The 57,671-nt window shown below is 70.1% G+C and carries 47 protein-coding genes and 7 pseudogenes; 28 read left to right on the top strand and 26 right to left on the bottom strand.

Annotated elements, in window-relative coordinates:
* The first annotated feature begins 264 nt into the window (after nt 1-264).
* The 5 genes from ACWC9R_RS07180 to ACWC9R_RS07160 all read left to right on the top strand — a co-directional run bounded on the left by ACWC9R_RS07180 (nt 265) and on the right by ACWC9R_RS07160 (nt 5,780).
* Nucleotides 265-672, top strand: coding sequence for a lipocalin-like domain-containing protein (locus tag ACWC9R_RS07180; protein WP_450729371.1), 408 nt, complete (start codon nt 265-267; stop codon nt 670-672).
* A gap of 119 nt (nt 673-791) precedes the next feature.
* A complete protein-coding gene (locus ACWC9R_RS07175; RefSeq protein ID WP_450729370.1) occupies nt 792-1,664 on the top strand; it encodes a fumarylacetoacetate hydrolase family protein in 873 nt (290 codons plus the stop codon).
* 38 nt (nt 1,665-1,702) lie between these two features.
* Nucleotides 1,703-2,623 (top strand): VOC family protein, encoded by a 921-nt coding sequence (locus ACWC9R_RS07170; RefSeq protein WP_450729369.1) that lies wholly within the window; start codon nt 1,703-1,705, stop codon nt 2,621-2,623.
* A 23-nt stretch (nt 2,624-2,646) separates the two neighbouring features.
* Nucleotides 2,647-4,350 (top strand): bifunctional 3-(3-hydroxy-phenyl)propionate/3-hydroxycinnamic acid hydroxylase MhpA, encoded by a 1,704-nt coding sequence (gene mhpA / locus ACWC9R_RS07165; RefSeq protein WP_450729368.1) that lies wholly within the window; start codon nt 2,647-2,649, stop codon nt 4,348-4,350.
* Between the two features lie 143 nt (nt 4,351-4,493).
* A complete protein-coding gene (locus tag ACWC9R_RS07160; RefSeq protein WP_450729367.1) occupies nt 4,494-5,780 on the top strand; it encodes a PucR family transcriptional regulator in 1,287 nt (428 codons plus the stop codon).
* Between the two features lie 81 nt (nt 5,781-5,861).
* On the opposite strand, the pseudogene ACWC9R_RS07155 reads toward ACWC9R_RS07160, so the two are convergent.
* Nucleotides 5,862-6,050 (bottom strand): annotated as a pseudogene (locus ACWC9R_RS07155) (4-hydroxy-2-oxovalerate aldolase); the annotation flags it as partial.
* A 161-nt stretch (nt 6,051-6,211) separates the two neighbouring features.
* Nucleotides 6,212-7,363, bottom strand: coding sequence for a Dyp-type peroxidase (locus ACWC9R_RS07150; RefSeq protein ID WP_450729366.1), 1,152 nt, complete (start codon nt 7,361-7,363; stop codon nt 6,212-6,214).
* Nucleotides 7,364-7,614: 251 nt separating this feature from the next.
* On the opposite strand from ACWC9R_RS07150, the gene ACWC9R_RS07145 reads away from it, so the two are divergent.
* Nucleotides 7,615-8,826 (top strand): right-handed parallel beta-helix repeat-containing protein, encoded by a 1,212-nt coding sequence (locus ACWC9R_RS07145; RefSeq protein WP_450729479.1) that lies wholly within the window; start codon nt 7,615-7,617, stop codon nt 8,824-8,826.
* A 7-nt stretch (nt 8,827-8,833) separates the two neighbouring features.
* On the opposite strand, the gene ACWC9R_RS07140 is transcribed toward ACWC9R_RS07145, so the two are convergent.
* From ACWC9R_RS07140 to ACWC9R_RS07120, 5 genes and pseudogenes are all read right to left on the bottom strand, one after another.
* The gene (locus ACWC9R_RS07140) at nt 8,834-9,529 is read right to left on the bottom strand and encodes a hypothetical protein (protein ID WP_450729365.1); all 696 of its coding nucleotides are present in this window, start codon (nt 9,527-9,529) and stop codon (nt 8,834-8,836) included.
* A 287-nt stretch (nt 9,530-9,816) separates the two neighbouring features.
* A complete protein-coding gene (locus tag ACWC9R_RS07135; RefSeq protein WP_450729364.1) occupies nt 9,817-12,318 on the bottom strand; it encodes an SdrD B-like domain-containing protein in 2,502 nt (833 codons plus the stop codon).
* A 1,051-nt stretch (nt 12,319-13,369) separates the two neighbouring features.
* Nucleotides 13,370-13,531, bottom strand: a complete 162-nt coding sequence (locus ACWC9R_RS07130) for a hypothetical protein (protein ID WP_450729487.1) — start codon at nt 13,529-13,531, stop codon at nt 13,370-13,372.
* Between the two features lie 220 nt (nt 13,532-13,751).
* A pseudogene (locus ACWC9R_RS07125) lies at nt 13,752-13,931 on the bottom strand (transposase); the annotation flags it as partial.
* A 26-nt stretch (nt 13,932-13,957) separates the two neighbouring features.
* Nucleotides 13,958-14,926, bottom strand: a complete 969-nt coding sequence (locus tag ACWC9R_RS07120) for a LysR family transcriptional regulator (RefSeq protein WP_450729363.1) — start codon at nt 14,924-14,926, stop codon at nt 13,958-13,960.
* 353 nt (nt 14,927-15,279) lie between these two features.
* Between ACWC9R_RS07120 and ACWC9R_RS07115 the strand changes: the two genes are divergently transcribed.
* Complete coding sequence (locus ACWC9R_RS07115) at nt 15,280-16,404, top strand: homogentisate 1,2-dioxygenase (RefSeq protein ID WP_450729362.1); 1,125 nt, start codon at nt 15,280-15,282, stop codon at nt 16,402-16,404.
* Between the two features lie 1,501 nt (nt 16,405-17,905).
* Here the strand turns inward: ACWC9R_RS07115 and ACWC9R_RS07110 are convergent.
* Nucleotides 17,906-18,199: pseudogene (locus ACWC9R_RS07110) on the bottom strand (transposase); the annotation flags it as partial.
* Nucleotides 18,200-18,378: 179 nt separating this feature from the next.
* On the opposite strand from ACWC9R_RS07110, the gene ACWC9R_RS07105 reads away from it, so the two are divergent.
* The 5 genes from ACWC9R_RS07105 to ACWC9R_RS07085 all read left to right on the top strand — a co-directional run bounded on the left by ACWC9R_RS07105 (nt 18,379) and on the right by ACWC9R_RS07085 (nt 21,249).
* Nucleotides 18,379-18,870, top strand: coding sequence for a DUF2975 domain-containing protein (locus ACWC9R_RS07105; protein WP_450729361.1), 492 nt, complete (start codon nt 18,379-18,381; stop codon nt 18,868-18,870).
* A complete protein-coding gene (locus ACWC9R_RS07100; protein WP_450729360.1) occupies nt 18,870-19,145 on the top strand; it encodes a helix-turn-helix domain-containing protein in 276 nt (91 codons plus the stop codon). Before ACWC9R_RS07105 ends, ACWC9R_RS07100 begins: the two co-directional genes overlap by 1 nt.
* Before the next feature lie 233 nt (nt 19,146-19,378).
* A complete protein-coding gene (locus tag ACWC9R_RS07095) occupies nt 19,379-20,536 on the top strand; it encodes an FAD-dependent oxidoreductase (protein ID WP_450729359.1) in 1,158 nt (385 codons plus the stop codon).
* A gap of 129 nt (nt 20,537-20,665) precedes the next feature.
* Nucleotides 20,666-20,935, top strand: coding sequence for a hypothetical protein (locus tag ACWC9R_RS07090; RefSeq protein ID WP_450729358.1), 270 nt, complete (start codon nt 20,666-20,668; stop codon nt 20,933-20,935).
* A 122-nt stretch (nt 20,936-21,057) separates the two neighbouring features.
* Entirely contained in the window at nt 21,058-21,249 is a 192-nt protein-coding gene (locus tag ACWC9R_RS07085) for a DUF817 family protein (protein WP_450729357.1), read from the top strand.
* Between the two features lie 562 nt (nt 21,250-21,811).
* On the opposite strand, the gene ACWC9R_RS07080 is transcribed toward ACWC9R_RS07085, so the two are convergent.
* From ACWC9R_RS07080 to ACWC9R_RS07055, 6 genes are all read right to left on the bottom strand, one after another.
* The gene (locus ACWC9R_RS07080; RefSeq protein WP_450729356.1) at nt 21,812-22,378 is read right to left on the bottom strand and encodes a hypothetical protein; all 567 of its coding nucleotides are present in this window, start codon (nt 22,376-22,378) and stop codon (nt 21,812-21,814) included.
* The gene (locus ACWC9R_RS07075) at nt 22,375-23,772 is read right to left on the bottom strand and encodes a hypothetical protein (protein WP_450729355.1); all 1,398 of its coding nucleotides are present in this window, start codon (nt 23,770-23,772) and stop codon (nt 22,375-22,377) included. Before ACWC9R_RS07075 ends, ACWC9R_RS07080 begins: the two co-directional genes overlap by 4 nt.
* The gene (locus ACWC9R_RS07070) at nt 23,769-24,578 is read right to left on the bottom strand and encodes an ABC transporter ATP-binding protein (RefSeq protein WP_450729354.1); all 810 of its coding nucleotides are present in this window, start codon (nt 24,576-24,578) and stop codon (nt 23,769-23,771) included. Before ACWC9R_RS07070 ends, ACWC9R_RS07075 begins: the two co-directional genes overlap by 4 nt.
* 32 nt (nt 24,579-24,610) lie before the next feature.
* Nucleotides 24,611-25,435 (bottom strand): zf-HC2 domain-containing protein, encoded by an 825-nt coding sequence (locus ACWC9R_RS07065; protein ID WP_450729353.1) that lies wholly within the window; start codon nt 25,433-25,435, stop codon nt 24,611-24,613.
* A complete protein-coding gene (locus ACWC9R_RS07060; RefSeq protein WP_359449282.1) occupies nt 25,432-25,992 on the bottom strand; it encodes an RNA polymerase sigma factor in 561 nt (186 codons plus the stop codon). The genes ACWC9R_RS07065 and ACWC9R_RS07060 overlap by 4 nt, the downstream gene beginning before the upstream one ends.
* Nucleotides 25,993-26,651: 659 nt before the next feature.
* On the bottom strand, nt 26,652-27,248 hold the full coding sequence (locus ACWC9R_RS07055; protein ID WP_450729352.1) for a TetR/AcrR family transcriptional regulator: 597 nt from the start codon (nt 27,246-27,248) through the stop codon (nt 26,652-26,654).
* Between the two features lie 94 nt (nt 27,249-27,342).
* Between ACWC9R_RS07055 and ACWC9R_RS07050 the strand changes: the two genes are divergently transcribed.
* Entirely contained in the window at nt 27,343-28,641 is a 1,299-nt protein-coding gene (locus tag ACWC9R_RS07050; protein ID WP_450729351.1) for an alpha/beta hydrolase family protein, read from the top strand.
* Between the two features lie 29 nt (nt 28,642-28,670).
* Here ACWC9R_RS07050 and ACWC9R_RS07045 read toward each other — a convergent pair.
* Nucleotides 28,671-28,784 (bottom strand): annotated as a pseudogene (locus ACWC9R_RS07045) (flavin reductase family protein); the annotation flags it as partial.
* A gap of 216 nt (nt 28,785-29,000) precedes the next feature.
* On the opposite strand from ACWC9R_RS07045, the gene ACWC9R_RS07040 reads away from it, so the two are divergent.
* The 5 genes and pseudogenes from ACWC9R_RS07040 to ACWC9R_RS07020 form a co-directional block, all read left to right on the top strand.
* Nucleotides 29,001-29,537 carry a hypothetical protein gene (locus ACWC9R_RS07040; protein WP_450729350.1) on the top strand — a complete coding sequence of 179 codons (537 nt, stop codon included), beginning with the start codon at nt 29,001-29,003 and terminating at the stop codon, nt 29,535-29,537.
* 193 nt (nt 29,538-29,730) lie between these two features.
* Nucleotides 29,731-29,955, top strand: a pseudogene (locus ACWC9R_RS07035) (Lrp/AsnC family transcriptional regulator); the annotation flags it as partial.
* A gap of 35 nt (nt 29,956-29,990) precedes the next feature.
* Nucleotides 29,991-30,086: pseudogene (locus tag ACWC9R_RS07030) on the top strand (ABC transporter permease); the annotation flags it as partial.
* Nucleotides 30,086-31,075: a glycine betaine ABC transporter substrate-binding protein gene (locus tag ACWC9R_RS07025; protein ID WP_450729349.1), complete on the top strand. Its 990-nt coding sequence runs from the start codon at nt 30,086-30,088 to the stop codon at nt 31,073-31,075. The pseudogene ACWC9R_RS07030 and the gene ACWC9R_RS07025, both read left to right, overlap by 1 nt.
* 112 nt (nt 31,076-31,187) lie before the next feature.
* Nucleotides 31,188-31,394: pseudogene (locus tag ACWC9R_RS07020) on the top strand (hypothetical protein); the annotation flags it as partial.
* Nucleotides 31,395-31,405: 11 nt separating this feature from the next.
* Here ACWC9R_RS07020 and ACWC9R_RS07015 read toward each other — a convergent pair.
* The 6 genes from ACWC9R_RS07015 to ACWC9R_RS06990 form a co-directional block, all read right to left on the bottom strand.
* Nucleotides 31,406-32,494 carry a serine hydrolase domain-containing protein gene (locus ACWC9R_RS07015; protein WP_450729348.1) on the bottom strand — a complete coding sequence of 363 codons (1,089 nt, stop codon included), beginning with the start codon at nt 32,492-32,494 and terminating at the stop codon, nt 31,406-31,408.
* 613 nt (nt 32,495-33,107) lie between these two features.
* On the bottom strand, nt 33,108-35,672 hold the full coding sequence (locus ACWC9R_RS07010; RefSeq protein ID WP_450729347.1) for an ABC transporter permease: 2,565 nt from the start codon (nt 35,670-35,672) through the stop codon (nt 33,108-33,110).
* Nucleotides 35,673-35,748: 76 nt separating this feature from the next.
* Complete coding sequence (locus tag ACWC9R_RS07005; protein WP_450729346.1) at nt 35,749-36,528, bottom strand: ABC transporter ATP-binding protein; 780 nt, start codon at nt 36,526-36,528, stop codon at nt 35,749-35,751.
* 184 nt (nt 36,529-36,712) lie between these two features.
* Nucleotides 36,713-37,411: a response regulator gene (locus tag ACWC9R_RS07000; RefSeq protein ID WP_450729345.1), complete on the bottom strand. Its 699-nt coding sequence runs from the start codon at nt 37,409-37,411 to the stop codon at nt 36,713-36,715.
* A complete protein-coding gene (locus ACWC9R_RS06995; RefSeq protein WP_450729344.1) occupies nt 37,404-39,116 on the bottom strand; it encodes a sensor histidine kinase in 1,713 nt (570 codons plus the stop codon). Before ACWC9R_RS06995 ends, ACWC9R_RS07000 begins: the two co-directional genes overlap by 8 nt.
* Nucleotides 39,117-39,695: 579 nt before the next feature.
* On the bottom strand, nt 39,696-40,103 hold the full coding sequence (locus tag ACWC9R_RS06990) for a RidA family protein (RefSeq protein ID WP_129246489.1): 408 nt from the start codon (nt 40,101-40,103) through the stop codon (nt 39,696-39,698).
* Nucleotides 40,104-40,510: 407 nt separating this feature from the next.
* On the opposite strand from ACWC9R_RS06990, the gene ACWC9R_RS06985 reads away from it, so the two are divergent.
* On the top strand, nt 40,511-41,170 hold the full coding sequence (locus tag ACWC9R_RS06985; RefSeq protein ID WP_450729486.1) for a hypothetical protein: 660 nt from the start codon (nt 40,511-40,513) through the stop codon (nt 41,168-41,170).
* Here the strand turns inward: ACWC9R_RS06985 and ACWC9R_RS06980 are convergent.
* Entirely contained in the window at nt 41,067-41,480 is a 414-nt protein-coding gene (locus tag ACWC9R_RS06980) for an endonuclease/exonuclease/phosphatase family protein (protein WP_450729343.1), read from the bottom strand. The two genes, ACWC9R_RS06985 and ACWC9R_RS06980, sit on opposite strands and share 104 nt — an antisense overlap.
* 419 nt (nt 41,481-41,899) lie before the next feature.
* On the bottom strand, nt 41,900-42,712 hold the full coding sequence (locus ACWC9R_RS06975; RefSeq protein WP_450729342.1) for an SDR family oxidoreductase: 813 nt from the start codon (nt 42,710-42,712) through the stop codon (nt 41,900-41,902).
* 163 nt (nt 42,713-42,875) lie between these two features.
* Here ACWC9R_RS06975 and ACWC9R_RS06970 point away from each other — a divergent pair, with 163 nt between their 5' ends.
* From ACWC9R_RS06970 to ACWC9R_RS06950, 5 genes are all read left to right on the top strand, one after another.
* Nucleotides 42,876-43,460, top strand: coding sequence for a TetR-like C-terminal domain-containing protein (locus tag ACWC9R_RS06970; RefSeq protein WP_450729341.1), 585 nt, complete (start codon nt 42,876-42,878; stop codon nt 43,458-43,460).
* 693 nt (nt 43,461-44,153) lie between these two features.
* On the top strand, nt 44,154-45,359 hold the full coding sequence (locus ACWC9R_RS06965) for an NAD(P)/FAD-dependent oxidoreductase (protein ID WP_450729478.1): 1,206 nt from the start codon (nt 44,154-44,156) through the stop codon (nt 45,357-45,359).
* A 151-nt stretch (nt 45,360-45,510) separates the two neighbouring features.
* Entirely contained in the window at nt 45,511-46,731 is a 1,221-nt protein-coding gene (locus tag ACWC9R_RS06960; protein WP_450729340.1) for a cytochrome P450, read from the top strand.
* A 46-nt stretch (nt 46,732-46,777) separates the two neighbouring features.
* Nucleotides 46,778-46,978 (top strand): ferredoxin, encoded by a 201-nt coding sequence (locus ACWC9R_RS06955; RefSeq protein ID WP_450729339.1) that lies wholly within the window; start codon nt 46,778-46,780, stop codon nt 46,976-46,978.
* 278 nt (nt 46,979-47,256) lie between these two features.
* Nucleotides 47,257-47,379: a hypothetical protein gene (locus ACWC9R_RS06950; RefSeq protein WP_450729338.1), complete on the top strand. Its 123-nt coding sequence runs from the start codon at nt 47,257-47,259 to the stop codon at nt 47,377-47,379.
* An 8-nt stretch (nt 47,380-47,387) separates the two neighbouring features.
* On the opposite strand, the gene ACWC9R_RS06945 is transcribed toward ACWC9R_RS06950, so the two are convergent.
* The gene (locus tag ACWC9R_RS06945; protein WP_450729337.1) at nt 47,388-48,413 is read right to left on the bottom strand and encodes an AsnC family transcriptional regulator; all 1,026 of its coding nucleotides are present in this window, start codon (nt 48,411-48,413) and stop codon (nt 47,388-47,390) included.
* Between the two features lie 115 nt (nt 48,414-48,528).
* Between ACWC9R_RS06945 and ACWC9R_RS06940 the strand changes: the two genes are divergently transcribed.
* Complete coding sequence (locus ACWC9R_RS06940; RefSeq protein WP_450729336.1) at nt 48,529-50,082, top strand: AbgT family transporter; 1,554 nt, start codon at nt 48,529-48,531, stop codon at nt 50,080-50,082.
* Between the two features lie 41 nt (nt 50,083-50,123).
* Nucleotides 50,124-51,311: a M20 family metallopeptidase gene (locus ACWC9R_RS06935; RefSeq protein ID WP_450729335.1), complete on the top strand. Its 1,188-nt coding sequence runs from the start codon at nt 50,124-50,126 to the stop codon at nt 51,309-51,311.
* A 2,070-nt stretch (nt 51,312-53,381) separates the two neighbouring features.
* On the opposite strand, the gene ACWC9R_RS06930 is transcribed toward ACWC9R_RS06935, so the two are convergent.
* Nucleotides 53,382-54,587 (bottom strand): MFS transporter, encoded by a 1,206-nt coding sequence (locus ACWC9R_RS06930; RefSeq protein WP_450729334.1) that lies wholly within the window; start codon nt 54,585-54,587, stop codon nt 53,382-53,384.
* A gap of 110 nt (nt 54,588-54,697) precedes the next feature.
* On the opposite strand from ACWC9R_RS06930, the gene ACWC9R_RS06925 reads away from it, so the two are divergent.
* Together ACWC9R_RS06925 and ACWC9R_RS06920 are read left to right on the top strand one after the other, a co-directional pair.
* The gene (locus tag ACWC9R_RS06925) at nt 54,698-55,600 is read left to right on the top strand and encodes a LysR family transcriptional regulator (RefSeq protein WP_450729333.1); all 903 of its coding nucleotides are present in this window, start codon (nt 54,698-54,700) and stop codon (nt 55,598-55,600) included.
* A gap of 75 nt (nt 55,601-55,675) precedes the next feature.
* Nucleotides 55,676-56,158 (top strand): hypothetical protein, encoded by a 483-nt coding sequence (locus tag ACWC9R_RS06920; protein WP_450729332.1) that lies wholly within the window; start codon nt 55,676-55,678, stop codon nt 56,156-56,158.
* Nucleotides 56,159-56,289: 131 nt separating this feature from the next.
* Here ACWC9R_RS06920 and ACWC9R_RS06915 read toward each other — a convergent pair whose 3' ends face one another.
* A complete protein-coding gene (locus ACWC9R_RS06915) occupies nt 56,290-57,270 on the bottom strand; it encodes an AraC family transcriptional regulator (protein WP_450729331.1) in 981 nt (326 codons plus the stop codon).
* Between the last annotated feature and the right edge of the window lie 401 nt (nt 57,271-57,671).

The raw sequence follows: 57,671 nt of genomic DNA, 5'->3' as shown, positions 1-57,671 counted from the left end.
TCGAATCCGCACTGAGCCAGCTGTGCGCCGCGGAGTCGGCACCCACCGCCCGTCGGCGTCGTGAGAGAGCCACTGGGCGCAAACGCGGGCCGGTTCTTTGGGCTCGCAGACCGAGGAGGGCAAGTGGGGGCCGCGGTTGGCTAAGGGCGTGGGCGGCTTCGGTCACCCCACGGTCCGGCCGGGCCGGGCGCTGCTCCGTGGTGCCCCTGTGCGCCCCGTCCAGCCGGGCCGCTCCGGAACGAAACCTGTGAGGCGTATGTGGACGTGGACGAGATCATCGGTGGCTGGAGTCTGGTGCGCTGCTCGGCCGAGCGAGCCGGGAAGGAGGCCCGGCCGCTGGGCGACCGGCCCGGCGGGATGCTGCTGTACACCCGTGACGGCTGGATGAGCGCCCTCCTGACCAGCGATCCGGCCATCGCCGGTGGGGCCACGGCGCGGACCGAAGCCACCGGCGAGGCGGGGGTGTCCGGCGGGACCGTGGCGTACGCCGGGCGCTGGGAGCAGATGCCGGACGGTTCGGTGCGGCACCACGTCATCGCGAGCCATTACGGGCCCTGGGTGGGAGCCACCCTGGAGCGGGCTGTCCACAGCGAGCCGGACGAGCTGCTGCTGACGGCCACCACGGATGAAGGAGCCCGTCAGCACCTGCGGTGGCGCAGGATGCGGGACTGAGTCCGCAGCCGCCGGGGCCCTTCTCCCTTGCCGCCGCCGGGTCCGGCAGCACCAGGCTTCCCGTTCTTTCCCTTTCCTTTTCTTCCCCTTTCCTTCTTCCTCCCTGGAGGTGGTGCGCCATGCGCACAGCAAATCTCGGCAACCGTCTGGTACTCGTTCACGACGACGGGGTGGTCGACGTGGAGAAGGCCAGTGACGGCCACTTCCCGTCCGACCCGCAGGCCGTCTTCGAGCACTGGGCGGAGTTCACCGCCTGGGCACGAACGCCCGCCGCGCAGGAAGCCGAGCGGATGCCGCTGGAGGAGCGACGGCTCGGTGCCCCCGTGCCGCGTCCGCGTCAGGTGTTCGCGGTCGCGCTGAACTACGCCGACCACATCGAGGAGTCCGCTCTCGACACCCCGGCCCGCCCAGCCGTCTTCACCAAGTACCCCGCCTCGCTGGCCGGTCCGTACGACACGGTGGAACTGCCCAGCGCGATGGTGGACTGGGAGGTCGAGCTGGTCGCGGTCATCGGCGCCCGCGCCCACCGGGTGCGCGCGGCGGACGCATGGAAACACGTCGCCGGCCTCACCCTGGGGCAGGACCTCTCGGAGCGTCGTATCCAACTCCAGGGTCCGGCGCCGCAGTTCGCACTGGGCAAGTCGTTCCCCGGGTTCAGTCCGACCGGTCCGGTCATGGTCACGCCCGACGAGTTCGCCGACCCCGATGACCTGTCCCTGGGCTGCGCTGTCGACGGCGAGACGATGCAGGAGTCGCGTACCGGCCGGATGGTCTTCCCGGTCGCGGAGCAGATCGCGTGGCTCTCCGCCGTCTGCCCGTTGCTGCCCGGCGACCTGGTCTTCACCGGCACCCCGGCCGGTGTCGGGGGCGCCCGCACTCCGCGTCGGTTCCTGACTCCCGGCGAGGAACTGCACAGCTGGATCGAGGGCATCGGCGCGCTCCGCAACCGGCTGGTCGCGGGCCCCGGTTACCCCGACGGTCCCGGCGCCTGACCTCCGACCGCCCTGCCCCCTGCTTTCAAGGAGCCGTCATGCCCTTGCACCGTCTCGCCCGGATCACGATGGGCGTGCCCGACGTCGATGCCACGCACGACTATTACGCCGACTTCGGCCTCACCGCCCTGGGCCGCGGGCGCTTCGCCTCGGCCGACGGCGGTGAGCAGCTGAAGATCGTGCACGCCGCCCGACGTCGGCTGGACGAACTGGTCGTCGCCGTCGATGACGCCGACGACCTCGGGCGGATCGGCGCCGCCCTGGACCGCCTGGCGGTGCCCCGCGTTCTCGACGGGCACTGCTTGCGCGCGGTCGACCCGGGCACCGAGGTGACCGTCACCGTCGAAATCCAACCTCGCCTCGTACAGCCAGCCGCCGCACCGGTGGCCTACAACGGGCCCGGCCGTACCGAGCGGCCCGACGGCCGGGCACCGGCGGTCCTGCGCGAGGGCGCCGTCCGGCCGCGCCGCCTGGGGCACGTGGTGCTCGGGTCGACCGACCAGGCGGCCTCGCAGCGGTTCTTCACCGAGGGCCTGGGATTCAAGGTCAGCGACTTGGTTCCGGGCGCCGCCTTCCTGCGGTGCTCCACTGACCACCACAACGTCCTGGTGCAGCAGGCCCCGATCTCCTTCCTCCACCACTCCTCCTGGCAGGTCGACGACGTCGACGAGGTCGGGCGCGGCGCGGCCCGCATGCTGGAGGGCCACCCCGAACGCCATGTCTGGGGCCTGGGCCGCCACCACGTGGGCTCGAACTTCTTCTGGTACCTCAAGGACCCGGCGGGCAACTTCTCCGAGTACTTCGCCGACATGGACTGCATCGTCGACGACCAGCTGTGGACGCCCCGGGTGTGGGAGGACGCCCGCTCGCTCTACAACTGGGGCCCGCCGGTCCCGCCCTCCTTCCTTGAGCCCGAGGACCTCGCCGCGCTGATGACCGGCGCCCATGACGCGAGCTGACGACCGTACGGCAGGAGGACACCATGAACGAGAACCACACGGACACCGGAGCGGGCGGCGCGACGGTGACAGCACCAGGATGCGTCCAGGCCTCAGCCGACGACGTCGGCGATGGCACGTACGACGTGCTGGTCATCGGCGCCGGACCGGTCGGGCTCACCACCGCGATACAGCTCGGGTCCCGGGGACGGCGAGTGGGCCTCGTCGAACGCTGGCCACATCCCTACCCGCTGCCGCGGGCGGTGGTCTTCGACCACGAGGTCGCCCGCATCCTGGCCTCGCTGGGCCTGGCGGACGCCCTGCCCATGTTCAGCGAGCCGGCCGCGGACTACGAATGGCGCAACAGTGACGGCGAGACCCTGCTGCGGCTGGCGTTCGAGGACACCGGCCACTCCGGCTGGCCGGCGATGAACATCTTCACCCAGCCGCAGTTGGAAGGGGCCATGGAGGCGCAGGCCCGTCGCACCCCGGGGGTCGAGGTGCTGCGCGGCTGGGAGGCCACGGACCTCGCCGAGGACGCGTCCGGGGTCTCGCTGACCGTCGCCGAGAGCGCCGGGGACGAACCGGTGCTGCGCAGCGGCGTGCGCAAACACCGCACGCTTCGTGCGCGCTACGTCGTCGGCTGCGACGGCGCCAACAGCTTCGTCCGCTCCCGGATGACGACGACGATGACCGACCGCGGCTTCCAGCACGACTGGCTGGTCCTGGACGTCCTCCCGCACGAGGCGGACCGTGTCTTCACCCCGCGCAACCTCCAGGTCTGCGACCCGCTGCGGCCCACCACGGCGGTCTCCGGCGGGCCGGGCCGGCGCCGCTGGGAGTTCATGCTGCTGCCCGGCGAGTCATCCGCCGAGTTCGGCAGCGCGGAGAACGCCTGGCGTCTGCTGGCCGCCTGGGACCTGCACCCGGGCAACGCCACCCTGGAGCGGCACACCGTCTACACCTTCCGCGCCCGCTGGGCCGAGAACTGGCGCGAAGGCCGCCTGTTCCTGGCCGGTGACGCCGCCCACCAGATGCCGCCGTTCGCCGGCCAGGGCATGTGCTCGGGCATCCGCGACGCCGCCAACCTCACCTGGAAACTGGACCTCGTGCTCCGCGGCGAGGCCGGCGAGACCCTGCTGGACACCTACACCACGGAACGCTCCCAGCACCTGCGGCACGCCATCGAACTCTCCGTCTTCCTGGGCGGCGTCATCTGCGAACCCGACCCCACCGCCGCCGCTCTCCGCGACGCGCGGATGCTCGCCGACCGGAAGGCCGGCCGTGACCCGCTGGCGGACATGCCCCCGCAGATCCTCACCGGAGGTCTGCTGCAGCAGGCAGCGGACGGGACCCCGATGGCCCCGGCGGGACAGCTCGGCTGCCAGGGCCGGGTGCGCTTCCGCGGCCGCACCGGGCTCTTCGATCAATCCGTCGGCACCGGTTTCGCCCTGCTCGGCGCCGAGGACCCGCGCGCTGTGCTCGACGGCGAGACCCTCGGCTGGTGCGAGCGGCTCGGCATCCGTCTCCTGCGGGTCACCAGCGACCCCGCGGCGAACGGGCCGGCCGATGTCGTCGACCTCGACGGCACCTACTCCTCCCACCTGGAACGGTGCGGTCAAGGGGCCCTGCTGCTGCGTCCGGACCACTACATCTTCGGCGGTGCGTCCCGCACGGAGGTGCCCGGCCTGGTGGCAGCGCTGCGGCAGGAGCTCGCCGCACCCGCCGCCGTACCGCCCGCCCGGTGAGGCAGCGCCCTCTCTCCCATCCCCACGGGGAGGGAGGGCCGCTGCCCACGGCCGCAGCGGCCCGGCGACAGGGGTGGGCCTGCGATGAGGCCAGGACGCGGCGTGGCTACAGCCCCGGCACCATGGACCGAAGGGAGGCGCTGATGACACGGCAGTGGATACGACAGCTCAAACCGGACCAGGACCGCCCTCACCACGAGCCCGCGCTGTCCCCGGCAGCCATGAGCGCCATGGCTGCCGTCCTCAGCCCCGACCCCGTCCGGTGGGCGGTTCAGACCGCCGACGCCATGGCCGCGGAAATCCTGGAACAGGTTCCCGAGCACGGCGGCGGTCCGGCGCCGCTGGCCACCCTGCGGCGCTCGACCGAGTCGACGGTCCTGGCGGCCCTGCGACTGCTGCTCACCGAGACCACCGGCGAGGGCGCAACACTGCCCGACGAAGCCCTGGAGGGCTGCCGCGAGTTCGCACGCCGGGGCGTCGCACTCGACCGGGTCCTGCGCGGGGTGCGGCTCGGCCACGCCAGGCTCACCCAGGAACTCACCTCGGCCGTCGAGCAGTACGTCCCGGCCGACGAACGCCTCACAGAGCTGCGCCGGATCACCGAGGAACTCTTCGCCCACGCCGACACCCATGCCAGCCTGATCGCTGAGTCCTACATCGCCGAACGCGACCGCTGGCGCGGCAGCGACGAAGCCGCCCGCCGCAAGACGATCGACGACCTGCTGGCCGCCCGCCCGGTGAATCCGGAAGCCGCGACCCGGCGGCTGCGCTATGACGTCGCCCGTACGCACCTGGCCGCCGTGCTGTGGTGCGACAGCGCCGAGGACCCGCTGCCCGCAGCGGAGCGGCTCCAGCACACGGCGGCCGCGCTGGCCCGCATATCCGGCTCCGGCAACACCCTCATGATCCCCGCCGGCGCGGACATCGCCTGGCTGTGGCTGCACGCTCCCGACGACCTCGCCGGTCTCCCCGACTGCGTACGCGCCGGAGTCGACCACGCTCCCGGAGTGCGCCTCGCCCTCGGACCGCCCGCGCACGGCACGGCAGGGATGCGCCGCAGTCACTACGGAGCACGTGAGGCGGAACGCGTCGCCCGGCTCGCCCCCGGCGACTGGCTGACCGACTACCACGAGGTACGCCTGGTCGCACTGGCCACCGCCGACCCCGAGCACGCCCGCTGGTTCGTGCACGACCTCCTCGGCCCCCTGGCCTCCGACGGCACCCGGGTACAAGAGCTGCGCGAGACCCTGCGGGTCTACCTGGCGGAAGAACGCAGCCTGCGGGCCGCGGCCAGCGCCCTGCACGTGGCCCGCAACACCGTCACCTACCGGGTCAGACGCGCCGAGGAACTCCTGCCTTCAGCCACCACCGCAGGCAGCACACTGGAACTGCGCCTGGCCCTGGAGATCGCCCGCACCCTGCTCGGCTGACGACACCACCGGCTCGGGGCGCCCCGGCCCTGGTCGAAACGTACTGGCGCCGGGGCGACGGCAGGAGCGCTCGTGTTCGGGCAGGGTGCCGATGCCGGGCAGGAGCAGGGTGGTGGGCACCGCGTGGGTCACCGCGCCGCAAACGGCCTCGATCCACTCCCGGTCCGTCTGGGCGCCGACGCCGTAGGTGGTGCTGAAGCCGGACACCGCCCGCACCCCCGAACCGGCGCTGAGTACCGGGCCACCGCCAGATGCTCGGAGGCGCCCCGCTCGGGCGCCGCCGACGCGGCCAGCGAGGCAAGGCACTCCACCACCTCTTCTATCGTCGCCTCGGCCTCCGTCTCCTGCCGGCTCACCACCGCTTCCAGTGCGGCCAGGGCAAGCGTGCGCGGGTCGTGGAGGTCACGAGGGAAGCGCCGTCGTCGACCTGCTCAGGGGAACGTCTTGGCGCCGAGCGGGTGCCGCCGGTCGAAGCCCGGGAGGATGAGGAAGGTCGCGCTGGCGGTGGTGGTGGTGAATCGCAGCAGTGCGTCGGAGTCATCCATGTGGGCAAGGGTGTTGGTGAACGTGCGGATGTCGTTCTGGAAGCTGATGAAGAGCAGGCCGGGGGTGGGCGCGTCGGTGCTGTAGGAGCGGCGGAGCATGAGACCAACGCCGACCACGTTGGGGTTGGCCCGGCGGACGTGGGCGTCGGCCGGGACGAGGTAGCGCCCGTCCGGTGTTTTGGCGCCGAGGTTCGGGTCCCATGCTGCGGTCCCGCCGGAGAGGGGCACACCGGTGGCTCTGCGCCGGCCGAAGACCGCCTCCTGGTCCGCGACGGAGAGCGCGGCGAACCGTGGCAGGTCGAGTTCCATGCGACGCACTACGGCGATCGTGCCGCCGACGACGGGAGCCGGCCCGGCCAGCCACAGATGACGTTGGTGTTCGGCCGTCGTGTGCGGGCCCACGATGCCGTCGATGAAACCGAGCAGGTTTCGTGGCACGGAGATGCCTTTGTCCACGGGCATGTTCGGGCCGCGACGTCCGGACTGCCGCCAGCGTTCACGTATCCGGTGACCGGCCTGCTCCAGAAGCGCGGTGGCGACGACTGGTAACAGCAAGGGGTCGCCGGCGCAGATCTGTAGCAACAGGTCCCCGCCGCGGGCCTGCGGGGCGATCTTCTCGCGGGAGAACCGGGGGAGGTCTGCCGCGCCGGGCAGAGCGGGATCGGCCATGCGCACCAGCCGTGGGCCCACCCCGATCGTCACGGTGAGATCGCCCGGCGGCAGGCCCAGCAGTCGCGGATCGGTTCCGGTGGTGAGCGTGTGAACGGCCTGGCCGAGTTCGCCAAGCAGCGGGCCGACGGCCACGCCGTCGCCGAGGTCGGCCACCACCGCCAGGAGGTTCGGCTGGGCCGGTTGCGGGAGCGTGATGCCTGCCTGATGGCGGCCGGTCGGCCGCACCCGTGTGTGTGACGCGGGGGAAGAACGCCGGCTTGGCTGAGGTCCAGGCGATTCGCACCCAGCGGTGAGCCCGGTGGTGGCCATGGCCCCGGTGGCACCGATGAACGCGCGGCGTGAAGGAGAGGAGTCGGCTCGGCTCACGGCGTGCAGAATGCCATATCCGTTCCGGCGGAGGGCGAGTTCGCCGAATGCCATATCCGTTCTGGGGAAGGCGAGTTGGTCGGCCTTCGTGCAGCACGGCTTCATGCCAGGATGACGCCATGCCTCGTCTCCGTCTTCGCGTGATGGTCGCGTTACTGAGCACACTGACATGCGTACTGGCGAGCTGCGGGCCCGGCGACGACGGGTCGAACCACGGCCGGCGACCACCCGGCGCACACGTGACGATCAGAGTGCCGGCTGACGCCCCCACGATCTCGGATGCGGTATCTCTCGCTCACCCCGGCGATCTGGTGTTGGTCGCGCCGGGCGGGTACCACGAGTCGGTGAAGGTCTCCACGCCTCGGGTCACTCTTCGTGGTGAGTCCCGGGACAAGGTCGTCATCGACGGACGGCTGCAGCAACCGAACGGCATCGTCGTCACCGCGCCCGGGGTGGCCGTGGAGAACCTGACCGTGAAGAACAACACGCAGAACGGGGTGCTGGTGACCGGTTCGGCGAAAGCGGTCGCCGGGCTACCGGGGCGTTCCGGGGGCTACGACACCGGCGATGAGCCTGTCACCTTCCTGAAGTCGTTCCTGGTCTCCCATGTGACGGCGACCCGCAACGGTCTGTACGGCATCTACGCGTTCTCCGCGCAGAACGGTGTCATCGAGCACTCGTACGCGTCGGGCGGGGCCGACTCGGGGATCTACGTCGGACAGTGCAAGCCCTGTCGCATCGTGGTGCGGGACAACATCGCCGAACTCAACGCGATCGGTTACGAAGGCACCAACGCCAGCGAGGACATGTACGTGGTCGGCAACCGCCTGGTCGGCAACCGGGTCGGCCTGACCACCGACTCCGACCACCAGGAGAAGCTGCTCCCGCAGCGGGGCGCTCTCATCGCCGGCAATCTGATCGCTGCCAACCAGCAGAGGGCCACCCCGGAGCAGGCCGACGGCGGGTGGGGCACCGGCATCGGGATCGACGGTGGCAGCGACAACGAATTCCTCCGCAACCGCATCGCCGACAACGGCAACGCCGGGCTGGTGATCACCGCAACCGCCGACATGCCTCCGGTCGGCAACCAGATCGTGGACAACACGTTCACCCGCAACGGCATCGATGTCGGCTGGACGTTCCCCACCGCCACACGGGGGCGGGGCAACTGCCTGCGAGGCAACGCTCTGCGCACCACAGTGCCCGCCCGGCTCGCGACAACCGAGTCCTGTCCGCTGCGGGCCAGGTCGCCCTCGCCGGCCGGTAAGTGGGCGATGCCGACGGCGCCAGGCGGCATCCCGTTCACCGAGGTCGCAGCGCCGGGTCCACAGCCGCAGTTCCCCCACGCCGTCACTACGGGCGCCACCACTGTCCCGGCCGTTCCGACCCTGCCGAAGACGGCAGGCATCCCACTGCCGTCAGCGTCCCTGCTCGCCGCGCACGCTCGGGTGCGGACGTCCTGACCAGCGGCTACCGGGCCGGGGTGGCTCCGGGTACCGGTTTGACCGGAACGTACTTCTGGGTGTCGAAATCGATGAGCACCGGCTGCGACTCGGAAGCCACGCTGACGCGGACCCGGTACATGGTGCCGTCCGGGCCGACCCAGTAACGCACGTTGCCCGCCGTACCGGGGCGGTCAGGGGAGGACGGCCCGGTCATGACGTCCACCTGATGCCCGTCCACCTGGTCTCGTCCCCACCAGGCGGCGCCGTTCTGCGGCAGCAGTTGGGCGTTGTCCGGCCGGTCGCTGCCGAGCCTGAGCGCGATGGTCAGCGAACTGTCCAGCGCGCTACCGGACGACAGCAGCGGACGGCTGTACCAGGCCGAGCGGGGCGGCGACGCGGGTGCGTGCGCCGGGGCGTTCGCCATCGGGTGGACGGACACCGAGGTGGCCGTCCACCCGATCAGACCGTCGCCGGCTGTGTCGCGCCCGGTGCCGTGCACCACGCCGTAGCCGCGCTTGCCTTGGTAGTCGACGGACCCGGTGACGATCAGCCCGCCGGCGGTCCCCGGCACGGTGATCGTCACCGCGCGGCCATGCGCCTGGTAGTTACGGAACCGCGTGATCGCCAGCCGGTTCACCTCATCCGACGTCAGTGCGCGCGGACCGCTGGGACCGGAGCCGCCGTCGGCGACCAGGAACGCGGCCACCGCGACGGCCGCCACGCCGATGACGGCTACCGCCCGGCGTGGCCGCAGCCATCGGCGCCGGTCAGCCGCACGGCCCGGTAGAGCTTGCTGGAGTCTCCCGCTCTGTACACGGCTCGACGCTGACACTCTTCTGATCCACCCTCTCGATCACCGCACTGCTCGGCCGCCGTGCGGGCCGCGGCGGCACTCGGCAGCCCAGTGACAGACGACGCCAAGGCCGGCCCTCGTGGACCGGCCGGGACGTGACCTGCCTGCCCGCGTCATCCGGACCGCGGGCAGGCAGATCACTGTGTTCGGTTCGTTCAGTGTTTCTGGGCGCGGCGCTTCCGGCTCCTGATCACGATGACCAGGCCCGCACCCACCAGCAGACCGACCAGGGCGATCATCTGTGGCAGTCCGGACATACCGGTGTGTGCCATCGAACCCCTGCCCCCACCGGCCGGGGCCGGGCGGTGGCCAGGCGGCCCGGGTGGCGGCGGTGTGGCGGCCGGTGGCGAACTCGGCGTCGAGGTCGAAGTCGGGGCCGGAGTCGACGTCGAAGTCGGCGTCTCAGTGGGCGTCGGAGTCGGCGTCGAAGTAGGTGTCGGAGTAGGTGTCGGAGTAGGTGTCGGAGTAGGCGTGGCCTTCGGGATGTACACACCGGCGTCGATCGTGTGATCGACGCCGCCCGGCTTGTCCGGCGCCGTGACAGGCGCGTGGCCGTTGCACAACCGCCCGGTGGTCGGCGGCGTCACATTGGAGTCGTGCGCACGGTTGGCACCGGCTCGCGGGAGCGTGAACCGCAGCTCGTCCGCCGAGGGCCGGCCGGGCACCTTGCCGGTGTCCGCGGTGCACACGTCGAACTGCACCGTGTACTTCGCACCTGGTGTGAGTTGGTACTCGGCGCCGACACCACCGAAGTAGTACTCACCGGCGGCATTGGTCCTGGTCGTGGCGACTTGCTTGCCGTCCGCGTCCAGCAGGTTGATCGTCGCCCCCGGCAGCAGTACGTGCCCCGGGTCCTGGACCCCGTTGTGGTCGCCGTCGAACCACACGACGTTGCCGATCTGGATCGGCGCGTTCGCCGCCGCGTACGCGATGTCACCGAGCCCGCCGGCCTTGCCGAACCCGCCTTGTACCCCGCTGACGAACTGGAAGCCGTTGGCCTTCGGGTTGTTGCCCGGGCCCTGACCGGTCGTGATGTCGTGGTACCCGGTCCCTGAGGTCGCGACATCGACGACCGGGTCGAACTCCGTGCTGACGACCCACTGCTGCTGCGGGATATAGGCCACCGACCCCAGCGCGGTCTCCTGGTGCGCGTTGGCGTAGAAGTCGCCCGGGAAGTATTCGACGACCTCGGCGGGCTGGCCGCCATTGTTGGCGGGGGTGGCGTGGTTGGGGCAGCTCCCGGTGCCTTCCCACTCGTACTCACCGGTGGGAGTGGCGCAGACCATGGTGATGTCACCACCCGACATGGCGTTTTCCGCCGTGTCGTTCCCCGGGCGGGGGTCCAGCCCTCCCCAACTGAGCACGTCCATGAACCGGTCGCGGAAACCCAGGATCATCGAGCCGTCCCGGGCGAAGGCGAGGGAAGCCAGCTCAGGCTGCGGATCGATGAAGACGCCACCCGCCTTCCGGTCGTCCCACGTGTCCAGGCCGGTGTTCCACGGGTTCCAGTGGGTGGCCTTGTCGCCGGAACCGAAGACGCTGCCGCGTTTGTCCGTGAGCGGGTGGCTCAGCACCGTGGTGAACCGCTTGCCGTCGTAGGTGGAGACGAAGGCCTTCAGGTCCGCGCGCTGCTGCGTGCTCTCCGCGCTGCACACGCCGCCGACGTACAGCGTGTTGTTGTGAACCTGGAGACCGAACGGCCGCCAGTCGTCGGGGCTCGCGCACCCCGGGTCCGGGATCGGGACCGTCGACTCAGGCGCCGCGGCGGTGGCCCCGGTCGCGTCGAAGCGCACCAGGCTGCGGGTCCGCAGGTTCACCGCGTACAGCGTGGAGCCGTCCTCCGACAGGGCCAGGCCACCGATGCTCTCCTTGCCCGGCGCGTCGGTGAACCCGGGGTCCTTGATCATGTTGGCGGTGTCGTGCCGCGTCACCGCGGCGTCCGGCACCCGCGCGAACAGCTCCGGCGCACCCGAGCCGTTGACCGGCACCGTGTAGATCGCGCCCCCACCCTGCGGCCCGTACGGGGCGTACCGGCGGGCGAACGCGCTCTGGAACAGCCGGCTCCGGTGCGTGTCGTACGCCAACGCGAACGTCGTGCCCACCTGGTCCTGCGTGGCCAGCGTGGCCGGGCACGCCACATCTGCGGGACACGTTCCCCGGGTCTTCGTCCCGAATGCCACCAAGGCCCGGTTGTCGGTCCCGTTGGCGCCGTTGTGGACCGGTACGAAGTACCGCGAGTCCGGGAGCGTGTAGTCGGCCGGGTCCCACACCCCCGTGACCACCGAGGCGTTCTTTCCGTCCGACACGTCCACGAACGACGTGAAGCTGTCGAAGTGGTTGTCCGCCGTCGAGGCAGGCGCCGCCCGCAGGTAGTCGCTGTACGGGGCCGGGATGCTGACGTCGACGCGGTATTGGCCGCCGCTCAACACGGCCGACCGCGACACCACGACCTTTCCGGTGGCATCCGTGACGCCGGTGACCTCGTGCCCAGCGGGGTCGGAGATCTCCACCTTCATGCCCCGCTGTGGGACGTCCATCGTCGTGTTGATCACGCCGGTGCCGAAGAAGTCGCGCAGCACCTGAACCGTCAGCGTGCCGTCGGCGGTCGAAGCGGCGGCCGGACCGGCCGTCGCTCCCACGGCGCCGCCGGCCAGCAAGAGAACGGATAACCCTATGCGCGCGAGCGGCTCCGCAAGCCTCCGGGCCGACCGGCGAGAGTCTCTGCCGACTCGGTTCATGGCATCACACTCCACTCTTTTCTTGTCAGGAATACGAAGCACCCGCTTCTCGCTGCACGTCCACTTCGTGGCCCTGGACGCGGACTCCGGCGCGAACGCCACAGAAAAGAAAGAGGGTCCACGCTGCTGCGTGGACCGCTTTGTGGTGATCGCTTGAGGATATTGCAGGTGCGCTGTAAGCGTCGCAGGCCAGAAAAAGCGAACGCGCGTTCAGAGCCTCGGGCAGGACGAACCTGGATTGCGTGTTCTCGCAACTCAATCACGGCGCCCTCGCCCCCACCGCCGACCCCGACACCTCACCGACCGCCATCGCGAGCAGCGCGCGACATCCTATCCGCTGGAGTCTCGCCGTCACCAGCAGAATGCCTGACATCCGCCGGGAATCGCGAAAGTCCCCAAGTGCCCAGAGAATGACGACCGGAAGAATGTACGAAAGCGACTTGGTGACTGGATGCGGTCCCGTTGGGCATTGCCCGTTCTCAGCGAAGCCAGTCGCTGGGAGCTGATATCAAAAGGGTGGACTGCATTCATGGAGACCGCCGTTCATCTAGCGGTCCGCTCACTCCTGGCCGCTTACCGAGTTGGGTGCGGCTCTCCTGAAGTGACCTGGCATTCCGCACCCCCGGTCTGGGTCCTGCCTCGCCGTAAGTCAGGAAGTCGACATAGGCGCCCATCACCCGCCGCGCCCTGAACGACTACAAAGCCTGCCGGCCGGCCCGCAGTCACGCTGTCAACTCCGCCTCACCGCTGGGGCCTGTCGGACGCATCACCGACAGACTCCTCCTACGCCGGTAAATGCCCCACCTCATCAGAATCCGCAACGCCTACCTGGCCAGCACCTTCGACTGAGTAGCCCGGCCAGGCGCAGGCGCTCCACCGCAAACGCCCCGCGCCGCCGGTGGACCGGAGCGGACGCGATGCGCCTTTGCCCAGCAGAGCAACCCGATGGGACAGAGCACCAGGGCCCGAATCAGCCGACGGCGTCACGGGCCGTGGTCAAGGGGAAATGCGGCGGGTGCGCACCGGGTGGATGCGCGGCATCGTCCCCGTAGAGGCGGTAGGCGGGCATCCGGCCGCGCAGCGTCTTCGGCTCGCTGATGTCCCGGCAGTACGTGGCGAGCGCGGCGTCCACAATCTGCTCGTCCAGGCCCGGCTCGCGGCGGCAGCCGCGCAGGACGAGAGCGAGGTGACGGCGGGGCCTCGCCCAGCACCATGGCGCGGCTGGCGGCGCCGTCCGCGAGGGTCACGAGCTGCTCGGCGAGGACGGCGGGCCGGCGGCAGCCCAGTTCCGCTACCAGGTTGGCCACCAGTCGCACCATCAGCAGTCTAGATGCCGTCGTCACCGTGGCCATGCCCCACGGCCCGTACTCGGCGGGCATGTCCCGCCACGGAACACCGGTCCGGACCCGGAACCGTATGCCGTCGATCAGCCGCCGCCGAGCCCGGACCGGTGGCCGCCACGTCTTGGCGCCTTCAGGCAACAGCGGCTCCAGTACCGCCCATTGCTCGTCCGTGAGATCTCCGCGACCCATGAACCGTGATCATCCACAGCCTCAGCTTAATTTTCGATACACGGCCTGGTCCGCAGTGTGTCGCGATCGGGATTGGGCAGCCACCAGTTGGTGCTCGGGGGGCGGTGCCAGCGGTGGGTCCGGGCGTAGGTGTGGATGAGTTCCAGGGCGCGGTTGAGGGCGGGGTGCGTGGTGGTGGTGTTCCAGACGGCGTGCCAGGGGTAGAGCGGGACGGGGTCGGTCAGGGGCCGGGCGGTGAGGCCGTCGGGGAGGTGCGCGGAGGTGCGGCCGAAGGCCGGGTGGCGCAGGGCTTGGACTGCGGCCAGAGCGGAGGTGCGGCCGTGACCGCGTACGCGTGTCGCCACCTTCAGGCCGAAGGCAGCGACGGCTTGGTCGGCCCAGTCGTGCCACTCGGCGGACTCGTCCGCTGAGTGGATCAGGAGCGGGTGATCGGCGAGGGCGGCGAGGGGGACCTCGTCCCGGTCGGCGAGGGGGTGGTCGGCGGGGATGACGACGCCGATCGGGTCCAGGCCCACGGGCATGGTGGCGAGGGCGGCTCCGAGGGGGCCGCCGAGGCCGTAGGGGCGGCCGAAGGCGACGTCGAGGTCGCCGGTGAGGAGGCGGGGCAGTGCTGCGGCCATGCCGTGGCTCTGGAGCACCTCGAACGGCAGGTCGGGGGCCTGGGTGCGCAGGTGATGGACGAGGAGCGTGGAGGGAAGGCCCTCGGCGACGACGTCGATGCGCAGGGGTGAGCAGGTGTGGGTGATCTCGTTGACCAGGCGCTCGGCGTCGACGAGGAGGCGTCGGCCGCGTTCGGCGAAGGTCTCGCCGGCGGGGGTGAGGGCGACGTGGCGGCGGTCGCGGGTGAACAGCGGGACGCCGAGTCGCTTCTCCAGGGTTCTGATCTGGGCGGAGAGGGTCTGCTGGGCGATGGTGAGCCGGTCCGCGGCCCGGCCGAAGTGGAGTTCGTCGGCGAGGGTGACGGCGTAGCGCACCTGGCGCAGGTCGAGGTCCACAAGTCCTCACCGTAACAGTCTGAGGCTGTCACGTGTCCGATGAACGGTGTTGGACCGGCGGCACGCTGTGGTTGTTGACTCGTGGAGTGAAAGGCGCCAGAGGGGCGCAAACCGAAGGAGTTGTCCGGCCTTTGATCGCTGCATCAAAGGCTGGTGACGTGGCGATCCAGGGGTCGCGACTACCTACAGTCCCGCGAGATGCGGTGGGTGGTCGTGCTGCTCGCCGCCGCGCCTGGCACGGGTGTGGCAGCGCGGGGCCTGTCTCCAGCCCGACCGCCACACCACGCCTACCTCTAACTCACCCACCAGATGGGGCGCTTGGCGTGTGCCGGCGCCCAAGGAGAAGTCACTGTATGTTCGCGAAGCACGTTCAGGGTCGGATCTCCCGCCAGGCCCATGCCCGGGTGCCGGAGGGCACTTTTGAGGAGCACCACGGCCGTCAGGGGTTCGAGGGTGATGTCTCTCAGCTCTACCACGCCCACCCGACCACGGACTGGCTGCGGGTGGAGGGCCCGATCCGGCCACGGGGCATCCGGCTCACCGACGTTCCCGCCGCCGACGAGCACGAAGAACGCGCCCTGCCGACGCCGCTGATGTTCAACGAGGACCTCACGGTCTCGGTGTCGAAGCGGACGGCGCCGATGCCGTACTACTTCCGCAACACCGACGGCGACACCGCGTTGCTGGTCCAGTCGGGCAGTGGCGCCCTCGTCACCGACTACGGCACCCTCGCGTACGGGCCGCTGGAGTACCTGGTGATCCCCAAGGGCACCAACTACCGGATCGTCCCTGACCCCGGCGCCGAGCAGCACGTCACCTACGTGGTGGAGACGCGGGAGCCGATCACGCTCCCCGAGCGGGGGCCGCTGGGGCACTTCCTGCCCTTCGACCGCGGCGTCCTCGACGTCCCCAGGCTCGACGCCGGCATCACCGCCCCCTCCGCGCAGAACCCGGCCGGCGAGTGGGAGGTGCTCGTCAAGCGCGCGGGCGAACTCTCGTCGATCTTTTACGCCTTCGACCCTGCCGACGTGGAAGGCTGGACCGGCACCCTGGCCCCCTTCCGGCTGCGCCTGGCAGACCTCCGCCCGCTCTCCTGCGAACGCCTCGAAATGCCGCCGGTGGCACACGCCACCTTCCAGGCCGGGCAGAACTGGTTCGTCACCATGGCCCCCCGGCCGACCCAGACCGCGGACGACGCGGACAAGGCGCAGCCGGCCCATCGCAACGTCGACTACGACGAGTTGTTCGTCTTCCTCGGCACCGGCGACGGCGACCAGGCCGGTCCGCCGGCGGGGCTGGCGAGTGTCACACCGGCCGGCATGAACCACGGCCCCGACCAGGTCCGCCACGCCAACCCGCGCACCCGGCTGCCGTTCTACGTCTGGAACGTCGACACCGTCCGCCCCCTGCGCTACACGGAAGCCTTCGAAGCCGTCGAGATACCCGACTTCGCCCGCCACGAGAGCTACCGCGGCTGACCCCAGCCGCCCTGGCCTGCATCCCGCCCACCCGGCGCGGGATGCAGGCACTACCGAGTTCTGGAGCACGCACCACCCGTCGTGAGCCGTGTCCTGAGCGGAGGCCACTTGCCGTTCCGGGATGGGTGCACGGTACGAGGACGGCATCCAGCACTTCGACGGACTAGACGATCCCGCCGCGCTGAGCAACGGCCTGATGCGCACTTGGCCGCGGTACCGGTGCCCGCACAAACGGCCGGCCTCAGTCACTAGCGGTCGGCGTCCGAAGGGCATGGCCTTTCGTCGCTCATGTCAGCAACAGGTGAGCGCCATCCGTCAGTGCCAATTGCCAGGTCACTGAGCCAGCTCCACTGACACTCAGATGACGATGCCCAACTGTCACTCCCCCACGGACCACCACGCGGGCAGCAGCGCCGAGCGCGCCGCCGCCGGGGCGCGGTGGACAGAGTGACCGAGCTGGTGGCCGCGCTGGCCGATCACCGCCGGGCGATGTGGCTGCGGGAGACGAGGAGACTTGGCCGGCGATCCGGCCGGGCGGGACACCGCCCGGCCGATCCCGGGCCTCCGTCCTGTGCTGCGGCCCCGGCGCGCGGCACTGCCCGGGCCGGTCGTCGGCTCCCTCGCCGAGGCCGCGGTCGTGGCCGACGGGCGACCGGCGTGCAGCTCCTACGACGCCCCCCGGCTGGAGGCCAGCGGGCGAAGGCTCGAACCGCCGGAAGGCAGTGTCCTGGCCCTGACACCGATGGCCTCATCGAAGACCGCGCCCGTGACGCAGACGCCGGAATCGCCCAGCTGCGCGACGTCCCCGACCAGGCCCCGGCGTCGCTGGAGGACACCTGCGACCTGCTGCTGGCCACACTGCTGCCCAGTCGCCCCTCCGACGTCGCGCTCACTCCATGCGCAGTAAAGGCCGGGGCAAGGCCGCTGCTGACGGTTGGCGAGTGGAGCGCCGACGCCCCGCCACAGGCGTTGCGAGGAATCGGCGCGCGTGACGATCCACTGCCTCCCAACCGGCTCCTGCCTGCGGAGCCACCCGTCCGTCGACTGCCGGCCCAGCCGCGATGGCCCGCTGACAACGGCCTCGCGACGCTCCTTGGAGCCGCCGTCTGGCACCGGTCGGCTCTGAACGATCTGGGTCACGATGGCGCGGAGGGCCTTGGCCGCTCGCAGAAGCATTGCGGGCTCCGGTGACGGTGACTCGCCGCTGGGACGGGTGCCAGTCCCGGCCCGCCTCGCCGTCGAGCTTCCGCCCCGCGCGGCGCACGGCGGGTGGGCGCGCGTTGCGCCCGGTCGCCGCGTAGCGATGACGCTACGGGTCGGAAACGTCACTCTGCCCCCTCCCTCGGCCCGAAGGTCAGACCGGAGGATGACGGCCGGGGTGCGGGTGAGCCAAATGGCTGACCCGGGTTTGAGCCCCGCGAACGAAGACCGGGCTGACCTGGCGCTTCAACAATGAACGTTGCACCTTCCACCTCGTTCCCCTGGAGTCTCAATCATGGAGTCAGGCCGCTTGCGCGATGGGCAGCTCGGGGGTGAAGACCCGGTTGTCGCGCAGGAGGGCCCACAGGACGCCGGCTCGTCGGCGGGCCGGGGCAATCACAGCCTGGACGTGTTCGGAGCCCTCGCCACGCTTCTTGAGGCAGCAGTCCCGGTTCGGCCGTTCTCGGATGATGCCGGCCTGTGCGGACATGTAGAACACCCGTCGCAGGCAGCGGCTGTAGCGCGTGGGCGGGTGGTGACTGCCATTGCGGCGGCCGGAGTCACGTGGGACGGGCGCCGACCCCGCCGCGGAGGCCGGCCCGAGCTTGCCCCTCGGTGCCGTGCTCCAGCCGCTCCACGTGAGCCCTGGAGGCGGCTCGCCTCACTGCGTCAGGAACTCGGGAGGCGCGCGGGCCCATCCCGCCGACGGACCCAACTTGCCACCCCTATCGAAACTCGATAGCTTTCTATCGTTATTCGATAGAGGAGGCGACGTTGGGAAAGCTGACAGTGCTCGCGCTTCGCGCCGTGATGGTGGCACTGCACGCCGGGGCGGTGTTCGCCCAGGCGGCGATGGTGGCGATGCTGACAGGCGCTATGGAGGAGAGCGTCCTTGCGGACCGCCGCACTCCGGTCCTCGTGATCACGGTCCTGGGCGTCGTGACGGCCCAGGTCGTCCTGGTCTGCGTGTGGCGGCTGGTGACGATGGTGCAACGCGGAACCGTGTTCTCCCACGCCGCATTCCGCTACGTCCATCTCGTGATCGGCGCGTTCGTGGCGGCCTCACTCCTGATGCTCGCGCTCGGGGCGGTCCTGGCTCCTGGCGAGGTCGTGCCCCCGGGCGTTGTGGCCCTGCTGGGTGGGGTCAGCCTGGCGATCTTCGGGAACGCACTCATCGTGCTCGTGCTGCGGATGCTGCTCACACAAGCCGTCGCACGCGACGTCGAGGCGTCGCAACTGGGGGCCGAGTTGGCCGAGGTGATCTGATGCCGATCGCCGTCGACATCGACGTAATGCTGGCCAAGCGGAAGATGTCCGTGGGCGATCTGGCGGACCGCGTGGGGATCACACCCGCCAACCTGGCGGTGCTCAAGAACGGCCGCGCCAGGGCGGTGCGCTTCACCACGCTCGCCGCGCTGTGCGAGGTGCTTGAGTGCCAGCCCGGAGACCTGCTGCGCTGGGCGCCCGGTGCCCCCAAGGACAGGGGCAGGGCCGCGCACGAATTCGGAGCATCCGTCCCAGCCGGCTCCCCGCCGCGGTGACCACAGTCGCGGTAGCCGACGGCCTGCACATGATCACCAGGTACGACGCCCTCGACCACCCCTGCTGCGCGACCCGCTCCGCCTGGTCTTCAGCAAGCTCCCGAGTGACGACCTGACGACGACGCCCGCACACCTCATCGCGGCACGGGCCCGGCCGTACTGCCCGCCGCCGGACGGCGCCTGCCGCGCGCCGCGCACACCGATGACGGAACTCCACAAGGAACAGAGCAGACATGACGACAGCACGCCTCTCTTACCGCCTCGAGGGCACAGAGAGTGCCGACGTACTGGTGGTCGGGGCCGGCCTGGCCGGACTCAACACCGCCATACTCCTCGCCCGGCAAGGCCACGACGTGCTCCTGGTCGAACGCCGAACGAACCTTGCCGGCGCGATCCGCACCACAGGAATCTTCGTACGGAAGACACTCGACGACTTCCCGCTGCCTCCCGACTGCCTCGGACCACCGATCCGACGCGTGGTCCTCTACCCCCCTGACCTGCGCCGCCCGGTCAGCCTCACCAGCCCCCGCGACGAATACCGGGTGGGCGACATGGGGCCACTCTACGAAGCGACGGCCGCCACCGCGGTCGACGCCGGCGTACGCATCGCACTGGGCACGCGCTACGCCGGCCGACAGGGCAACACCTTCCACCTAGTCGGTCGCGACGGACCGACCACGGTACGGGCCCGCTTCATCGTCGGCGCCGACGGGGCCCGCTCAAGAGTCGCCCGCGACCTCGCTCTCGACCGCAACCACCACCTGATCGTCGGCGCCGAAGAGGTCTTCGAACTCCCCGGAAGCGACCAACCACCGACATTCCACTGCGTACTCGACCCCTCACTCGCCCCCGGCTACCTGGCCTGGGTAATCAACGACGGGCAACACGCCCACGTCGGCGTCGCAGGCTACGCCGACCGCTATCCAGACGGTCTTCGCCGTGCGATGGAGCAGTTCAGCGCCTCAGCCCCCGGACTGACCGGCATCGAACGTCCCGAAACGGTGGAGCGGCGCGCCGGCCCCATACCCGTCGGCGGCCTGCTGCGCCGGATCAGCTGCGCCGACGGGCTTCTCGTGGGGGATGCAGCAGGCGCGGTCTCCCCCCTCACTGCCGGCGGCCTGGACCCGTGCCTACGGCAGTCGCAGCTCGCGGCCGAGGTCCTCGACGAGGCACTGCGCACCGGAAATCCGGACACGATGTCCCACTACGACGGAGCCGCGCTCCGCCCCCACTTCCGCGGACGACTCATGCTGCGCGGGATATTGGCCCGCGTACGGACGCCTGCCACAGCAGCGGCGGGATTCACCCTGCTACGCACACCGTTCGGCCGGGCCGCGGCAAGCCGAGTCCTCTTCGGCGACAGATCCTTCCCCGACCCCACACCCAACTGAACTCACTGACCGAGAGGCCACATCATGCCCACATTCCCCATACCAGCAGCCAGGAAGCTCATCACCACGATGGCGGGGCTGGCTGTCGCCTGCGGACTCCTGTCGGCTTGCGGTGCCGAGAGTTCCGACGTGACGTACAAAGCCTGGACCGAAGGAGGCAACCTGCAATCCGTCAGGCACGACTACACCGATGGCCTCAACGGCGCGGTAAGCGTGCCGGCCAAGGTGAGCGGAGCCACCTGGAGCACCCAGGAGAACGGCGGTCACGCTCCACGCCTCAAGGTCGTACCTACCGGCAAAGGCGTGGCGCACTGCCTCCTGATGGAAGGCAACGACCGCGTTCTGGACCAAAAGAAGGGAGCAGCAGGCCGGCCGGTGACATGCTCCGCCCAGCGGTAGCACACGCCCCCCGCCACTTTCCCACCGTGCACACATAGTCCGTTCAGATCCATTCCGACCGTCATGAGCAACCGTGAAGGCGAGCGGCTTCAGCCATCACCGGCTGCCCGATGTGTGCCGCCGTGGCGGGACTGCTGTCGGCCGTCACCGCGGGCACCTTCGTGCGGTTCCCGGTGCCCGGGATGCGCCGACGGACGCCGCCGGCGTTGTCGTTCATCCTGATCGGCCTCTTCCTGTGGGTGGCAGAGAACCTCGCCGCCTACGTGGGCGCCTGGCACTACCAGGTAGTCGACCGCACTCGTCTGACCTCGTAGTCATTTGCTTCGCCCAAGCGCAGAGGGCCTGATTCATCGTGCTCCCCCTGACGCGGTGCGAAGTTCTCCACTACCCAAGTGGCGATCTGGGTGCGTGAGTCGAAGCCGAGTACGGCGAGCAGGCGATAGACGTGGCCTTTGGCTTCGTCATGGAGAGGCTCCCGGGAACGAGACGGAAGATGCGACTCATTCTTGAGGCGCCGGATCGGGCTGGTCTTCGTCCGGTAGGCCCATAACCGGACCAGCCGCTGGTGGCACCCGCATCCCGGCCGTCATCCTCAGGTCTGACCTTCGGTCTGAAGAGGTGGGTCAGGGTGAAGTCTCCGACCCCTGGCATCATCGCTTCGCGGCGACCTGGGGCGAGGGGTACGGGCTCTCGGAGACCTCCCCCGCGTTGTGCCGCCCAGCTCCATCGGCAAGCGCGAGTGGAGGTGAACCAGAAGCCGGCCCGCCGCCCCTGCCCCGGGGCGGCGGTTGCGCGGTGCCCGGGCGTCGTCGGGGTGACTGAGCGCTTCAGCCGACGAGCTTCGCCGTCTGAAGCGCTCGGCGCGGGGCGTGTCCGTTACCGTCTTGGCCCTGCGATGGCGTAGACCACGGTGCCGCTCGCGAACAGGGCCCACGCGGTCCCGGTGGACGCCGTCGTGGCGGGGGAAGAGATCATCCACATGACCACGTCTCCCGCGGTGCCGCCCGGACGCGGTCCGAAGAGGGTGAACGCGAGCCAGCCGGTCGGCAGGGTCCATGCGAACTGTGCCCCGCACAGCGCCGCCCCGAGCGCGGCCAGGCCGACCAGGCCCGCGCTGTCCCGGACGACGACCTCGGCGGGGGCGAGCTGCGCTCCCGCCGCCTGGACCGTCAGCAGCGCCGCACCGGCGCACGCGCCGGCCAGCAGCACGTGCGCCGCCCGGCGGGGCATCCACCGGATCGCGGCCGTCCTCTCCAGCACGACGTCCCACCCACCGAGCCCGACGGAAGCGGCCGCCACGTTCGCGGTGAGGAGCAGGACCGCCATCGCCTGATCCGCCGGTCCTGGGCCGTGGAGGGCCCACACCGCCAGCGCGACGAGCGCGACCGCGGCGGCCGAGGCGGGCACCTGCCGTGAACGGGCGTACAGGATCAGCCACCTCACCGCGTCGCCTTCCCCGCCAGCACCGCGAGCTGGTCGTCCGCCGCGCAGGAGAGGCCGGCGGTGTGCAGTGCGGCGATCCGCGTGCGCTGCTCGGCCGGTGACAGCGCCGTCAGCCGCTGCCAGGCGACGTCGGCGTCCGGCCAGATCGTCCGCAAGTACGGGTCGCTGCCCCTCTCCGCCAGCGGTCGGAGCCGGGAATCGTGCAGGGCCCAGCTCACGGCGACGCTCTGGACAGGGACGTTGCCTCGCCCCCCGCCCTCCCGGTCGTTGTTCCCGTAGCAGCTGGGTGCCAGACCCTGGGCGATCAGCGCGCGGGTCAGTTTCTCACCTGTCGCATCGGCGAGCAGCCGGTCGTCGAAGTCGACCAACACCACGTCGCCGGAGGGTTCGCGTTTGTCGGCGATCGCGCGCAGCCTGGCGTCCTCCCGCACCGCGTTCGGCGCCTTGTCGCCCAGGACCTCGTGCAACACGCGCAGCGCCTCCTTGCCGCGCCGTGCGAGCTCGGGCAGGCGTGAGCGGTTCGCCTGCGTCACGCACACCGGTCCGTCGCAGACCGGGGCGGCGGCGGCCTTGTCGACGACGTAGGTGTGGCGTGCGGCGGACGGGAGGACCAGCAGGGCCAGGGCCGCACCGGCCAGGACGGGGATCACCGCGAGCAGCCGGGCCCGGCGGGTCACGGCCGACAGCAGTGCGAAGCCGGTGGCGAGCAGGCCGAGCAGCCAGAGCGTCTGACCGAGGTGCACGGAGCCGGACAGGGTCAGCAGCATCTCCCGCGGCTCCGCGGTCACCGGGAGCAGCTGGGCGAGCCGGTTCGGCGCGATGCTCGACGGCAGGGTCTCGTCACTGTTCTGCTGGAGAAGGGCCGTCAGCATGAGGAAGAACAAGACCAGGCCCGGCGGGGTGAGCACGGAGGGCAGGGCTCGCGCGACGCCCATGCCGAACACGGCACCCGCGACGAGGGCCAGCGCCGCCACGAGTGAGATCGGCAGCCAGTCGAGCGGCGTGTAGGTGGTCCGGCCGAGGGCCACCTGGACCCCGCCCACGAGGACCAGGAGGCCGAAGCCCGACGCCAGCGCGAGCGCCATCGCACCGGCCGGCAGCGCCGCACGGCGCCAGGCCGGCCGCGGCACGGTCGTCAGCAGTTCGGCCATCCGCGAGCGGGGTTCGCGCAGCCCGTACACCGCTCCCGTGCCCACCGCGAGCGGCCACAAGAAGGTCAGCAGGGACCGGGTCCACAGGGCCATGGAGGTCCACTGGGCCGTCCACCCCGCGGTGCCCCTCCACCAGAGCCCGTCGTACAGACAGAAGATCGCCAGGCTGCCGCCCAGGACGACGATGCCGGGCCACGGGGCGACGGAGCGCTTCAGCTCGATGCGCAGAACACGTCCGGTCACCAGGCGCCTCCCCGCTGCCCGGAGTTGCGGAGCAGCGCCGAGTAGCCGCGCTCCAGCGGGCTGTCGCCCGGGAAATCGGTGCTGCCCGCCGCGGCCAGGTCCTCCGGCGTGCCCTGGAAGACGAGGCGGCCGTCGGCGAAGAGCACCACGTCGGAGCAGGCGGCCGCGACGTCCTCTACAAGGTGGGTGGAGACGACCACACAGGTGTCGCGGCCCAGTTCCTGGAGCAGCTCGCGAAAGCGCAGTCGCTGCGCCGGGTCCAGGCCGGCCGTCGGCTCGTCCAGCAGCAGCACCGAGGGGTCGTTGACGATGGCCTGGGCGATGCCGGCCCGCCGCACCATGCCGCCGGACAGGGTCTTCATCCGATGGTCGGCGCGGTCCGCCAGGCCCACCCGTTCCACGGCCCGCTGGACGGCCGCGGGGACGTCCGCCTTCGGGACCTCCTTCAACCAGGCCATGTACTCGACGAACTCGCGCACCGTGAAGCGCTTGAAGTAGCCGAAGTCCTGCGGCAGGTAGCCGATCCGGCGACGCAGGGGCCGGTGGTCGACCATCCTGCCCAGGGAGGTGCCGAGCAGCTCCAGCTCGCCCTCGGTAGGGCGCAGCACGGTGGCCAGCGTCCGGATCAGGGTGGTCTTCCCCGCGCCGTTGGGCCCCAGGAGGCCGTGGGTGCCGATGCCCAGGGAGAGGTCGAGCCCGTCGACGGCCATCTTCTTCCGTCCGACGCGTACTCTCAGGCCACTGGCCCGGATCTGCCAGGCGTAGGTTTTCGGCGCGGTGTCGGCCGCGCTCGTGGTGGGCGTCATGCGGTAGTCCCTTGCGAGGGTCGACGATGGTTTCACAGCGTTGCGTACGCGTTTCTGCGGGCGATCACGGCGCCGATGCCGAGCGCCAGGAACAGCCCCCACGCGGGCAGTTGGTCCGGCTGTAGGACACGCTCCAGGTCCACGGGGCCGTGGTCGGTGGCCCACGCGAGTACCACGACGACGCCCCAGGCGCCCACCAGCCCGCTGGCGGCGCGGGTCACGCCGACCACGCTGCCCAGCGCCAGGGCGGTGGAGGTGAAGGCCAGGGAGGGCAGCAGCCACTGCGCGGCCGACATCGTTCCGGTCAGCCATCCCTCCACCACGAGCGCGGGCAGGACCACCACGAGAACCGCCGTGGTGCGCCGGAGGAGCAGGGGCAGGCCGGCTCGGGCGGTCGAGGCCGTCAGTTCGTGCGCCGGGTCCAGGCCGCGCGACCACGATGCGGCGACACCGCACAGCGGCAGCACGGGTGCTATCGCCAGCACGGGAGAGACGCCGCCGAGGAAAATGGGCCGCGCGACTGCGTCCAGCAGCAGCGCCATCAGGGTGACGAGGACGGTCATGGCCATCCATGGGGCCATGACCGGCGTCAGCCAGGCAGCGACCCACCTCGGGCGGTGTCGCCGCGAGGGCGCCCTGACGGCCGCGTCCAACTGCGGTTCCAGACCGGCCCGGACGGTGTCGACGAGCGCGGCGATGCCGGGCGCCTCGGTGGCCACACAGGCCGCCAGGTGGCTCCGGCACAACGCGCAGGTCTCCAGATGGGCCTCCAACGCCCATACCGTGTCCGCGGCCATCGTCGCGTCACCACGTGCGTAGTCGTCGATCAACTGCCTCGACGCGTGTTCCCCGCTCATGTCAGCGCCTCCCGCATCGCGATCCGGGCCCGGCGGGCGCGGGTCTTGACCGTGCCTTCGGGCAGTCTGAGCAGGACGGCGGTCTCCCGTATGGAGAGGCCGTCGAGCACCGTGGCCCGTAGCACTTCTCGGAGTTCCGGCGCCAGCCGCCCCAGGGCGTCGCCGACGTCGCCGCCCACGGTCCCGGCGAGTGCCTCTTCCTCCGCCGCGGGCACCACCGCCCGCTCGGCGGCGGCGACCGGCGGTTCGGCGTGGTGGGCACGGCGCCGGAACGCGTCGACGAGGCGACGCGCCGCTATCGTCCACAGCCACCCGACGGCCGTCCCGCCGACCGCGCTCCCGGCGAACGCCCCGGCCGCGCGCCACACCGCCAGATAGGTCTCCTGCATGACCTCGGCGACGATCTGCTCGTCCGCGCAGCGGCGGCGCAACCGCACCGCCAGCCACGGCGACGTGCGCCGGTACAACTCGTCGAACGCCCCGCGGTCACCTCTGGCCACCAGCCGGACAAGGCGTTCCTCGTCCAGTTCGTCCAGTGCTCTCCTGCGTGATCTCACACCAGCCAGACGCCCGGTGCGGCGCGCAGGTTCTGGATCTGCTGTGAACTGAGTCACAGTTCTCGCGGGCCAAGGGGTACGACCTGGTTCGTCGCGGGGAGTTCCCGTGCCGTGTGCTGCACATCGGCCGTAGTGCATGTGTCGTCACCGTGCCCCTTCTCCGCGTACTCGAAAGCGGAGAGCCGGAGTACAGCTGTGCCCATACCGGACCTTGCGCGTCGTCGTGACCCACCACGCACGAACCCCCGCCGGAGCAAGCGACACTGTTGGCGGATCTGGCCGGCTGCGTTCCACTCCTCGCCCGCCGAGTCCTACTCGGCGGGCCGGAGGGCTGCCAGGTGAGACGTGCGAGTGCGGACTCGTGGGACGTCTGCCCACCAGGCTGTGAGGCGGTGGGAGTTCATCGCGGTGGCTGCGAATTGGTGTTGCAAGAAGCACCACCGACCGGGCCCACAGGGCGCGGTGCGGATTTCAAGGGAGGGCCGCCCCATGGCGGCGATGGCACGTCAGCCCTTGATGGAGAAGAAGATCGTGTCCTGGGTGTCACAGTCGAGGTTCTTCGTGGCGAACTCCCACTCGGCGTGCTCGAATTCCAGCTTCTCGATGAGGTGTTGGGTGTCGTAGGTGAACCCGTCGTCCTGGTAGCACTCAAGGAGAACTCACCCCCCTCCGGCGGCGGTGTGCAGGCACAGCAGGCGGTCGACCAGTTCGTCGGTGTAGGCGGGAGTGAGCGGACCCGTGCCGAACAGGATGCGGATGTACATCGGGGACAGGATGAGATCGAGCACCTGGAGGACGTCCGGCGGGTGTTCGCCTCGGTCCCGGGCCCGGTCGAGCATGGCCTGTAGCTGGCGGGTGCGTTCGGCGAGAAACGCGTCGCGGGCCTCCAGGCCCGACTGCCCGGAGTTGGACAGGGAGAGAGCCAGGCGCAGTATCGCCATCCCGTCCGGCCCGGCGACGTCGCGGGCCGCGGTGGCCGCATAGGTGCGCAGATCGCCCTCCAGGCTGCCGGTGTCGGGGGCGGGGGAGGTCGTGGTGAGCCGGGTGATGGCCACGTCCGCGAGGAGGGCTTCCAGGTTTCCCCAACGGCGGTAGATGCTCGTGTCGGCCACGCCCGCGCGGGCGGCGACGTCGCCGACGGTGAAGTTCCCGTATCCGCGGTCGCCGGCCAGGTCGGCGACCGCCTGATGCACTGCCGCGCGGACGCGAGCCGCCCGGCCACCGGGCCGGCGGGCCGGCTCTCGTTGCCTCTCCATGATCCCCACCTTAACGCAGTCGAGACTTGCGTTTGCTGTTTCCGCGACCCTACAGTCCCACTAAACGCAGCCAACAACTGCTTTAGGAGTGTCGATGGAGCCCCTGTTCTTCCCGCACGACCCTTCGTTCTGGTTCGAGACGCTGCGGTCCTTCGGGCACATCGCCTACGGCGGCGCCGACTTCGGGGAGGTCGTGGTGACCACTCAGCGGATCACCGCCGGCGACTACGACAGCTGGCACGACGAGTGGCTCGCCACCGCCGACCGGGTGGCCGACGAGGGACGTACGGCCCTGGCCGGCGGGCACCGCGTCAGCGCCCGGGACGCCTTCCTACGGGCGTCGAACTACTACCGAAGCGCCGAGTTCTTCCTGCACGGCGACGCCACGGACCCGCGCATCCTGCACGCATACGACGCGTCGGTGAGGTGTTTCCGCCAGGCCGCCGCGCTGTTCACCCCGGTCATCGAGCCGGTGGAGATCCCCTACGAGGACACCGTGCTGCCGGGGTACCTGTACCGCGCCGACGACTCGGGCGCCGCCCGGCCGACCGTGGTCATGTTCAACGGGTTCGACGGCACGGCCGAGGAAATGCACTTCGGCGGCGCCGCCGCGGCAGTCGAGCGCGGCTACAACGTCCTGTCCTTCGACGGCCCCGGCCAGCCGGGCACCCGCCACCACCACGGTCTGGTGTTCCGTCCCGACTGGGAGAACGCGGTCGGCCCCGTCCTCGACTACGCCCTCACCCGCCCCGAAGTCGACCCCGCCCGGGTCGCCCTGCTGGGCAACAGCATGGGCGGCCTGCTCGCGCCACGCGCCGCGGCCTTCGAGCACCGCCTCGCCGCCGTCATCGCCCTCGACGGCGTCTACGACCTGGGCGACATGGCCACCGGCTTCCTGTCTCTCGACCGCGCCGAGGCCGAACGGCGGCTGTGCGCCGACCGCGACCCCGAGCTCGACGCCGCCGTGGAGGCGGCCATGGCCGCCAGCCCCAAGATTCGCTGGCTCGTCGACCAGGGCATGTACGTCATGGGGGCCGACACCCCGCGCGGGCTCTTCGCCACCTTCCTCGACTATCACCTGCGCGACGGCATCGCCCAGAAGATCACCTGCCCCACCCTGGTCTGCTCGGCCCCGGACGACGTGTTCTTCGAAGGCCAGCCCGAACTGCTCCACGAGCACCTGACCTGCCCCAAGACGCTGTTGGAGTTCAGCGCCGCACTGGGCGCGGACGCGCACTGTCAGGCGGGCGCCCAACGTCTGGCCTTCGCCCGCGTGTACGACTGGCTGGACGACGTCATGACCGACCAGCAGACGAAGAACCCCCTGCGGGTGGCTCGCCGAGGAGCGCGGCTCCCTGCCAGTTCCTTGCCGGAGCGCTCTGACCTGCGCTAACGCCCTCCGGACCGATACCGCTTTCCTCAGAACTTCGCAGGGGCGAGATGGTGCGTCCCGTCCGCTGACGTCGTCGACACCCAGGCGATGGGCCGCGGAACGACCACCGCGGTCAGCGGCCTGTAGAACTCGCTGCGGGACATTGCGGCATACGCCCCCAAGCGCCCTGGCGCCTACCTGTGCATCCCCTTCAACCGCTTTGACCTCGAAGCCGGTCTCGACCGCCAGTTTGAAGACGCAGAAGACACCAGGGCGCGCCTGCGCTGGGGGCCACTTCGTCGGCCTCGGCGCGGTGCCGCCCGACCAACTCGGCCGGAACTATAGTTGTCGAGACGGGTATCGGTAACTACAGTTGTCACATGGCCTCGATTGAGATCACCCCCGAAGAGCGGGCCGAGCTGGGCAAGGCCCTGACTGATGCCCTCAACCCACTCGCAGCGGCCATTCGCTCCCGCCAGTCAGGGCTGTCCACGGCCCGCATGTGGGAGGCGGACCCGGTTGATGTGACCCTGTCCGTCCTCGCCGCCTGGAAGGTGGTGGATACGGAGGTCAAGCAGCTGACGGCGCGCGCGGCAGCGACAGCCGGCTCCTACGGCGCGAACTACGAGCAGATGGGTGCGGTCTGGGGCATCACCCGCCAGGGCGCGCGCAAAAAGTGGCCCGACGCAGTTCCCCGTCCCTCAGCCGCGGCAGGGAAGACGGGCACGGCGCTCGAACTCTTCGGCGGCACAGCCGAACTGGTGCAGGACCCGTCGTCCGGCGGCTGGGCCTGGGCGGGCGAAGGCGCGGACGAAACGCGCGGCGCCGCCGAGGACGGCACCTGGTACGCGACGAAGGAAGAGGCCGCCGCTCGTGCCGGAGCCTTCCTGCGGGAGCATGCCGTCGGCCTCTCGTAGTACTCCAGTGCGGCTTCGCCCGGCTCGTTACCGGGCCCGGGGGATACGTGGTGAAGGCCACCGGCGGCGCCATAGCCGTGTTCCTGCGGACCTGCCCGCCCACTCCGCGCCGTGCCGACGACCTCACTCCCCCATCAACGGCGATACGGCTCCCGGCGGGCACGGCCCAAGTACTCCTCGCCGCTGGCGGGGTGGTGACATGCTGTGCCATTTGGTGGGACGCTCGAATGCCGACTTGCAGCGCATGATCGACCAGATGGTGGGATTCGATGGCATCGTGCGGGCCTCGACGGCGATCACGTTGGAGAATCCGGTGCCGCTCCGGATCACTCCACTGGTGCGCCAGGCGTCGCGGCAGGCGCCGTATGGACCGCTTGACCGCTGGAGGACCGGCCTTGAGAGAGGGACCGAGAAGTGACCTTCTGGGAGTACCTGGGCCCCCGCTACCAGCAACTGCTGGGGGGCGCCTTCACCATGGCGCTGATCACGGACTGGCTGGGGACGCTCGCCGAGTTGCCGTTACGCCCGCGCGGACTGGAGGTGGACTGATGCGCCTGGCCCAGGTACGGACGGCCGTCGCGGGCGCGGGCGCCCTGCTGCTCGCCGCCGCAGCGCTGAGCGGCTGCGGACTGACCAGCGGCAGCCCGCTGGCCGACTCGGTGCAGCCCGGCTCCATCGGAAAGGGGCGGCCGCTGGCTGGCGCCCAACTGACCGTGACCTCAAAGGAGTTCACCGAGCAGATCATCCTGGGCCAGATCATGGGGCTGGTCTTCAAAGCGGCCGGCGCACAAGTCCTGGACCGGACGAACATCCAGGGCTCGATCGGTGCCCGCGAGGCGGTCAAGTCCGGTGCGGCGGACGGCATGTACGAGTACACCGGCACGGCCTGGATCACCTACCTCGGTCACACCAAGCGGGTCGTCGACCAGCACGAGCAGTGGGAGGCCGTACGCGAGGCGGACCGCCGCAACGGCATCACCTGGTTGCCCGCCGCCCCGCTCAACAACACCTACGCGCTGGTCGCGAACCAGGCGAATGCGCAGAAGTACCGGCTGCGCACACTCTCCGACGTGGCACGTCTGACGAAGAAGGACCCGGGCGCGGCGACGATCTGCGGCGGAAGCGAGTTCTCGGTGCGCGAGGACGGACTGCCGGGCGTGGCGAAGACGTACGGATTCGCCCTCCGGCGCGGGAACTTCAAGAAGATGGACGACGGCGTCGTCTACACCCAGGTCGCCGAGGGCACGGCCTGCGCCCTCGGCGTGGCGGCCACCACCGACGGCCGCATTCCCGAACTCAAGCTGAAGGTGCTGGAGGACGACCGGCACTTCTTCCCCAACTACAACGCGTCACCCGAGATGAACAGCGCCACCATGAGGAAGTACCCCGCCATCGCCGACCTCCTCGCCCCGATCACCAAGCGGCTGACGGGGGCGGAGGCCCAGCGACTGAACGCGCGGGTGGACGTGGACGGGGAGGACCCGCACGAGGTGGCGAAGGACTGGCTGGTGCGGGAGGGCTTCATCCGGGAAGGCTGACAGGCGGGTTCGCACGAGCGTCCGACGGCGGCCAGGAGGAGAGCGCCTTGCCGCTCGCGTAGACGCTGCCGTCCGCAGGTCGGGGCACCATGATCCCGACGACGCGCGTCCGGTACTGGCCGAGGGGCTCCTGGCCGACTGATCCACCCGCATCATCTACCGCCAGGAGCCCGATCAGCTCACTGCTGTCGCTTCACTGCTCGGCGGCCTGACCGGAGTGGAAACCAGGGCGGTGTCTGCCCTGACCAAGGGCCTGAGCCTGGGCCTGGGCCTGGGCCTGTGGAAGGTCGCGGGCCACAGCTTCGTCACACGGCACATCTTCCAGGGTCGCTACGCGGGCTGGTCCGGCTTCGCCGCCTTCGACACCTCTGTCAGCAACGACTCGACGTCCGATCCCCAGCGCGAGCTGATCACCAGGTCTCGCGCACGGTCGATCCACAGCAGATGGCTGCCGCCGTTTCCCCGGGCGCAGCGCCCGGACGCCGGGGCTTCGGGCCAGACCGTGCGGTCGTCGTTCAGCCACCAGGACAGCCCGTAGTTCCGCTTGACCGGGCAGGGCGTCCACATCTCGTCGATCCATCGGCGGGAGACCACCTGCCGGTCGCCCCATCTCCCGCCCCGCAGGCAGAGGTGGCCGATCCGAGCCAGGTCTAGGGCGTTGATCCACAGGCCGCCGCCCCAGTGTGCGCCCCCGGACACCACGGGTACGGCGTGGCCGTCGATGTCCAGCACGGAATCGGTATAGCCGTGCCAGGACCACGAGGGCGAGGCCCCGATCGGCTCCATGATCCGGCTCCGCAGCACCTCCGGCAAGGACTGCCGCAAGAGCGCCGTGAGTGCCAGGGCGGTCAGGTTCACCCGGACGTCGTTGTACGCCCAGCCCTCTCCGGGAGGGCCTCCCGCCGACTCCGTGCCCTCCCGTGTGCTCTGGGCGTCGACCGCCGTGGGCTTCCCCCACAGCTCGCCCTCCCACTGGCTGGTCTGATCCAGGAGATGGCGCCACGTGATCCCGCGTCCGTGCCCGCCCGCGAACTGCGGCAGGTCGACCAACCGGCAGACCGGCTCGTCGAGTCGAAGCCGCCCGTCATCGAACGCCACACCCGCCACCAGCGACAGGACACTCTTCGTCGCGCTGAACGCCATTTCCACCCGTGCCGGGTCCCCCCAGGAAGCGACGACCACGCCGCGTCTCAGGACGACGCCGCCGGCCCCCTGACCGTCGAGCAGGGGACCCACCACGTCCCGGTGGGAATCGTCGGACACCTGAGCCGCCAGATACGACGCCATGTCCTCCACACCAGGCACGGGCCGCTCGTACTGCGCCCTGGCGGCGCGCTCCAGGCCGGCCGCGTCCACCCCCGCCCAGGGGTCGCCGAGTTCGACGCCGTCCTCCAGGCGCTCCCCCACGGCACCGCTCATCGCAGGCAGCGGCCTCGCGAAGCCATCTCCTTCAGTTCGCGGCACCTCTGTGTCCACCAGGTCTCCGTTCATTGCCAGACGGCTGGCGAGAGCCGAAACTGCGCGGTTTCCACCATCCAACCAGACGACTCTGGAGGGTAGTTGCCTCATGTCGCCATCCGTACCGCGGGCAGAACACCGAAATCTCAAAGACGTCCGCACCTTGGCCGTGAGTCCGGGCATCCGGGGGCCCGGCCGTCTGCTGGAACGACCATCTCACCGCCGCCGTCAGGTCAAAGACCATCGCAGTACTAGGCCATGTCCGACGGGTTCCACGGCACCGGCCCCAGGTCAGTGACCTGGGGCCGGTGTGTTCTCGGCCGAGGAGGTGGCCGGCGGTGGCGAGGGCGCCCGTCACCAGTGTGCGCTGCCGTCAGTCTCGATGCGCAGGGCCTGCACGGTGTGGACACCTGGATCTCCTTGACCTGTCGGGAGCTTCTCGGCGTCGGCCGCTGGTCGTTCGCGCCGCTCTTCAGATGGCCTCTTCGGGAGCTGTTCAGGGCCGGCTCGGGGCTCCGCGCTTGGCGACACGTACCCCCACGCGGCCTCGTTCGGCGGGGTGCCGCCGCATGGTTCAGGTTGACTGGATTGAGCGCAGCATGTTCAGGCGGGCTGCCCGACGGGCCGGCCAGATCGCGGCCAGGACGCCGATCGCCAGGGCCAGCGCCAGGAAGATCCCCAGCCTCCCCCACGGCAGCGCCATCTCGTACGTCGTCATCGACGACGCCATCAGGCTGCCTCCGGCCCAGGCCAGGAAGATGCCCGTGCCGATCCCGAGTACAGCCCCGAACAGGGAGATCACCGTCGACTCCAGCCGGACCATTTGCTTGATTCCGGCGCGGTCGAGGCCGATGGCCCGCAGCATGCCGATCTCGCGGGTGCGCTCGAAGACCGACATGGCCAGGGTGTTGACGACGCCGAGCACCGCGATGGCGACGGTCATGGCGAGCAGCCCGTACATCATGTTGAGTGCCGTGGTGATCGCCCCGCCTTCCGTCTTGATGAGTTGCTCCTGGTTCTGGACCTTCAGCAGGGGGCTGTCACCGAGCGCGGCACGGATCTTCCGCTCCAGGCCCGCGTCCTTGCCGGGCTCGGCCTTGACCAGTACCTTGTCGAGCTTCCTGGTGCCGGAGTGCGGGAAGACGTCGGCGAGTGTGCCCAGCGCATCCTGCGCGGTGCGGGTCTGGGCGTAGACGCCGACGACTGTCAGCTTCTTCTCGGTCTTGCCGGTGTCAGTGCCGACGTCGAGGGTGGCGCCGAGTTCGAGGCCGGCCTTCTCGGCGAACTCGTCGGAGACCGCGATCTTCCCGGGGCCGATGTCACGCAGGGACCCGGCGCGGAAGTCGAGCTCCGCGGTCTTGCCGAACGCCTCGGGGTCGGTGCCGGTGATGACGGCGGGCCCGCTCTTGGTGCCGAATCGCGTCGAGGTGACGGGGACGGCCGCGGCTACCCCGGGCACCCTCGCGACCTTGTCGGCCGCACCCGGTTCGAGACTGCCGCGGTGGGAACTGTTGGAGATCTTGTAGTCGGCGGTCAGTCCCTGGGCGATCTGCTTGTCCATGGCCTGTTGGGTGGAGTGCCCGGCGACGGTCAGAGCGGTGATCAGGGTGAGCCCGATCATCAGGGCGGACGCGGTGGCGGCGGTGCGGCGCGGGTTGCGCAGCGCGTTCTCCTTGGCCAGCTTGCCGCTGACGCCGAACCAGCGGGTGATGACCTTGCCGGCCAGGGTGATCAGCGGCCGGGAGAGCAGCGGGGCCAGCACGATCATGCCGCTCATGGTCAGCCCGGAGCCGAGCATGGCGATCTGCACGTGGGACTGGGAGTTGGTCTCGAGGGTGGAGACGTGGAGCATCACCAGTACCCCGGCCCCGGTGAGCAGGGTGCCGAGCACATTGCGGATCACCAGGGCGCGGGCGGGCGGCACCTGGTCGACGCTGCTGAGCGCCTCGACGGGGGCGATCTTCGCGGCCTTGCGGGACGGCAGCCAGGCGGCCAGTACGGTGACGAGGACGCCGACCGCGAGCGCAGAGGCAACGGTCGAGGACGTGATGACCAGCGGCCCGTCGGGCAAGTTGGCGCCGGTCGCGTTGAGCAGCGGGCGCATGGCGGCGGCGATGCCGATGCCGAGCGCGAATCCGGCGGCGGAGGCGCCGAGGCCGAGGAGGGCGGCCTCGGCGAGGACGGAACGTACGGCTTGGCGGCGTGAGGCGCCGACGGCCCGCATCAGCGCGATCTCGCGGCTGCGCTGGGCGATGAGCATGGTGAAGGTGTTGGCGATCAGGAACACCCCGACGAACAGCGCGATGCCGGCGAAAATCGTCAGTATCTTCGCGAAGAACCCGTTGTCCGCGGTGATCTGTGCGGACTGGTCGGCTGCCAGTTCGGCACCGCTGGCGACCCTGGCGCCCTTCTCGGGAAGCAGCGTTCGCACCCGGTCGGTCAGCGCACGCTCATCGGTACCGGCTTTGGCCGCGACCGTGATCTCGTCGAACTGACCGGCGTGGAGGAACAGCTTCTGCGCGGTCGGGGTGTCGAAGAGGGTGAGGGTGCCCCCGGCGGCGACCCGTGGGTCGTCGGTGGAGACGGTACCGACCAGCTTCTTGGTCAGGGCAGGCCCGTCGGTGGCGAAGCGGACGGTGTCGCCGATCCGGTAGCCGGTCTTCTCAGCCGTCCTGGTGTCCAGCACCAGCTCGCCCTCGGCCGCGGGACCGCAGCCTGCTGCCAGGGGGAAGCGGCTGTCTTTGCCGTCCTTGCCGGGCAGGTAATTGATGGCCAGGTTCCACGAGTTGTTGTCGGCGTTGACCGGGCGGCCGTCCTTGGCGGCCAGGGTGGCCTCGCCGTTGACGGTGGGGCGCACCGAGGCGACTCCGGGCACCGCGCTGATCTTCCGCGCCAGCGCGGCGTCAAGGACGGTGATCGGCTTGTCCTCCGAGCCGCCGGGCCCGGCGGCGCCATCGGCCTGTACGGAGGCGGCCACGCCCTTGAGGCTCTTGGCGGCGGCGTTGTTGAAGGAGCCGGCGACACTGTCGCCGAAGACAAGGGTGCCGGAGACGAAGGCGACGCCGAGGAGGACCGCGAGCGCGGTCATGAGCAGTCGGGCTTTGTGCGCAAGGACGTTGCGCAGAGCTGTACGCAGCATGGTGGTGTGTCAGTCCTGGGGGTACGCCGTGGGGACAGGGAAGCCAGCGGGAAGGGAGGCGGTGCGGGGGGCCTCGTCAGCGCGTCCGCACCTGTTCGAAGCGCCGCATGCGATCCAGCACGCCCTCTGAGGTGGGGGCGGACAGATCGTCGATGAGCCTCCCGTCGGCAAGGAAGACCACCCGGTCCGCGTACGAGGCGGCCACCGGGTCATGGGTGACCATCACGACCGTCTGCCCCAGCTCGCGTACGGATTCCCGCAGAAAGCCCAGGATCTCCGCGCTGGAACGGGAGTCGAGGTTGCCGGTCGGCTCGTCGGCGAAGACGATCTCCGGCCGTCCGGCCAGCGCGCGAGCCACGGCGACGCGCTGCTGCTGGCCGCCGGACAGCTGCGACGGACGGTGTCGCAGCCGCTCGGAAAGGCCGACGGTCCCCACGATCAGCTCCAGCCACTCCTGGTCGGGCTTGCGGCCGGCGATGTCCACCGGAAGCGTGATGTTCTCCAGGGCATCCAGCGTGGGCAGCAGGTTGAACGCCTGGAAGACGAAGCCGATCTTCTCCCGCCGAAGCCTGGTGAGTTGCCGGTCGCCCAGGCCGGACAACTCGGTGTCACCGATACGAGCAGACCCGCTGGAGATCGAGTCGAGCCCCGCCATGCAGTGCATCAGTGTCGACTTGCCGGAGCCGGACGGCCCCATGATCGCGGTGAATTGGCCACGGCCGAACTCCACGGAGACCGAGTCGAGGGCAACGACGCGGGTCTCGCCCTTGCCATAGACCTTGGTCAGCTCCGCTGCGCGCGCAGCGACGTCCAAGGGGACCCGGAGGCCGGGGTTGGGGGTGACGGGCTGCGACATGGGTACTCCTCGCGGTGGTGCGGTGCGGAACTCCCGACCATCGTGGCCGCGGCCCACCCCCGCATACGTCGCCCTCGGGTCGGGAATACGCCGCCTGCCGAAGGGCAGACCCGCCACGGCCGTGTCACCCTCACGGACCGCCGCCCCTCTCCCCGAAGAGAGACCCGACGCCCCGGCCCGGGACTCAGCCCATGAGCCCGGCCTGATGCACCAACAAGGCCGCCTGCACCCGGCTGCCGCACCCCGTCTTCCCCAGGATCGACCGGACATGGGTCTTGACCGTCCCCACACCGATACCGAGCCGCCCGCCGATCTCTGAGTTCGACAGCCCCTCCCCCAGCATGACCAGCACCTCCCGCTCCCGGTCGGTCAGCCCTGCCACCCTGCCGTCCGAGGCGGCGGCCACGGCTCCGGCCCCGCCACCGCTCAGCATCCGCCGGACGACGGTCCCGGTGACGCCGGGCGAGAGGACCGCGTCCCCCGCGGCCGCCGCCCGTACCGCGCGGATCAGCTCCTGCGGCCCCTCGTCCTTGAGCAGGAAGCCGGTGGCGCCCGCCCGCAGGGCCCGGATGACATTTTCGTCGTCGCCGAAGGTGGTGAGCATGACCACGGTCGGCGCGGGGTCGAGGGCGACCAGCGGTTCGACGGCCGCGAGCCCGTCGAGTACGGGCATACGGATGTCGAGGAGCACCACATCGGGCCGGTGCTCGGCGGCGAGCCGGACGGCCCCGGCACCGTTGGCCGCCTCGGCCACCACCTCGATGCCGTCGGCGTGCCGGAGGATCAGCCGGACGCCGTGCCGGATCATCTCCTCGTCGTCGGCGAGCAGCACCCGGATCACGGAACCTGCCCCGGAGTCAGTGCAGTTGGCCTGGTCAGTCATGCGTCCTTCTCCCACGGGGTGGTTCAGTCGGCTTTTCGGTCACCATGGGGACCGTGAAGCGGTCGATCGCAATCAAGATGTCGGACCGGAAGCAGTAGCGGACGATCTCCAGCCGCCCGCCCTCGGGAATCCCGCCCGGATACGGATACAGGCAGTCGGTGGCGGAAGCCGGCCGCGGCGGCTCGCGCCCGGCAGCAGCCGCGCGCGCCCCGTGGTCGTCCGGTGCCACGGCACGCTCCACCCGCTCCCTGGCCATCCCCACCCGGGGCTTCTCAGGGCTCCGGTCCTCCGAACCGTCGTGGGCAAAGGCCACCAGCACGACCCCGAAGAGCATCATCCCGCCCACCCCCGCCAGGCCGAGTAGCCCGGTGACGGCGCCGGCCAGGCGCCGCTGGAGGGCCAGGAGCCCGCTGCCGGGCCCGTCGACGGCGGCCGGCCTGCTCTCGTACGGGGCCGTGTCCGCCGCCTCCGCGCCGGGCCCGGGGGCGGCGGGAATATCGGCCGCCACGGCGAAGCCGCCACCGGGCGTCCGGTGCGCCTCCAGGCCGCCGCCGAGCAGCGTCACCCGCTCCCGCAGCCCGGTGAGCCCGCGCCCGGAGCCGAGCCCGGTCGTGGCGGTGGGCGGCAATGGCGGCACACCGTTGCGCACCCCTACCTCCACCCGCTCGTCGGCGTGCCGGACGGAGACGGTCACATGGGCCCCGGCCGCGTACCGGTGGACGTTGGTGAGCGACTCGCGCACCACCCGGTGGACCGCCCGCCGCACCCGGGCCGGCCGGGCGTCGAGATCGGGCCCCTCCCAGGTGAACGCGACGGGGATACCGCCGCCGCGTGACTCCTCGACCAGCGCCTCGATGTCCGCGCGGGTGCCCGTCGCATCGGTCAGCGCCTCCGTGCCGGTGTCCCGCCCCAGCGGGCCGAGGACGCCCAGCGCCTCCCGCAGCTCCTGCATCGCGTCGCGGGTGGCGCGGCGCACCACGGCGGCCTCGTCCCGCAGTCCGGGCGCCTCCTTGGACAGCGCCATCTCCAGCCCGCCCGCATGCAAGGAGACCAGGCTCAGGCGATGCCCGACCAGATCGTGCATCTCCGCCGCGATCCGCGACCGCTCGCGCATCCGCGACTCGCTGTCCGTCAGCCGCCGCGCCTCCTCGGCAGCGGCCGCCCGCTCCCGCAACGCCCGCAGCAGCCGATCCTGCTGCCCCGCGACGGTGCCCACCAGCCCGGGAATGACCACCGTGGTGGTGGCGAGCACCGCACTCAGCATGAGACCGAACGACCTGCTGCCCATCTCCAGTACGGGCGCGGACACCACGCAGGTGGCCACCGTTACGGCAGCCGCACCGAGCAACAGCCCGGCTCGCTGCCGCGGCGTCTCCAACTGGCGGGCCGCGGTGTAGGCGGCTACCGCGGTCAGCAGCGCCACGGCGGGCATCACACCCATCAACACCGCCAGCCCGAGCACGCTGACCACCGGGAAGCGGCGCCGCACCAGCACCAGCGCGATCCCGACGAGCCCCAGGGCCACCGCTCCGCCCTGCAGCCTCTCATCGACCTTCGACTCAACCGTGTGGACGAGCAGCACCAGCGCCCCGGCCAGGACCGCCTCACCCGCCGCCCGCAACAGCTGCCATCCGCTCTCCCCTGGCCCGGCGAGGGGGCTTCGGATACGGCGGTTCTCGGTGGCAGGCGGAGCGCTGGACGGCATAACGCCGATTATCGGGGTCATTCTTCGGGGACACCCTGCGCCTTGGGGACGACCCGCCTCTACCCAAAGGCAGAGGCCCCGCCGAAAGGCAGAGGAACGAGTACTGGCAAGGTTCGGGCCAGAGGCGGCCCGGCGCCGCAGCAGGATCTCGGAGGGCAGCAGGAGCGATCAGGGCGGCCGGTCCGGCCCGCTTGTGCCGGACCCGGCCGAGGCAGGGCGACCTGTGAGGCAGGTAGAAGCACGCCGCCCCCTGACGGACGACGTGACCCCGGATCACGTCAGCGGCATGGTGAGCACCATGCGCCGCCTCCTTCTGATCGAGGCCGGGCCGCTCCTGACGGACGGGCCCTCATTCCCGTGCGGGCCTGGATCGAAAGGCTGGAGCGCAGCGGTCGTGCTCTCGCGGAGGCCGCCAGCGACGCGCGACTCACCCTCGGCGGCGGTCTCCCCCGGTGATCGGGGCCGCTGTGCTCGGCCAGGCAAGCACAGGGTGCGGACACGGGAGCCCGGCATACACGCTCAGGCTCGCTCCGCGCCGTCGGAAACCGTGCGAGGTCGTGCCGCCGTTCCCTCCCGCTTCTACTCCGGAACGACCGCCATGGCCTCGACCTCGACGAGGTACTCGGGCTGCGCCAGGCCCTGCACCCCGATCCATGAGGACGGGGGCGGGTTCTCCGTTCCGAACACATCGACCAGGACGCGGCCGATCACATCCGCCTCGGGACCGGACTCGAAGTTCGGAAGGTAGAGCCGGAGGATCTGAATGTCATCCGGGCTGCCGCCGACCGCCTCGAGAGCGATGAACACATGCTGGAGCGCCTGGCGAAGCTGCGCCTCCCGCCCCACCGCCGTCACCTCGTGGTTGCTGTCCCACGCGACCTGCCCCGCGATGTTGACGATCTTCCCGGGCGGCGAAACCGCAACCTGGGAAAACCCCCAAGGACGGCTGGGGAACAGGGCCTCGGGCTGAAACGTCGTACGCGGCACAGCACACTTCCTCAGTAGCCATGGAACAGGCCGGAACACCACACCGGCCTCATGAAGCACTCTACCCACCGCGCGCCACACCTCGGCCGCATCACCTCGGCGGCCGCTGGTCGCGGCATCGTGGGACTTTGGTTCGCGGCCCAGGCAGTACTCGGCGCCCGCACCGGACGGCCGCAGGCCGGGCCCGCCGCGCGATGGGCGGCCGCCCTGTCTTGCCGCAAGCGGCGCTGAGAGAAACCAGCCGTTCGTCGTCGGAGGCGAGGCACCGGCGTCCAGTGAGATTTCCCGATGCTGTCGCCGTTCGATGGGTACGTATCCTCCAAGCAGCAGCATCTCGGTAGGGCCGGGGGGATCAAGTGAGTCGTGGCGGAGACCAGCGAGCACTTCTCCGACGCGCGCGTAGGTGTATGAGGCGGGAACAGGCCTCGGCCCGCGCAAGCCGGGAGGGCGCACAGGAATCCCCGCGGCACCATACCGACTGGGCCAAACTCGCCACGACCTTCACGATGATTACCGCGGCCGGAGGACTCCTCTTCACTGGAATCAGCACCTACTACTCTGCGCAAGTCTCAGAGGATCAGCTGGACCAGTCCCGAGAGGACGCCGAAGCAAAAGACCGCAAGCAAGCGGATCTCGTTTCCGCCTGGTCCTATCGGGAGAAGGGCGGCGGGAGTACCGGGGTCATCTCGAACCGTTCCAAGGACCCTGTGACGAGCGTAAACGTCGTGATCACCGCGATCCCTGGCCCGCACCGCAAAGGAGCCTCAGCTCCGGGTGTGCCCTATGTGTTGCAGATCGCCACCGTCGGACCGTGCTCCAAGATCACCTTCCCGGCCAAGATGGTGCGGGACGAACTCGGCCGCTCCTGGACGCCGGACACCGAAATGAGAGTCGACATGATCTGGTTTTCCGATGGCCGCGGGAAGCGGTGGAAGCACCGGACCGCCAGCTATCCGACCTTGCTCAAGGAGCACCCAGACCTGGGCGACGCCAGAACGCGAAGCAACACATTTCATGCCCCTTTACAGGTTCAGGTGGCGAACGCCAAGACAGTGCCCGGATGTTAGACGCGGGGTGACGAACAAGTGCGGAAATGTGCGGCCCGAACCTGCCTCGCGGTGGGATGTAATCGACGCGGACACAGAGTTCGAGTCCAGCCGCAACGTACGGGTTGGCCGCGTTCCAGGTCGCTGACGGCTGCGCCGGGTCTGCGTACTCCCACACGTCGAGGAAGACCTGGCCAGGGACGGCAGGTGCCGTCTTGTAACTGCCGAACTGCCGTGCCTCATCGGGGTCCGGCCATGCGTTGAAGTCGCCCATGACAACGGGCGGGAAGCCGGTTCCACAGCTATGCGCCGTTTCGAACTCGGCAAGCACTCCGACCTGTTGGCAACGCACCGCAGAGGCATCGATGGCCTACGTGAGGTGGGTGGTGAAGAACGGCACCTCGCCTTCGTCGGCATAGCCGCAATCCTCATCTCGACCGCCTCTACCGCCGGTTGGCGGCCCCGTTCACGGCCTGAGCCGGTCCTGCTGCACGTCGAAGCAGACCAAGCCCATGGCCCCTGCCACGGCTGCCGCGTACGCCGATGCCTCCTCGGCCGTGCGCCACCACTGGTCTCGCTGATCAACGGACCGGTCGACCAGTCGAGGTGTCCTCCTCGTCCTCTGTGAGGTCACACCACCGCTCAAGCAGCGCGGCCACCTGGACCGCTATGCGTGGGGACGGGGGCTCTTCCACCTCGCCGGCGATGTAGCGGTCGTAGACATCGCTGAAGACCTGGGCAGCGATCTTGTCAGCCGACGGCCAGTGCCGTGACGCCGCCGTCCACGAGCAGGTCGGTGCCGGAGATGAAGCTTGCTGACGAGCCGACGAGGAAAGCGACGGCCTCGGTGATGTCGGCCGCTGTCCCGGCTCGCTTGGCGTTGGAGGCGGCAATCATCCTCCGCATCTGGTCCCCGTGTTCGCCGGCGAGTTCCGCCTGCCCCATGGGGGTGGCGATCGCTCCGGGACTCACGGAGTTGATCCGGGCGTTCCGTGCGCCCCAGGTGGAGCTCGCGGCCCTCACCCGCAACAGGTTGGCTGCCTTGGAGAAGGTATAGGCCGCCCCTGGGTCGGAGAATCGTTCCTCGGACGCGACAGGGAGGGAGAGCAGTTCGTCGGCTGGCGTCGTGGCCAGTTGCACGGCTTCTTCGCCGGAGAGCCCGGAGTTCCGGTGGCCGGCCATGCTGGCGATGACCACGCCGGAACCGCCTGGGGCGACGACCTGGCCGAATTCCTCCAGCACGAGTGCGACTCCCAACAGGTCGACGGCGAGTATGGCGGCGACGGACGCTTGCGCGGGCGAGAGTCCGGCCGTGTGGACCACGGTCCGCACCGGACCGAGGTCGGCGGCCCGGCGAGCCAGCGCGCAGACGGATTCCCGGGACGAGACATCGACCGAGGCGGCCGTTACGGCGTACCCGTCCTTCTCCAACTGCGCACGGACGGCTTCCAGGGCCTCGGCGTTGAAGTCAGCGATCAGGAGCCGGGCTCCGGGACCCAGACGGCGGGCGATGGACTCTCCCATCCCGCCGACACCGATGACGACGACTACTGACTGGCTCATGTCTTCCACCTTCTCGATGGCCGGCAGAACTGCCGGGGGCTTGGGGGCGTGCGGGGCTACGGCGGGTTTCGTGAACCGCCGGAGATGCCGTTCCGGCGAAGTCTCGCATGAATCCGACACTTGTCGGGTATCCCACAGGTGTGGGTGACACTACAATGACTCCGTGCCCGTTCAGCAGAGTGACCGCCGCTCCCGCCGCTCCCGTACCGCGATGGAGGGCGCACTGCTGGAATTGATCGGCGACCGCGACCTCAGCCAGATCGCGGTCTCCGACGTGACCGGCCGCGCCGACGTGCACCGCTCGACTTTCTACGAGCACTACACAGACGTGCATGACCTGGCCGCCTCGGCCTGCACGGAGATGTTCGACCAGCTGCTCTCCGCCACCTCGGCGCTCTCGGTGACCGGGGAGTCCCCGACGGAGGGCGTGCACCCCTCCCTCACAGCGGTGTTCGCCCATGTCGCCGAACATCGCGCGCTCTATGAGGCCCTCCTCGGCGCAGATGGCAGCGCCCGGGTGATCAACCACCTCCTGCAGCGCATGACGGAATCCATCCGGCCGAGACTTTCCGCCCGGCTCACCGACCCCGAGGGCGGTACGGACGACTCCGCGGCCGCCTTTGTCTCCGGAGCCCTTCTCGGCGCCATCGCAGACTGGCTCCACCGCGGCTGCCCCGGGACGCCGGAACGCTTCGCCACCGCGATCTGGCCGCAGTTGGTCGCCTCGTCGCTCGCCCGGCCGGCCTGAGCGACCCCGCCCGCAGGGCCGCCGGCCGAGAACCCGGCGCCGGAGCGAGCTGCACCCGTGAGGCGATGACACCGCTCCCGCCCGGCGCCACCCCTCCCTGACCCGCCTTACGCAACCCCCGCTTGCGCCCCTCGTTGCGCGCGAACGGTGTGCGTGCGCTCATTCCGTAACCCCGCCGGCCTCGCGCACTGCGATCAGTTCTCCGCCCCTCCCGCGGCGGCCCCCACCGGCCCGGCGCCCACCCGGTCGGCGCGGCGCCCTTCCCCTGATGTGCGCTTTCGCCTGATGTGCACTTTCACCCATCAGTCTGCACAGAGGGGCTTGGGGTCCCGCATTCGCTGTGCCCCCAAGTCCCCCCCCCTGCCGCCGCGCACTCCAGATCCCGAGCCGCCGGACCCGGCGCATCCGCGTGCACAATCCACCCCTCGCTGACACAGCCCCACTGTCCACAGCCCCTTGCAATACGACAGCTGTCGGTTAACCTACAGGTGTCGGGAATGGATCGAGGTTGCGGCACCGGGCTTCCGCCCAGGCCCGTGAGACCCCGTCCCGTCGCACGCCGACCGTGCCGCGCAGATCCCTGTCGAATGAAGTGAGGAAGGCAGTCGTTCACATGTGGAACCGAACTGACCGAGGCCCGTTTCCCGGAGCGGCTTCCCCTCGGGGCTCCGTGGACCTGGCGGGCGCGGCGTGGTGACCCGCCCCGGCAAGGTGGTGATCGTCGGTGGCTCGTCGGCCGGCCTGGCGACAGCGGAGGCGCTGCGCCGTCAGGGCTACGAGGGACGGCTGACCCTCCTGGACGCCGAACGTCATCTCCCCTATGACCGCCCGCCGTTGTCGAAGCAGGTGCTGACCGGCGCCTGGGAACCGTCGCGGACTCAGTTGCGCTCGCAGGAGCATCTCGCCTCGCTGGAGGCGGAGTTCATTCGCGCTGAGTCGGCTGTCATGTGCGACGCGGCAGAGCGTGCGGTGACCACCGCCACGGGTCGCGTGGTGCGTGGCGATGCGCTGGTCATCGCCACCGGGCTGCGCCCCCGAACATTGCCGGACCAGGAGGAACTCGCGGGAGTGCATGTGCTGCGCACCCTCGACGACGCGCTGGCGCTGCGCAGTGACCTGGCGGCCGGTCGCCGCCTGGTGGTGGTGGGCGAGGGGGTGCTGGGTGCGGAGATCGCCGCCTCGGCCCGTGGCATGGGCGTGGAGGTCACGCTCGCGGGCTTCGGGTCCGTCCTGCTGGGCAGTCAGGTCGGTGGCAGGGTGGGGGGCTTCCTCACGCGTCTCCACACCGAGCGGGGGGCGGATCTGCGCCTCGGGGTCGCTGTCGAGGCCCTGGCCGGCAGCGGGGGCAGGGTGGGCGGGGTCGGTCTGGCCTCGGGGGAGGTGCTGCGCGCCGACACGGTCGTCGTAGCGATCGGGGCGCGGCCGGCCACCGAGTGGCTGGAAGGCAGCGGGCTGGCGCTCGGCGACGGCGTGGAGTGCGATGCCTACTGCCGTGCCGCCCCCGGTGTCTACGCCGTCGGAGACGCGGCGTCCTGGCACCACAAAGGGCTGGACAGGCGGCTGCGCCTGGAGAATCGCACCAACGCGACCGAGCAGGCCCAGGTCGTCGCGGCGAACCTCCTCGGCGCCGAACGTCCCTACACTCCGACGCCCTACTTCTGGACCGATCAGTACGACGCCAAGCTCCAGGTGCACGGTCTGCCCACCCCGGCCGCCGAGACCCACATCGCCGAAGGCGACCCGGCCCAGGGACGCTTCGTCGCTGTGTACCGGGAGAACGGCGAGGTGACCGGCGTCCTGGGCTGGAACATGCCCAAACAGGCCCGGCTGCTGCGCCAGAAGCACCTCGTCGCTCCGCGGAACGGACAGCCGCCAACCACGGTCCGCTCCGGATCATGACCCGCCGCACCATGACCCGCCGCACCAGGCCCGGCAGCCCTCCACAGCCGCACAGACAGACGTGTGAAGCGGGTGCAAGGTCAGCGCCCGTAGGCGGCACCCACACCCCGCTCCCGTCGATTCCCGTCAATTCCCGTGAATGGAGAAGCACATGAGCCCGAACGAGCAGACACTGAAGTACCCGCTCGCCTACGAGACCGCGCTGGAGCCTGCCGCCGAGTGGGCCGAGCTGCGCGGCACGTGCCCGGTGGCCACCATCACCGTGCCCGACGGCAGCCAGGCCAAGCTGCTGACCCGCTACGACGACGTCAGGGAGATGCTGGCGGACCCCCGCTTCACCCGGCAGGACCTCGTCCGTGGAACCGGAAATCCACAGGAGGCAGCGACGACGTCGGCCGCAGCGGACACCTCGGAGTCCCTCTTCTCCGTGCCGAGGCACGGAGAGGACCACCAGCGGTGGCGCCGGCTGGTGGGCAAGTGGTTCACCGCCAAGCGCATGGCCGCCCTGCGGCCCCAGATGGCCGCGATCGCGGACCAGCTCCTCGACGAGATGACCGGGCGCGGCAACTCCGGCGATCTCAAGGCGCTCTTCGCCTTCCCGCTGCCGGTCTACGTGATCTGCGGCATGCTCGGCGTGCCCGCCGAGGACCGGGACCGCTTCTCCTACTGGTCCGACAACTTCCTCAACCTCACCCGGTACTCCGCACAGGAGCGGCAGACGGCGGTCGGCGAACTCGTGGCCTACATGGCCGGCCACATCGCCGCCAAACGCGCCGAGCCCACCGACGACCTGCTCAGCACCCTGATCGAGGAGAGCAGCCGCGATGGTGAGGCGCTGACGGACGCCGAGCTGCTGGGCACCGGCATCTCTCTGCTGGTGGCCGGGCACGAGACGACGGCCAACATGATCGGCAAGATGGTCGCCATGCTGCTGGCCGACCGCACCCGGTGGGAACGGCTGCTGGAGAACCCCTCGTTGGTACGCAGCACCGTCGAGGAGGCGCTGCGCTTCGACGCCAACGGTGGGTTCGGCCTGAGGCGTTACCTCACCGAGGATGTCGAGATCGGGGGCGAGGTCCTCCCCAACGGGACCACGGTGGTGTGCGCCATGGCCGCGGCGAACCGGGACGAGACCGCCTTCGAGAACGCCGCCGAGATGGACCTGGCCCGCACTCCCAACCCCCACCTGGCCTTCGGCGCGGGACCCCACTCCTGCCTGGGCCAGGCACTGGCCCGCACCGAACTCCAGGTGACCCTCGAAGTCCTGCTGCGCAGACTCCCCTCCCTCGAACTGGACGTCCCCGCCACCGACCTCGAACGCCTGGAAGGACTGCTGGTCGGCGGTCTCAGCGAGGTCCCCGTCCGCTGGTGACGGCACGACAGCACACGTACGCCCCCCGACAGAAGGAGACCCCCATATGAAGATCACCGTTGACGAGGAGAAGTGCTGCGGCGCCGGACAGTGCGTCCTGATCGCCCCCGAGGTCTTCGACCAACGCGACGAGGACGGAATCGTCGTCCTCCTGGAGCCGGAACCCCCGCACGAGCAGCACGACCTCACCCGTGAAGCGGCCGCCGTCTGCCCGGCCGCCGCCATCCAGGTGCACGACATACCCTGAACCTCGCCGCCCGGCAGCGGTGGCGCGGCCCGCGGAGCCCAACCGGCTCCGCGGCACCGGGGCTCCCCGGAGGTCCCTCCCCCCGGAAGCGGGCCAGACGTGGCCGCGCGCCCCGGCTCGCCTTCCCCGACCAGGTCCGGGCTCATGGCGTGCTCGTTCGTTGAGTTCCCAACGCGGCCGGCACCACCGACGCCCGGCCACGCCCCACGCCCCACGCCCCACGCCCCACGCCGACAAGGGCTACGACTACGGCCACCTGCGGCGTTGTCGAGAGGACGGTGTCCTGGCCGACGGCCAGGTGCCGGCGCCTGCACCGTCACTTCGAGCGCAAGGCCGAGCACCTCCTTGCCTTCGTCGGCATGACCGCGGCCCCCATCGGCTACCGCCAACTCACCGACTGAACGACGTCTTAGAGCAGCGTCGGCGCGTGGAATGCGCCGAGACCGGAGGTCAGGTCCCGGTCCAGCCAGTAGCGGCGTGGTTCGGCGAGCATGATGGCGACGCTGACGGCGAGGATGCCGGGGATCTTGGCCAGCTCGTGGTCGATGAAGAGCGCCAGGGCGGCGCGGTCGGTGACCAGGCCCATGACGAGGACGGACATGTCGCTGGCGACGTGGGCGGCGAGCCGGGTCTGCGGGAGCTGGTCGATGCGACGCATGACATCGGGCGTTCCGCCTGGGGCCACTCGCAGGCGGAGCAGGAAGGGGGTCTGGAAGCCGAGCCATTCCGACACCATCTCCAGGCGCGGTTTGACCCATCCCTCGTCCAGGACCCGGCGGACGACGCGGTGCGCGGTGGAGGTGGCCAGGCCGGCCGCTCGGGCGATGCTCGCGGCGGATGCGCGACTGTCCTGGATCAGCTGGGCGACCACGGCGCGTTCGGCCTCCGTGAGCGGCTTGGCGGGGGGTGTCGCCGTCGCGGCGCCCTCTCGGCTGGCGCCGGTGAGCTTCAGCAGCTCGGCGCGTTCGGCGTCAGTGAGGAACTGGGGGTCCCAGGTCATACCCCGGCGCAGGGTGCTGAGGGCCGGTAGGGCGTTCACACGGCGCACGCCGGGGACGGAGTACAGCCGGTCGATCGCCTCGCTGGTAGCGGCCTCGGACGGGGCGTGGATGACGGCGTAGAGGGGGTCGTCGCCGGAGACCTGTGCCAGGAGCTGGAGGTGGGGCAGATCGCTGAGCCGGTGGAGGACGGTGAGCGGGGTTTCGCCGGTGATGTCCAGGAAAACGTGGACCGGCATCGCCGTGGAGTGCATGCCCCAGTAGGCATGCCCGATCGCACGGACCATCCGGGCCTGGTGCAGCCGGTCGTAACGGCGCTTGAGCGTGCTGGCGTCGGCGGCCAGAATCCCGCCGATGTCGTCCCAGGCGGCCCGGGGGGCCACGTGCAGCGCGCCGATGAGGCGCCGGTCGAGCTCGTCGAGGAGAGGGCGGGTCATGGTCCCCCACTTTAAACTGCCGGTTAATCCTACCGTTACATCCAGAGGCTAGAGAATCTCTCACTTGGATGCCACTCTTCGCAGGAACATCCCTCGGAAGCACGAAGGGGTACCGATGAGTGCCACCTCCGCTCAGCCTCAGGCCACCGAGCCACAGTCGAGAATCCTGCGCACCGCGTTCCGGAGCTTCGCGGCGATAGAGAAGATAGGTAACAAACTCCCCAACCCCTTCTGGCTGTTCTGGATACTCGCTGGGGTCGTCGCCGTCCTCAGCGCCGTATTGGCGGCGGTCGGCGTCAGCGCCGTGCACCCTGGCACGCACGAGATCATCAAGGTGCAGAACCTGCTCAGCAAGGACGGCCTCACCATGGCCGTCGAGGGAGCCGTCGACAACTTCGCGACCTTCCCGCCGCTGGCCACCATCCTCACCGTGATGTTCGGCATCGCCGTCGCGGAGAGGAGCGGGCTGTTCTCCACCCTGCTGCGCCGCATGGTCGCGCGGGTGCCGGGCAAGTACCTCACCTTCGCCCTGTCGATGACGGCCATGGTCAGCCATGTCGCCGGCGACGCCGCCTACGTCACCCTCATGCCGCTCGGCGCACTGATCTTCCGTGCGGCGGGCCGCAGCCCGGTGCTCGGCTGCATCGTCGCCTACGTATCGGTCTCCGCCGGCTACGACGCCTCGCCGTCGCTCACCACCACCGACGTACTGCTGTCCTCGATCTCCACCGCCGCCGCCCACACCATCGACGCGAACTATGTCGTCACCCCGCTGGCCAACTACTTCTTCGGGCTCGGCTCGTCGGTCCTGGTGGCCCTGGTGATCACCCTCGTCGTCGACAAGGTCCTCGCCCGCCGCCGGGACCTGGAGCCCGACGAGCCGGTCGCCGCGCCGGACGCCGAAGAACTGGAGGCGATCGAGGTCACCGGGCAGCAGCGCCGCGCGCTGCGCATGACCGGGCTGGTCGCTCTCGGTCTCATAGCGTTCCTGGTGGTGGCCATGGTCCCCTCGTCCTCACCACTGCGCGGCGAGGGCGGCGGCATCGTCGACTCCCCGCTGGTCGGCGGGATGGCGCTCGTCCTGGGTGTGTTCTTCGCCGTGCTCGGCACCGTCTACGGGCGGATGACCGGGGCCTTCTCCGCCGCCCGCGACATCATCGCCGCGATGGCCGACGGCACCCGGTCGATGGCGCCGATCCTCGTCCTGTTCTTCGCGATCTCCCAGTTCCTCGCCTACTTCAAGTGGACGAACATCGGCAACATCCTCGCCGTCAAGGGCGCGGAGACGCTGCGTGACCTGCACATGCACGGCTGGACCGTGCTGGTCGCCCTCGCTGTGCTGATCACGTTCATGAACCTCGTCATCACGAGCGGCTCCGCGCTGTGGGCACTGGCCGCCCCGGTGCTGGTGCCCATGCTGATGCTCATCGGTATCGAGGCCGAGACCACCCAGGCCGTCTACCGCGTCGCCGACTCAGTCACCAACTGCGTCACCCCGATGAGCCCGTACTTCGTGATGGCCCTGGGATTCATCCAGCAATACCGCAAGTCCGCCGGGATCGGCACCCTGGCCTCCCTCACGATCCCGATCGCCGCCGTCGTCTGGGGCGTCTGGATCGCGTTCTTCGTGGCCTGGTACCTGCTGGGCCTCCCCTTCGGGGTCAGCTGACCCCGCCCTCTGCGCCCCGGCCCCGTACGAGAAAGCAGACCATGACCGCACTTCCCGCTACCGCCCTCACCGCCCGCGCCCAGGACGTCTCGCCGGAGATCGTCAGCGACATCCTGACTCTCGTCCGCCACGAGACCAGCAGCTACGACCTGCCCGGCCTCGCGGCGGGCCTGGACCTCCTGCACGCGCTCGCCGTCCACCGACTCGGCCAACCCGACCATGCACAGCGCCATCCCGGCGGCGAATGCGGCGACACCCTCACTCTGACCTACACCGGCACCGGCGCCGGGCACGTCGCGCTGGTCGGCCACTACGACACGGTATGGCCGACCGGCGCCCTCGCCGGATGGGAGCAGCCGGAGGGTTCCGACGACGGCCGGGAGAAGCTCAGCGGGCCCGGCATCTTCGACATGAAAGCCGGCCTGGTCCAAGGCATTTGGGCCCTGAAGCTGGCCAGGGCGAGCGGAGTACCGGTGCCCACCGTCACCTTTCTCTTCAACGGCGACGAGGAGATCGGCTCGCTGTCCTCGCGGCCGGTGATCGAGGAGTTCGCGCGGAAGGCCGACGCCACGCTGGTGATGGAGCCGACCGCCCACGGTGCGGTCAAGACCGCCCGCAAGGGCTGCGGGATCTTCCGGGTAACGGCCACCGGCGTCGAGGCACACGCCGGGCTCGCGCCTCAGGACGGGGCGAGCGCGATCACCGCCCTGGCCGAGTTCGTGGTCGCCGCCGCGGCCGTCGCCGCGCCCGGCAAGGGCACCACGATCAACACCGGGCTCTTCAAGGGCGGCTCCGGCACCAACGTCGTCGCCGGGCAGGCCACCGCCAGTATCGACATCCGGGTCAGCAGCGAGGCCGAACAGCTCCGGGTCGACGATGCGCTGGACGCCATCAGGGTCAGCGACCGCCGCGTCCGCATCGAGATCGACCACGCCTGGAACCGGCCGCCGATGACCCTGACCGCCTCCTCCGCCCGCCTCCTCGGCCTCGCCCGCGAGGTCACCCGCGAGCAGGGTCGCGGCGACTTGCCCGACGCCGCCGTTGGTGGCGCCAGCGACGCCAACTTCGTCGCCGCCCTCGGCCTGCCCGTGCTGTGCGGCATGGGCGCGGTCGGTGACAACGCCCACGCCCGGGGCGAGTTCATCTACCCCGACACGGTGCCCGCCCAGACCTCCCTGGTCGCGGGGCTGCTGGGACGACTGGCGGAACCGCTGCGGGCCTGCGCATGACCCTCGCCCACAAGAACCCGGCGCTCTGAAAGGACCTGGCCCGGCGTCGGCCGCCCCCTTGAGGGCTCCTCATGTCCGTCGGCGGTACGAGCCGCCGGAACAGCACCCACAACTCGTCCGGCACCAACCGCTCGACCAGATTCATCATGCACGGTTCAACGAACGATCACTCCATAAAAACGCGACGTCTAAACCGGAGGTTCGTCGTCATAAGTACCCGACAGGTCCTCTCTATCCCACAGACCTCCTGCATCCCAGGGGGCAGCGTCGCCCCAGCAGTCGCGGTCACCCCACGGGTCGTTGTCGTCATCCCAGGGGGCATCGTCAGGCTGTAGACGGGCCCGGTGCTCGGCCGCCAGGGACTCGCGCCACAGCGGAGGCTCATTGCCATGGCGATAGCCAGGCACAAGTTCCGGATGAGTGCTCCACAGGTCTTCGCCCGACGGGGCATCGTCGGACTGCGGACGTGGCCGCTGCCCGGCCTCCAGAGATTCACCCCAAGGGGCTCGGGGATCGGCGTCGAGCGCTCTGTGCCACAGCCTCTCGATCTCCTTCCTGGGTGAGGAAGTCGGGCCGACTCCCCGCGGGTCGTCAGCAGCTGTTGTTGGCCAGTCGGGTTCTATCTGCGCCAGGTCGCACAGGACCGTGAGGATCGAGTCGACCGTGCCCCACTTAGCGGGAGTGGACAGTCCAAGGAGCGTGCGACGCACGGTCTCCGGGCTCCCGGTCACATCAGGGCACTTCTGCGGGATCAGCTCCGCGATCTTCCGCAGGGACGGCCTGGAGGCTGACCGGTAGTAGGTGAAGAGGGCCTCCACGAACTCCCTCCGCGGCCCCGGAGGCAAACGTTCCTCGCTCGGCATCCTCAGGACCCGCCCCATGGTCTCCCCTCTCCTTTGACACAGAAGATCCAGGGATATCTCGCCATGACTCACGCTGTCACGAGAAGACTCAGCCAAATCGACGGCACATCAAGCTCTTTGCCCCAGAGAGTCCAGGGACACCTCGCCATGACTCACGTTGCCGCGAGAAGACCCAGTCAAATCGACGGCTCACCTCACTCACGGCAAGCCACTCTCTGCGACATCAAGCCAACGGAACGTTATTCACGCAGGTCAGCAGCCTGATGGAGGCTATCCCGTCGTGCTGTTTCCCTGCCATTCGGCCAGCCTGTGCGAGATAATGGAAGAACGGCTCCCTGCTGCAACAGGGAGCCGTTCTGTATCCGAAGCACGATCACCTGTGAGAAGGAGTCGTCGTGTCCGTCTTTGAGCCTACGAGCAATCACGGATTAACGAAGCCCCCCGCCGCACCTGTCGTCTCCACCCGGCGAAGGGCGCTGCGGAGGCTGTCGGGCGAGGCAACAACCGGCCTCGTCCGCGGCGCGTCAACAGCACTGGGGACAGCGATCATCGGCTGGCTCGTACTCTGGTTCCAACAGCACTGACCCGAGAGCCGCTCGGGGCTGGCCGGCCACCAGTTCCAGCGTCGCTCCAGCCCAGCCTCAACTGCTCGAAGTCACGAGCCCGCGAGGCACAGCGTCTTCCTGAGCACGGTGGTCGCCGTGCTCAGGAAGACCGGGCTCCGGCAGACCAGCCGACTGGCCGGTCGCCGTCCACACCCGCACCGCCGTCACAGCGCCACTGTCCTGCCCGGCCATCAGATCCGCGCCCCGGTCAGCGCTCACAGCAGCCATGGCCCCACCGAAGTCTTCCGAGATCTGACACCGCCTGGATTAGCTGCTGAACTTCGGCCAGGAGTTCCTCTTTGGGTTAACGGTGTACGGGAGCGCGCCGAAGGAGCCGCCTGAGAACCACCGCAGACCCGGGTGGAGGTGGCGTCATCGACGCCGCTACCCGGGTCAACCGGCCACTCAGCTACGGTGCTTGCCCGCCAGGTCGGCCACAAAGTCCCCCCTCTACTTGGGGTAGAGCGCCTCGAAGTCGTCGGCGTCGACGTTGTGGCTCACCTCGCGGACCCGGTCCGGGCTGGTGAACCTCACATCAGCGACCTTGCTCACGTCCAGGCTTTGCGATCAGCCACCCGACAGTCTCTCGGTGGCGCCCGGTCTCAGAAGTGCCCGGACGAGGGGGCCCGGCCCAGCGCCGTCACCGCGAGGGCCGCGACGGCGAGCCCGCCGCCCAGCCACATCGCCGCGGTGACCCCCGCGCCGTCCGCGGCCAGCCCACCGGCCAGTGCACCCAGAGCGATCGCCCCGTTGAAGACGCCGACGAACAGCGAGGAGGCGGCCTCGCGCGCCTCGGGAGCCGAAGCCAGCAGCCAGGTCTGGGTGCTGACCGACACGCCGCCGTAGGACATTCCCCAGACGGCGAGCAGCACACCGGCGGTCAGGACGGAGCCGCCGAGCACCGGTACCAGTGCGACCGTGGCCGCCAGTACCGCACTGACCACCAGCAGGGTGGAGCGCGGGGACCGGCCGGCGCCCGCGCCGGCCGCGAAGTTGCCCGCCATGCCGGCGATTCCGTACACGAGAAGCAGCGTGCCGATCATCCCTGCGCTCGCGCCCGAGACCTCCTCCAGCACGGGGCGCACATATGTGTAAGCGGCGAAGTGGCCGGTGACCAGCAGCGCCACCACGGCCAGTCCGGTCCGCACCCGCGCCTCGCCGAACAGCCGCATCACACCGCTGAGCCGCACCTCCTGCTGGGCGGGCAACCGCGGCAGCAGGACCGCCAGGGCGACCAGTACCACCAGCGCCAGCGCGCCCGCGGTCACGAACGCCTGTCGCCAGTCGGCCAGTTCGCCGATGTACGTGCCCGCCGGGACGCCGAGCACCGAGGCCACAGCGATACCGCTGAAGATCAACGAGGTCGCGGAGCCGATCGACTTCGGCGGCACCAGACGTACCGCCAGGCCCGCCGCGATCGCCCAGACGCCGCCCATACCGATGCCGACCAGTACGCGGGCGGCCACCATCACCGCGAAGTTCGGCGTCCAGGCCGCGAGCAGGTTACCCACCGTCAGGACCGCCATCAGCGCACAGAGCACCGTCCGCCGCTCGAACCGCCCCAACAGCGGCGTCAGCAGCGGCGCGGACACCGCACCGACCAGGCCGGTGAGGGTCAGGGTCAGGCCGGCGGTGCCCTCGGTCACCTTCAGCGCGTCCCCGATGGGCGTCAGCAGGCCCACGGGAAGCATCTCGGACGTCACCACCGTGAACGTCGCGCTCGCGACCGCCGCGACGCCCAGCCAGCCGCGGGTCGCGGAGCGCTCCGGCACCCCGGTGGTGTCTGCAATTTCCTCAGTCTGTGCCATGCGGCCAGCCAACCCGCCCCGACCTGCGGGAACAACGGCCGATCCCTCATCCTTCGATAAGCGTGACTACTCGATCGGCCGGCGCGGAGCGGCGGTGCAGAAGGGAAACCATGAGCGGTCTGGAGATACGCGAGCTGGAGACATTCCTCGTGCTCGCCCAGGAGTTGCACTTCGGACGGGCGGGCGAGCGGCTGTACGTCTCCCAGAGCCGGGTCAGCCAGCTGCTGCGCTCCCTGGAGAGCCGCATCGGCGCCCCGCTCGTCGAACGCACCAGCCGCCGAGTGCGCCTGACCCCGCTGGGCGAGAGCTTCCTCGTGGGCCTGCGCCCCGCGTACGACGCCCTGCGTGCCACTGTCGACGAGGCCAGGGCCGCTGCGCGGGGCACGGGCGGGGAGCTGCGCATCGGCTTCCAGGGCACCGTCGACGACTACCTCAGCCAGGCGATCACACGGTTCGGGGACCGGTATCCCGACTGCGCGATCGACATCGTCGAGATCCCGCTCTCCGACCCCTTCGGGCCGCTGCGCCGCCAGGAGGTGGACTGCGCGGTGGTTCTGCTGCCGGTGGCCGAGGACGACCTCGTCCTCGGTCCGGTCTTCTCCCGGCAGCCGCAGACCCTCGCCGTGTCCGTGCGGCACCCCTTCGCCGCCCGGGACTCGCTCTCCGCCGAGGAACTCGCCGACTGCCGGCTCATCGGCATCGACGGCGGCGCCCCCGAGTACTGGCGGCGGGCCCAGGCCCCCGGCCTGACCCCGGGCGGCCTCCCCATACCGGCCGGTCCCAGCGTCAACACGCTCCAGGAAGGACTGAGTCTGACGGCGGCCAACCGCGGCGCCATGCTGCTGTGCCGGTCCACGGCCGACTACCACGGACGTCACGACTCCCTCACCTTCGTCGCCGTGCAGGGCCTGCCCGACTCCGAACTGGGCCTCATCCGCCACCGCACCCGGCCCTCCGCGCAGGCGGAGGCCTTCGCGCAGGCGGTCACCGAGGCCGCCGGGGCGGCGACCTGACCGCGAGGCCCTCTGCCGATGTGCTTGTCCCGGCGACGCACACATATCTCGCCACGATGACGAGCCCGGCCAACGGTGGCGCGATCCATCGCCTCGGATTGGTCAACATGCCCGCCATCGCACACCGGTTGGGCGTTCGGTCTCGGGCGGCGCCTGCTCGATGAATTCAAGTTGGTCGCCGCGACGAAATCCGGTACACGTAATGCCGCCGTCGACACCGCGCACTTCCACGCGGAGTACGCGACCGCCGAAGCCAAGCTTCGTTCGGGACGGGCGTGGGCGATGGAGGTATGGCGCGATATCGAAGACACCCTGAATGGCGGCGAGTTGCTGAGTACCGGGCAGGACACTCTGCTCAGGCCGGAACTCAACCACGCGACGTGGACCGTGCAGGACGTGGGTCAGAAAATGGCTCAGCGGCGCGCAGCCTCAAGCACACTGGGAATTTCTCGACCTGACGCCATGACCACCACCAGGGCGGCGAGTGCACACCGGCACGAAAGGGAGCCGGTGTTCGCCCCGCTCCCGGAGTTCATGAAACCTGCTGCGATTGCGTGATCTTCCAAGGCCTGGACCGGTTGCACGGCGCCCCGGGGCCTGGAAGACCTCGTCGAGATGGGGGGCGCAGCGAGCACCACCGAAGCTGGTCCGCTGCCCCGCCCCAGCCTGGCGCCCCTGCCGACTTTCCCCTATGACCGCAACGTCTCCGAAGGCGACTCCCCGAACTGTTGGCGGTACGCGAGGGAGAAGCGGCCCGGGTGCAGGAAACCCCAGCGGGAGGCGACGGCGGTGACGGTCGTGGTACCAGGGTCGGAGGCCAGGAGTTCCTTGCGTACGCGGTCCAGGCGGACCTCTCGCAGGTACGCGAGCGGTGTCGTGTCGAGGTGTCTGCGGAAGCCTTCCTGAAGGGCCCGTACGCCGACGCCGACGTATTCCGCGATCTCCGCGACCGTGAGCGGCTCGGCGGCGTGTCCCTCGATGACCTCCATGGCGCGGCGGACCGCGGGCGGCGCGACGCGCGGCTGCTCGCCGAGCAGCGCCGAGGTGTAGTTGTTGGGCTGGGCCATCAACAGCTGGGTCATGAGGAGTGATTCAAGTTGTTGTGTCACGACGGGCTGGCTTGTCATGCCACCAGGCCCCTCCGCCTCCCGGCGCATGAGGTCGACGATGTTGAGCCAGGACCGGGAGCCCGGGGTCGTGAGGTTCATACCGAGTGAGAAGTGGATCGGGCGGCGCACGGTGCGGCCGAGCAAACTGCCCAGGTGCGATTCCAGTGACGATCGGTCGAACCACACGATCAGCTGCGGATTGCCGTCACCCCAGCGCATGTCCAACATTCCGGTCGGAGAGGGGACAGAAGCGAGTTCCGGGGAGGAAATGATCTCCTCGCGGCCGCAGGTGATTTCGGCATGACCGGCGAGCGGGATTTGGACAAGGAAGAAGCTCTCCAGATCTCCCGGTGTGATCCGGACTTCCGTTCCGTAATCGAGGTAATAGAGACCTGTCCGGTCGAAGGGTGTTCCGTGCAGCCGGGCGTCGAGCGTCGCCGAGCGCCGCGTGATGCGCAGCTCATGCGGACAGAAGGCGCGGCCGACCTCGGCCCGCGCCTCCCAAATGTCCGCTGTATGGAACCGCTGGTGATTTGCGAGGGGGGACTTTTCAGCGGGCACGTAAACCTCCACCGCCGAGATGCGCAATCGGGACAGCAATCCGCGTGATCCGGATAGCGCAGGTGATCTTGCCATACCAGGATTGACCCCTGACCGCCGCGGCCCCGAGAGAATCCTGGGAATCATCAACAATGCAGGGAGTGCCGGGCCGGACTGCGCCCGTCATTGGCGGCGTCACGCCCAGCGGACGGCCCGTCGCATGTGCGCTGCGCGTCTTACGCGCGACCGGCACGGCAGGGGCGGCCAAGGCTGTTTTTCCGCACGTCGCGGCACCCTTGCCTCTGCCACCCCGGCCCGCCGATTCGGCCGGGCCCCTTTAGCCGGCCGGGTCACCCGGGGCCCCTCCCCCGGACCTACGGGTGACCCGGCCTCCCGCGGGGGGGCCCCCGCCCCCCCCCCCC

This window comes from Streptomyces sp. NPDC001219, assembly GCF_053597915.1.
Note: the sequence above shows the minus strand (reverse complement) of the source record. Positions and strands in the feature narration are given on the sequence as shown.

What these genes read in the sequence shown, in the direction of transcription:
- ACWC9R_RS07175 (WP_450729370.1), top strand. Translation starts at nt 792, where the DNA reads ATGCGCACAGCAAATCTCGGCAACCGTCTGGTACTCGTTCACGACGAC.
- ACWC9R_RS07170 (WP_450729369.1), top strand. Translation starts at nt 1,703, where the DNA reads ATGCCCTTGCACCGTCTCGCCCGGATCACGATGGGCGTGCCCGACGTC.
- mhpA (WP_450729368.1), top strand. Translation starts at nt 2,647, where the DNA reads ATGAACGAGAACCACACGGACACCGGAGCGGGCGGCGCGACGGTGACA.
- ACWC9R_RS07160 (WP_450729367.1), top strand. Translation starts at nt 4,494, where the DNA reads ATGACACGGCAGTGGATACGACAGCTCAAACCGGACCAGGACCGCCCT.
- ACWC9R_RS07115 (WP_450729362.1), top strand. Translation starts at nt 15,280, where the DNA reads ATGTTCGCGAAGCACGTTCAGGGTCGGATCTCCCGCCAGGCCCATGCC.
- ACWC9R_RS07100 (WP_450729360.1), top strand. Translation starts at nt 18,870, where the DNA reads ATGCCGATCGCCGTCGACATCGACGTAATGCTGGCCAAGCGGAAGATG.
- ACWC9R_RS07095 (WP_450729359.1), top strand. Translation starts at nt 19,379, where the DNA reads ATGACGACAGCACGCCTCTCTTACCGCCTCGAGGGCACAGAGAGTGCC.
- ACWC9R_RS07070 (WP_450729354.1), bottom strand. Translation starts at nt 24,578, where the DNA reads ATGACGCCCACCACGAGCGCGGCCGACACCGCGCCGAAAACCTACGCC.
- ACWC9R_RS07065 (WP_450729353.1), bottom strand. Translation starts at nt 25,435, where the DNA reads ATGAGCGGGGAACACGCGTCGAGGCAGTTGATCGACGACTACGCACGT.
- ACWC9R_RS07055 (WP_450729352.1), bottom strand. Translation starts at nt 27,248, where the DNA reads ATGGAGAGGCAACGAGAGCCGGCCCGCCGGCCCGGTGGCCGGGCGGCT.
- ACWC9R_RS07050 (WP_450729351.1), top strand. Translation starts at nt 27,343, where the DNA reads ATGGAGCCCCTGTTCTTCCCGCACGACCCTTCGTTCTGGTTCGAGACG.
- ACWC9R_RS07040 (WP_450729350.1), top strand. Translation starts at nt 29,001, where the DNA reads ATGGCCTCGATTGAGATCACCCCCGAAGAGCGGGCCGAGCTGGGCAAG.
- ACWC9R_RS07025 (WP_450729349.1), top strand. Translation starts at nt 30,086, where the DNA reads ATGCGCCTGGCCCAGGTACGGACGGCCGTCGCGGGCGCGGGCGCCCTG.
- ACWC9R_RS07015 (WP_450729348.1), bottom strand. Translation starts at nt 32,494, where the DNA reads ATGAGCGGTGCCGTGGGGGAGCGCCTGGAGGACGGCGTCGAACTCGGC.
- ACWC9R_RS07010 (WP_450729347.1), bottom strand. Translation starts at nt 35,672, where the DNA reads ATGCTGCGTACAGCTCTGCGCAACGTCCTTGCGCACAAAGCCCGACTG.
- ACWC9R_RS07005 (WP_450729346.1), bottom strand. Translation starts at nt 36,528, where the DNA reads ATGTCGCAGCCCGTCACCCCCAACCCCGGCCTCCGGGTCCCCTTGGAC.
- ACWC9R_RS07000 (WP_450729345.1), bottom strand. Translation starts at nt 37,411, where the DNA reads ATGACTGACCAGGCCAACTGCACTGACTCCGGGGCAGGTTCCGTGATC.
- ACWC9R_RS06995 (WP_450729344.1), bottom strand. Translation starts at nt 39,116, where the DNA reads ATGCCGTCCAGCGCTCCGCCTGCCACCGAGAACCGCCGTATCCGAAGC.
- ACWC9R_RS06985 (WP_450729486.1), top strand. Translation starts at nt 40,511, where the DNA reads ATGAGGCGGGAACAGGCCTCGGCCCGCGCAAGCCGGGAGGGCGCACAG.
- ACWC9R_RS06975 (WP_450729342.1), bottom strand. Translation starts at nt 42,712, where the DNA reads ATGAGCCAGTCAGTAGTCGTCGTCATCGGTGTCGGCGGGATGGGAGAG.
- ACWC9R_RS06960 (WP_450729340.1), top strand. Translation starts at nt 45,511, where the DNA reads ATGAGCCCGAACGAGCAGACACTGAAGTACCCGCTCGCCTACGAGACC.
- ACWC9R_RS06955 (WP_450729339.1), top strand. Translation starts at nt 46,778, where the DNA reads ATGAAGATCACCGTTGACGAGGAGAAGTGCTGCGGCGCCGGACAGTGC.
- ACWC9R_RS06945 (WP_450729337.1), bottom strand. Translation starts at nt 48,413, where the DNA reads ATGACCCGCCCTCTCCTCGACGAGCTCGACCGGCGCCTCATCGGCGCG.
- ACWC9R_RS06940 (WP_450729336.1), top strand. Translation starts at nt 48,529, where the DNA reads ATGAGTGCCACCTCCGCTCAGCCTCAGGCCACCGAGCCACAGTCGAGA.
- ACWC9R_RS06935 (WP_450729335.1), top strand. Translation starts at nt 50,124, where the DNA reads ATGACCGCACTTCCCGCTACCGCCCTCACCGCCCGCGCCCAGGACGTC.
- ACWC9R_RS06930 (WP_450729334.1), bottom strand. Translation starts at nt 54,587, where the DNA reads ATGGCACAGACTGAGGAAATTGCAGACACCACCGGGGTGCCGGAGCGC.
- ACWC9R_RS06925 (WP_450729333.1), top strand. Translation starts at nt 54,698, where the DNA reads ATGAGCGGTCTGGAGATACGCGAGCTGGAGACATTCCTCGTGCTCGCC.